This is a genomic window from Pseudocolwellia sp. AS88, from assembly GCF_030551755.1.
Lineage (GTDB): Bacteria > Pseudomonadota > Gammaproteobacteria > Enterobacterales > Alteromonadaceae > Pseudocolwellia.
In genome coordinates, this window is sequence record NZ_JAUPEC010000005.1 from 57,672 (window position 1) to 115,342 (window position 57,671).

A 57,671-nucleotide genomic window follows, 5' to 3' on the forward strand; every position below is an offset into this window, starting at 1 on the left:
GGCCCCATAGGACGACTATAATAAAGAGCGGAAATGCTGAACATCACCGTTCCTTCTATCGTTTTAAGCGCACCAACGGCGTTTCTAATTTGTTGCTCAGGATCTTCTAAATTACTGCCTAAGCCGATATATGCCGTGACCATTTATTCGCTTTCTGTTGTATTCGCTGGAGTTTTAGCTCTTGGCTTACGCTTTTTTCGAGGTGAACGTTTAGTTGTTGAGCGGCTATAAACAACGCTTTTGATCATCTGCTCTCTAGTTTCAGGAGGAGTAACTTGGAAGTCTGTCCACCATTTAGCAAGTTCAGCTAATTCTGGTGAGTTTACGCCTTCTATTTCAGAACGTAACAATAGGAAGTCGTAACCTGCTCTAAATTTAGGGTGTTCAAACGCTTTGTAAGCTCTTTTGCCTTCACGACGAGATAACTTGTCTTGTAGTATTAGAATATCTTTCATAACGCCTTGGAAGCGTTTAGGAATACCTATGCTACGTTGTTGTTCTGACATGATTTCACTCATTGCTGAGAAAAACGCATCTTGAGGCGTTAAGTGAGCTGATTCATTTAAAGCTTTTATTTGTTCTTGTAACGGATACCAAAGCATAGCTGCAAATAGAAATGCTGGTGTTACGCGTTGTTCGTTATTAATTCTTTCATCAGTATTTTGTAGCGCTTTCGTAATAAAAGGCAATAAATAAGCTTCAGATTCTCGGTTTAGTACTTGATCAACTAACGGGAAGAAATGTTTAAATAAACCGTATTCGCGCAGCATGTTGAAGTTAGCTTCCGCTTTACCAGACATGAATAATTTTAAAAATTCTTCAAACATTCTTGCTGGTGGAATATTTTCAAGCAACGAACCTAGCTCTTTAATAGGTGCTTTGGTTTCAGAGCTAATTTCCATATCAAGTTTTGTAGCAAAGCGTATAGCTCTTAACATACGCACTGGATCTTCTCGGTAACGAGTTTCAGGGTCACCAATTAGTCTTATTTGTTTCGCGTTTATATCAGCTATGCCATTTGCAAAATCATGAACGGTAAAGTCTTTCGCTGAATAGTACAGAGCGTTAATGGTAAAATCTCTGCGCTCTGCATCTTCATCTATCGAACCATAAATATTATCGCGCAGTAACATGCCTTCGTCACTTTGCTTTGATACTTTAGAGGCACTATCGTCTTTAGTGGAATCATGATGTCCTCTAAAAGTTGCGACTTCGATAATTTCACGACCAAATACAATATGAGCTAGTCTGAACCTACGGCCAATTAAACGACAGTTTCTGAATAAACCTTTAATTTCTTCAGGTGTAGCATTGGTTACAATATCGAAATCTTTAGGAATAACACCTAATAAAATGTCGCGTACACCACCACCAACAAGATATGCATCGTAACCACCGCTGTTCAATCGATATAAAACTTTTAAGGCACTGGTACTCATCAGCTTGCGTGATACCGGATGCTGATCTCTGGTTAGAACTATAGGTCCTGTTGATGCAGGAGCTTTAGATTTTCTAGAAGTACTTTTTTTAAGTACTCGTTTACATAAATTGATAACGCTTTTGATAGTGCGGACCTTAGAAAGTGGATAAAGGAAATAATTAAATTTGGATTCTTTGTTATAGAGCTAATGATATAACACAGTGATTAAAAATAGAATGAAAACAGTACATTTTCCAACAATCGATTCGTTATTATATAACTATTTCTTTCTTCTTTGTTATTTTACTTATCGACCAGTGTGCAATAGCCCATTTTAATATGTTTTCTACTGATTCAGCTAGTAGTTCTTCAGGCGGATTTTGACCTAAGTAATGTAAAGCAGCAATAAGTGCTGGTTGAGGGTTTTTATTATTAATTGCTGGAGCTTTATTTTGTTTACTTAGCTTGTAACCTTCATTCGTAATAGCAAGCGGTATATGGCTATAACTAGGCGGTTCTACATTTAATGTATTGAAAAAACTTAATTGTCGTAATGTTGGCTCTAATAAATCACAACCTCTTACAACATGGGTAATGTTTTGAAAGATATCGTCAACCACTACAGCTAGTTGATAGGCAAATAAACCATCTTTTCTGACTAATATAAAGTCTTCAGCGGCAGAAGCTTTATCACCAGTATATGACCCTTGAATGATGTCATTAAATTCGAATGTACCAACATTATTAATTAAACGAATGGCATTATTCTCTTTAGATAGAGTTAAAGTGCTGCAAGTGGAAGGATATATACCACCTAATTTTTTTATTTGCGCACGAGTGCATTGGCAATGATAGGTAAGCTGATTATTAGCTAGTTCTCGTAGAGTTTCTTCATATAATTGTGATTGTTGACTTTGGTATAAAACCGATTCATCCCAGTGCAATCCATAGGCTTCTAGTGTGTTTAATATTTCAGTACTGGCGCCTGCTAATTCTCGAGGTGGATCTATGTCTTCAACACGAACAAGCCAAGTGCCGTTATGATGTTTAGCGTCTAAATAGCTAGCAAGTGCTGTAACTAAAGAGCCAAAATGAAGTAAACCAGAAGGGGAAGGTGCAAAACGACCACGATATGAGAATGGTGGTCGTTTATTATCAAGATCTACCATAAGTAAACCAAACTACTATAGGAAACTAAAGTAATTAAACAGGAATTAACCTGCCATTTGGCGTTCTTTGATTTCTTGAAGGGTTTTACATTCAATACATAAATCTGCAGTTGGACGCGCTTCTAAACGGCGAATACCAATTTCAATACCACAAGATTTACAGAAGCCGAAATCATCTTCTTCAATTAATTGTAATGTTTTTTCAATTTTCTTAATAAGTTTACGTTCACGATCACGTGTACGTAGTTCTAAACTGAACTCTTCTTCTTGAGCTGCGCGATCTACAGGGTCAGGAAAATTTGCAGCTTCGTCTTGCATGTGAGTAACAGTACGATCAACTTCTTGACGAAGTTGTGAGCGCCAAGCATCTAATATTAATCTAAAATGCTTAAGTTGAGGCTCGCCCATATATTCTTCGTCAGGCTTTTCTTGGTATGGTTGTACGCCTGCTAATGCCAGAAGTCCTAATGCTTTATTTGCTGTGTTTGGCATGCCTTTATCTCCTAAATACGACTTAACTTTTATTGCGGTAAGTCGATAAATACACTTACTACAACTTAAATTATAGTTACGGCCTATGTTCTAGGCATTAAATATCACAACTATATGGTGTTTCACTTGTTGAAAAACAAGCTTTTTTATACAAAAAATAAATTTAACTAAATTAATCAATTGGTTACGATGTAAATTTATAAAAACACAGTTTGTAGCTAATTTTTAACATGACCTTTTAGCAGTCTTTCAACGCCCGAGTCAATCTTTTTCACGTTTTATAGCATAATAACAGGCTTAATATGAAAGCCTGTTATTCGCCGAGCTTATAAAAATCTAATAACGGCACATGATATTCAATAATCTTTACGCCACTATTTTTAGCTTGGTTGAATAATTGCGTATATTTATTGTCTATATGCTCTGCAGGTAATACAGATTTTATACCTGAGTGCATAATGGCAAAGATAAGAACTGCTCCATCTTTATTTGCCACTACATTCATTAATTCGGATAAATGCTTTTGTCCACGCACGGTTGTTGTGTCGGGAAAATAGCCTTGGCCGTTTTCTAGAAGCGTTGCGCTTTTTATTTCAACATAATGATCTGGTTTGTTAGCATAACTTAACAAGATATCAATTTTACTATTTTCTATTCCGTATTTAACTTCGCGTTTTAATTCAGTAAAGCCTGTTAGTGCTTCAATTTCGTCATTCTCTATCGCAGCTTGTATAAATATATTAGCTTGGTGAGTATTAACACAGATTAGATCGCCGTTGGCTTTCTCTGTTAACTCCCAGCTGAACGGATACTTTCTTTTTTTATTATCTGAGGTGCTATACCAAACTGTATCACCAGGGCTACCACAACCACTCATTGCTCCTGTATTGGCCACATGTATTGTAGTTTCTTCTCCATTTTCTAAAATCACATCAGCAAGAAAGCGTTTATAACGTTTAATAAGTGTGGCTTTACGTAATGATATTTTTTGCGTCATAGTTTCAATAGTATTTTAAAAATTGAGTGGAATACTACATTAAGTTCAAGCCAAATAGTTAAATACAACAAAAAAAACCTTACATGCGTGTAATTTTTAGTTAATGGTTTTAATCACTCGCTGCGAACTTTTGTTACTTGTGTTATAACGCCTGTAACTTTGTTTTCATTATATTTCTCATGACTCAACACTTTCCGATAGATGCAATTAAAGATGAATTTCTTTCTGCTTTAAAACAACATAATACGTTGATATTAATGGCTCCTCCTGGTGCAGGTAAATCAACACGCTTGCCTTTGTGGTTGTTGTCGTTAGCGCAGTACAAAGATAAAAAAATATATCTATTACAACCTCGCCGTGTCGCGGCTAAAAATATTGCTTGCTATTTAAGTGAGCAAATAGGTGAGCCTGTTGGCCAATCTATTGGTTACCGATTAAAAAATGATGCTAAGGTTTCAAGCAATACACGTTTAGAAGTGATCACTGAAGGTATTTTAACGCAAATCATTCAGAATGATCCTGAGCTTAGCGGTTGTGGATTAGTTATTTTAGATGAATTTCATGAACGTTCTTTGCATGGTGATTTAGCTTATGCGTTAGCAAGAGATGTTCAGCAAGCGCTAAGAGATGATTTACAACTTGTTATTATGTCGGCAACTTTGGCGGTAAAATCGTTAACTGAAAAGTTACCTGATGCGGTAACACTAGCAAGTGAAGGGCGCAGTTTTCCTGTTGATATCGAATACTCTCCTGTTTTAAATACTCAACGACTTCAACAAGGTTATTCATCGGCAAAGCAATGGCGAGAACATGCGTTAAAAGTTATTGCACAACAAGCTGTGGAACATGATGGATCTATTCTCGTATTTTTACCTGGTGTGGCTGACATTAAATACTTGTGTCAAAATTTAGCTGATAAATTAGTAAACGCTTCTATTCAACTGTGTCCTTTATATGGTGAACTTTCTATAGCTGAACAACAAAAAGCGATAGCACCTTTAACTAATGGTGAACGTAAACTTGTACTTGCCACTAATATTGCAGAAACCAGTTTAACGATTGAAGGCGTGACCTTAGTTATTGATTGTGGTTTTGAAAAAACCGCCATTTATGATCCCAAAAGCTTAACCAATAAATTACAACAGCATACCATTTCTAAAGCTTCGGCTATTCAAAGGGCAGGGCGTGCTGGTCGATTAAGCGCTGGTAAATGCTTACGTTTATATAGCCAAGAAGACTTTAGCCGACGTGACGAAAATAGTAAAAGTGAAATTCAACAAGCTGATTTACTACCTTTTGTGATTGAAGCTGCACGTTGGGGCGTTACTCAATTATCTGATTTACCTTTGATTGAGTTACCCTCACAAGTAAAAGAACAACAAGCTTGGCAGGAGTTGCAGTCACTCAATATTGTAACCCAGCAAAACCAATTAACATCACATGGTAAAGCGGTTTCTAAAGTATCTTGCCATCCTCGTTATGCCCATATGATTATTATGGCAAAGACTTTAGAAGATAAATATAAAGAGAAGGGCTTATTGTCTTTAGCGTGCTTAATCGCGGCAATGTTAGAAGAACGAGATGTTTTTTCTCGCGATCAAGGGCGTTTTAATTGTAATTTAGTGCATAGAGTTGATGCTTTACTGAATGGAGAAATTCGCGGACATCTTGCTCATCAAGTATTTAAACAAGCGGATCAATTAGCTAAAAAGTTCAATAGCAGTGTTAAACATCATAGCAAATTACCTGTGCATTATAGCGGTGTATTACTCGCTTTAGCTTACCCAGAGCGTATTGCTAAATATCGTTATGACTCTAACGTCCAATCAACAAGTAAAACCAGCCAACAAACGGGCGAATATGTAACAACCGCAGGCAAAGGCATCACGGTAAACCTGGAAGATGCTTTATTAGGTGAAACCTATATTGTTGCCGCACAAGTAAGCGAAGTGCAAATACCAACACCGCAAACTAGAGGCTTACCTAATATGATGGTACAGCTTGCTGCTCCTGTAGATATTGAACAGCTTATTGAGTGGGGGATTGTTCAATCCACTGACGAAATCATTACCACTTATAATGCCAAAGTTGATCGAATTACTGCGCAGAAGCTAACAAAAGTAAATGCCTTGGTGATTGATGAAAGAGCATCACCAGAACAACTGAGTAATGATTTGGTTGCACAGTTGTGGTCGAAAGAATTACTCAAACAAGGTTTAAGTCTTCTTACATTAAAAGATCAAGACAAAGCGTTATTATTAAGATGGCGCTGGTTAACTTTATACAACAAAAGCTTAGATTTACCGTGTGTAGACGAAGCCAGTTTATTGACAAGCAGTGATACTTGGTTTAAGCCTTTTGTAGGTGATATAAAAAGTAAAAAGCAGTTAAATAAGTGTGATTTCTCTGAGATGTTTTTATCACTGTTAAGTTATCAGCAACAACAAACCTTAGTAAAAGCAGCTCCTGAATACTTTATCGGTCCTACTAAAAGACGATGTGCTATTCGTTATACAGATGAACGTTTACCTATAGTGTCGCTGCCTATGCAAGAGCTTTATGGCTTAACAACCACACCGTGTGTAGGAACAGTTGGGCATAATGAAAACGGAAATAATGAGGCGAGTGATAAAGGCGCTATTCCTTTAGTACTTGAAATTTTATCTCCAGCCAAAAGACCTATTCAAGTGACGCAAGACTTAGCTGCATTCTGGCAGGGCAGTTATAAAGCGGTGCAAAAGGATATGAAATCTCAATACCCACGCCATTACTGGCCTGATGACCCAGTGAATGCTAAGGCAACGCGTCAAACTAAATGTCATTTGATGAAAGATTAATTTGAGCTAACATCAAGTTTGCTTGATGTTAGCTAAATCTATTTAACCTCAACTTGGGTTGAGATTACTTGTTATTAAGTCTTAATTAATACAATTAAGGCACTAATCTAGTGAATAGGTGAGCTTAGTTCTAAACCTTCACTCATATAAATGTCGTCGTATTTTACGCCGCCATTGCCATAAGGTTTGTTTTTAGGGCCCGTATTACAAATCGCCATAAAGTGCGTAAGTGCTTGTTCACGCTTCATTCTGAAGTTGGCATTAGTAAATACTTTTTGCTGTGTTTTGAATTCCCCACCTTTTACATATAAATCGTAACTTTGGCCGCCATCTTTAAGTGGTGAGTTGTTGATAACGTACCATATTTCATACCATTGCCCTTCCTGTAAAGGTGCCGCTTTATTACCTGTTTCAGGGTTTACTATCGACTTATATTTTTTATGTGCGCCACTTAATACCATTAATGAACCATCGTTTTTTGATCCGTCAGACTCTTTTTTATCTGTAATACGTATCATAGGTTCAAAGGCGTTATAGTTTTCTGTTTTGATTTTTTCAGGTGTTAAGTTACTTAAACCAAAAGAGTGATTATTAGGAAAGTATTCAACGTTAACGCGGGTATAAAAAGTATAGGTTTCGCCAACGTCAACTTCCTTAGGTAAAGGTAAAAAGCTAATAGCCTTACGGTTACCTACTACTCCCTCTGCTGCGGGTTTTCTTAGTAAGTATTTATTGTTTTTATCTAATTCGCTTTCAATAATCGTAACTTGTGGATTTTTGATAAAGGGTTTTGTTTCGTTTTGAACATCAGCATTTACCCAGTTATTGATCGATGTTGTCGATTCAAAATTATCTACTAATAACCAATGTTCACCTTGATGGGCAAATACATTAGAAGTAAAAAAAACTGCTAATAGTAAGCTAATCTTTGTTGTCGAATTTATACGTATTTTAGAGATCATAACTAGTTCCTAATGAGTTGATGCTATATGTTTCATCACTTGTTCTAAAGTTGGTTTAGTACCGTCTAACCAATGTATTTTGGTGCCGTTTTTTTCTAAACGTCTTAACCATGTGGCTTGTTTTTTAGAGAATAAATGAATTGCACTATTGAGCTTTTGGAACATATCGTTTTTTGTTAACTGACCTTGTAAATATTGCGCGACAAATCGATATTCTAAGCCATAGAAATTAAGGGTTTCCCACGATACTCCTTGCTGATGTAGTTGTTCTACTTCTTCAATTAAACCTTGCTCTAAACGTTCTTTTAAACGTGCGGTAATTCTTTGTTTAACTATTTCTCTTTGCCAATTAATCGCGGTAATAAAAGGTGTTAGTTTAGGGAAGTAAGCGATATTTTCTGGTGTGTTTTTTTCACCTTCAGCAATTTCTATTGCTCGAATTAAACGTTGTGTATCAATAAGATCAGTAGTGTTATGTAAATTAGGCTTTAGTTGTTTTAATCGTTCAACAAGCATTTCATGATTTTGCTCTGCTAATTCGGCTCGTAGTTCAGGGTTCTCAGGAACTTCAACTAAGCGATAACCTTTAATAATTGAATCAACATACAAAGCTGAGCCACCCGCTAATATGGGTAACTTATTGCGAGAGGTAATATCTTCGAAAGCTGCAATAAAATCACGCTGAAAATCAAAGATATTATATTCATAACCCGGTTCAACAATATCGATTAAATGATAAGGGATTTCTTGATATTCATCGAGATCTTTACCGCTGCCAATATCTAAGCCTTTGTACACTTGTCTGGAGTCGGCTGACAGCACTTCGCCATTTAGAGAGCGTGCTAGATCGACAGCAAGTTTTGTTTTACCTGAAGCTGTAGAGCCAAGAATAACGAGTAAGTTAAATGCTGACATGGTTTTTCCTAATACCAAACGTATTTGATTGGTATGAACATAATAAGTATCGCTATTATACCGATTGGCTTGATGAATTCATCTGTTGAAAAGTGTTTAAAGTTGCAAATCTGCACATTCATATGGTTTGGGTATATAATGCTGGGATAATCACCCTTCAAAATATTCATCTAATTCAAGTTATTTATGCCGACAAAAAAAGATAAAAAAGAAACTACTAAAAAAACTTCAGCACCTGAAGTAAAAAACTCTCCTTCAAAATCTAAACGTATTTTTATTTGGTGTGCAAAAACTGCAGCTAAGCTTTTCTTTATTCTCGTATTAGTTTTATTTCTTTACAGTATTTATTTAGATGGAAAGGTAAGGAATAAATTTGAAGGCCAACGTTGGGAAGTGCCAATTCAAGTTTTCTCAAAAGCTGAAGCTTTTAAACTCGAAGATCCTATTAATCTTAAAGTTTTAGCGGCTTCATTAAAGTTTGCAGGCTATTCGCGAGTAAGCAATGTAAGACAACCTGGTGAATATGCGATGTCAGCATCGCGAATTGTGGTTTATCGTCGAGCTTTTAGTTTTTCTAATGAAATGCAAGTGGCTAATAAAATTCAAATTGATGTTGTTAATGGCAATATTAGTAAATTATTTGTCGATAACCACGGCGTTAATTTAGTGCGTTTAGAGCCTATCTTGATGGACCGTATTTTACCTGCAAGTAAAGAAGATCGGGTATTAACGCCGATAGGTAATGTACCTGTATTATTGTTAGATACTCTGTTGGTGGTGGAAGATCGTAACTTTTACTTTCATAAAGGTGTATCTCCATTAGGCATTGCAAGAGCGCTTTACAGTAATATTTTAGCAGGCAGAACGGTACAAGGTGGCAGTACGCTAACACAGCAATTAGTTAAAAATATGTTTTTAACGCGAGATAAAACCTTATGGCGTAAGGCTAACGAAGCCATAATGTCGTTGATACTGGAATACCGTTACAGTAAAGACCAATTACTTGAAGCTTATATTAATGAAGTTTATTTAGGGCAAAATTATGCCAACGCTATTCATGGTTTTGGTTTAGCTGCTGAATTCTATTTTAATCAAAACATTGACCAATTAACGGTTGAACAAACAGCAATGCTTGTCGGTATTGTAAAAGGCCCAAGTTATTACGATCCTTGGTTAAAACCTGAGAATGCCAAATCTAGACGTGATTTGGTATTAAAGTTGATGTTTGAAAAAGAATTAGTAAGCAAAGTTGATTTTGTTAAAGCTATCGAATCGCCCCTTACAGTAAGAGAAGAGCGCCGACTTTCTCGTCAAAAATTCCCAAGTTATATGCAATTAGTTAAACAAGAACTTGCTGAGTTAATGAGTAAATATGATCAGCAATCAGGCATTTCTGTATTTACTGGTTTTTCTCATTACAGCCAAGAACTTTTAGAAGATACTGTTGAAGAACGTTTACCCAAACTTGATGCAAAAAATGAATTGCAGGCTGCTATGGTGGTGAGTGATATTCAGTCGGGTGAGATCAAAGCAATTGTGGGGGGCAAAAAAAGTGGTTACGCCGGTTTTAACCGGGCAATAAATGCTAACAGACCTATAGGATCCTTAGTTAAGCCAGCCATATATTTGGCTGCTTTGGAACGTTATGAAAATTATTCTTTAGCAACGGTTTTAGAAGATAAGTCGATAACACTAACTTCAGATAACGGTAGTAAATGGAGCCCTAAAAATTATGATGGTGAGTATCGCGGACAAGTTAACTTAATTGATGCTTTAGTACAGTCGTTAAATATTCCTACTGTTAATTTAGGCATGAAAATAGGTTTAACAAACGTTGCGGATATTTTTCATGTATTAGGATTTGATAAAGATATTACGGTTCGCCCTTCGATTCTCTTAGGGTCTATTAATATGTCGCCAGTAGAAGTTAACCAGTTTTATTTAGCCATAGCATCCGGTGGTTATCGTAAAGAAGGTCATGCTATTACTCGTGTTATTTCTTCTCAGGGAGAGACACTTTGGCAGTTTAAAAGGGTAGATACGCAGCTATTTTCTTCTCAAGCATCTTACTTGTTAGATTATGCTTTATCAAAAGTTTCTAAAGAAGGTACGGCAAGATCATTAACGTGGCGATTGCCTAATAAAGAAATATTAGGGAAAACAGGTACAACGAACGACCAAAGAGATAGTTGGTTTGTTGGTTTCGATAATAAGCACTTAGTTACATCTTGGGTTGGGCGAGATGACAATAAACCTACTACACTTACGGGTAGTAGTGGGGCTTTGGTACTTTTTGCTGATTACATGAATAAACAAGGTGTAACGAATAAGCAATTAAATCCTCCAGAAAACATTGATTTTGTTACTTTTGAGAAAAGTACAGGTAATGCAGTTTCTGATAATTGCAATGAAACTATCACTTTGCCGGTCAATAATAATTACCTACAAACATTAGAGGCTTGTTCTTATGGTACATCTAAACCTGATTCGTGGTTTGATAAGCTTTTTGGGAACTAGTTTTTGATAGGTATAACGTTATAAGGTTATGTGTTTATATAATATTATGTTTTAAGTTATATATCTGGTGTCTATTTGTGCCTTAGTTTAACTTTTTGTATTTAAATGTTTTTATTTTTTATTTTGATTTTTTGTTTATTTTTTATAGTAGCCTTTGATTGTCAAGTTTTATAAATTGCACTTTACAAGTTGTGAAATAAAATGGTATTCCTTGTTAATGTGATGTAAAGGTTTAGCAGTATTTTACATATAAAAATGTAATCAATCTGATATAAATTCAGGTCAAAAATTTAAAATACTTAAACCTTTCTCGTTACATTCTAGATGTTCTCAATCTTAGTTTGATGTTTGTTGAAAAATCACAACAGAGGTATGTATGAAATATCGTTTAGATTTTGTTACCTTCAATATTCTGCCTAATAATATTATTGAAACGATTATTGATGAAGGTGTGACGCTGACTTTAGAAATGAGTGAAGAGGTTCGAAAAACATTAGCTCCAGTAAAGGCTAATGGTTTCGCTTGCTTATTTAATAATATTAATAATTACACATTATCGTTTGAAACTAAGTTTAATATGATTTCAGAAGATAATCTTATTGCATTAGCCTTTGTTTATTATACGGAAGAATCAAGGTTAGAAGCTGAGAAGTTGGTGGAATTACGTAAAGTTGATAATTGGAATGTAAAAATGTTTTCGGGGTTAGAAATGGGTTGGCAAGAAGCTCATGACTGGTTAAATAGTGAAGTAAACCGTTATCAAAATAATGAAGTTATGACTCCCAGGCAACCTCAAACAATAACTTCGTAATTTAAAAGAATAGAATATCTTCTCTCCCTTCTATTTTGAGTTTTTCCTTTTTAATTTCTAACCCTTTTCTCAATGAAAGCCCTTACATCTTCTTGTATAAAAAAGGTAGATACATTTTATATATCTACCCTTACGTTTATTTAAGCGAATCTGTTCATAGCTACTTTGTTAAATATTGAGTTTAACAAATTTCAGATTGCTTAAAGTTGAGCAAAACATTTGTCAGCAGCAACCAACGTTTTATCAATAATCTCATCTGTATGAGCTGTTGATAAAAAGCCTGTTTCGAAGGCTGAAGGCGCTAAATACACTCCTTCTTCTAACATTAAATGAAAGAATTTCTGGAATTTCTCACCGTCACAGGCTGTTGCTTGTGCAAAGGTTGTAATGGTTTCTTTTGAATCAGTGAAGAAAAAACCAAACATACCACCTACGTAATTAATGCTTAATGCTATGCCATGTTTTTCTGCAGCAGCTTTTAAGCCTAAAGATAACTTTTCAGTTCCTTTAGCGAGCTGTTGATGTTTGTCACCTTTTGATAACTCATTTAATGACGCTAAACCTGCAGCCATTGCTATCGGATTACCAGATAAAGTACCGGCTTGATAAACAGGACCAACAGGTGCGATATAATCCATGATTTCAGCTTTACCACCAAAAGCTCCAACAGGCATACCACCGCCAATAACTTTACCTAATGTGGTTAAGTCAGGAACTATGTTGTAATGAGCTTGAGCGCCGCCAAGAGCTACGCGGAAGCCTGTCATTACTTCATCAAAAATTAAGACACTTTTGTTTTGATCACAAACTTCTCTTAAGCCTTCAAGGAATCCCGCTACAGGAGGAATACAGTTCATGTTACCTGCAACAGGCTCCACAATAATACAGGCTATTTCGTCTTTATATTCTTCGAAAATAGCTTTTACTTCTTCAATATTATTAAAGCTTACTGTTAATGTATGTTTAGCAAAATCAGCAGGTATACCAGGAGAGTTTGGAACTCCCATCGTTAATGCACCTGAACCGGCTTTAACAAGTAATGAGTCAGCATGACCATGATAACAACCTTCAAATTTTAAGATTTTATCTCGACCGGTATAACCTCTAGCTAGGCGAATAGCACTCATGGTGGCTTCTGTACCTGAACTTACCATACGTAGCTTTTCCATAGATGGAACAAGCTCTTTAACTTTTTCAGCCATGGTGATTTCAATTTCGGTAGGTGCGCCAAAACTTAAACCATTTTTCGCTGTAGTAATCACCGCATCTAAGATAGCAGGGTGGTTATGACCTAAAATCATAGGCCCCCATGAGCCAACGTAATCTATGTAAGCTTTATCATCAGCATCATAAATATAAGCACCTTCAGCACGTTTTATAAAACGAGGAGTTCCGCCTACGCCATTAAAAGCACGTACAGGAGAGTTAACGCCGCCAGGGATGGTGTTTTGCGCATTTTCAAATAGTTGTTCAGATTTATTCATGTTGTCGTTCCAGTATTTAGTCGTGCTAATTATTTGTTTGTATGCCAAGTTACCGGCTGTTCATATTGGGTAAGCTTACTTTCAACATTTAAGGTAAGAGCAAATAAGGCCATACGCACAAGTACGCCATTTTGTGCTTGTCTAAAAATAGCTAAGTTATCTAGTTCATTTAAATCATCATCTAATTCATTCGCATCAGGGCGAGAATCTCTAGGTAACGGATGCATAATTACGGTGTTCTCTTTGCAGTATTGGCGGTAAACATCTTTATTTAAACTAAAGTGACCACGATACAAATCCGCTTCATCTTTACTAGCAAAGCGCTCTTGTTGAATACGTGTTTGATAAATCACATCACAAGCAAGATTACCTTCAATTTTATCTGTTTGTATAATTTCATGGCCCGCATTGGTTAATGTAGATATAACACTGTCAGGCATTTTCAACGCATCTGGCGAAATCATAGTAACTTTTACATTTTTGTATAAGCTTAATAACTTAGATAATGAGTGCACTGTTCTACCGTGTTTTAAATCACCCATTAGCGTAATGTTTAAATTATCTAAACCTTTATTAAAAGGCGTCATTTCAGACTTTATTGTAAACAAATCAAGTAATGCTTGAGTAGGGTGTTCGTTTGCACCATCACCACCATTTATTACAGGTACGCTACTGCCTTTAGCAAACTCTTCTACCGAATGCATTTGCGGATGACGCATAGCAATAACATCTGAGTAGCCACTAATCACTCTAGCGGTGTCAAATAATGACTCACCTTTACTTAATGATGAGTTTTCTTGGCCTACTGTTTCTCTAACAAAACCACCAAGTAGATTGAATGCAGCCCCAAAGCTAACACGAGTACGTGTGCTAGGCTCAAAAAATAAATTATTTAAAATTGCACCATCGAGCACGGTACAACGTTTTTGTCTCATCGCATAAGGTGCCATAAGAGAAGATACTTCTAAAATACGAGAAATGGAATCGCGGTCAAATTGCGATACAGAAAGTATATGACTTCCTTCAAATTTCATCATGTTTATATACCTAAATGTGGATGGTTTTGTAATGATAGTAGAAGGTTGATAATCCCACTACCATGCAGTTTTTTGTTTCATTAATAGCGGGCAGAAATATAGCATAAATAGCGATTTAATATCATTAATAATGGTGTAAGTCTGCACTGTTTATTGTCGGTTGGCAGCTAAAATGGCTTCACATAAACAAGAATAATAATGGCAAATAAGGCTAATACAGGTAATTCATTAAATAAACGGTAGAAGCGTCCTGATCTAGTATTGGCATCATTTTGAAATGTTTTCACTATTTTAGAACAGTACAAATGGTAAATAACCACTAAAACAACTAAAGATAGTTTTGCATGTAACCAACCTGATGAAGCAAACCAATCTAAACCATATTGAGAAATTATGGCAATACCAAAACCGATAGTTAACAAGGCAAATGGGGTTATAAATCGAATTAATCTTTTCTCCATACCTTTTAAATGTTCACTGACTTCTTTAGATTGTGTTTCAGCGTGATTAACAAATAGTCGAGGTAAATAAAATATACCTGCAAACCATGCCACCATAAAACCAACGTGAAAGGCTTTTAACCATAAAATTGTTGTCATTAATTTATATTTCCTTCAAGTAAAAAACGTCTAACCTGCGCAAAAGTTATGATGCCAAGCACATCATCCATATTGTCACCATAAATATAAACCGCGCCTTTACGTTTTTTCTCTAATAGCGAATAAACTTCCATTAAGGTTGCTTGTGCGTGCAGCGGCAGTAGTAATTGATGATAGAGTTCAGCGTTATCATTAGTTTCATTTTCAGTGTTTTCGTGAATTTGATATTGCACAGAATAATAAACACTGCTTTTTGATTCTTCGTTATCGACTTTATCGATGAGAAAGTAGTTATCTTTACATTGGCTTAAAAACTCTTGTTTTTCTTGCTCTGATAATTGAGTTGTTACCTCAAAGTTTTCATTCATCACACCCAGTACGCCGACACGTTGTAATGATTTTTCTAAAGGTGGTTTGCGGTAAATTAAGTTCTGTATTTCAAGTTGCATCACAAAAAGTGACCTATTACCAAAGAACTGACCAGAAACAATGCACGATGTACCTATAATAATCATTGCTGGAACAATAACTTCCAACTGATTCGATAATTCTACAACGGTAATTAATGCTGCTAATGGCGCATTCAAAGTTGCCGCCATCATGCCGGCCATTCCCATGAGCGCAAAATCACTAGTTAGAGATGTTTCTGGATAGTAAGACTGAATGAATACTGCAGCGCAACTACCTGCAATTGCGCCTATACCCAACACAGGGCCAATTGCTCCACCTGGAATACCAAGGCCTAAAGCACTGATCGTCATAATGAGTTTTGCAATTAATAGACCCATTAAAAAGAAAAGAGAAGGGTTGTCACTAATGGAAAAGTCAATCGCCCCAAAATTAGTCCCTAAAGCTTGTGGTACTACAAAACTGAGTGAAGAAGTGATTAAAGCTGCCAACATCAATCGACTAACAATATGATATTTTTCTGAGCTTTTAATCGTTGCCACTAAGTATTTGTTAAAACCAAAAGAAAGTATTCCAATGCCAATAGCAAATAATATAAGTACAGGATAATGCTCAAGTTCTAAAACGATCGTCTTAAAATATTCAAACTCATGGGCTGGACCTAAAGCACTTGTTGTGATCATTGAACCTACAAGTGAAGCCATCATAATAGGAATAAAAATATGCACTTTATATTCGCGTAAGATTACCTCCATTACAAAGATAACTGCAGCAACAGGAGTATTAAAGCTCGCTGAAATAGCAGCAGCAACACCACAGGCTGATAAGGTGCGAATACTATTATGGGGTAGCTTTAACAAACTTCCTAAGTAGCCACTAAAAGCGGCGCCGAGATGAATCGCGGGACCTTCTCGTCCTACAGAAAAACCAGAAGCTAATGCTATGGCACTACCAATAAATTGATGGATGGTATTACGCAAAGGAATAACACCATGAGCAACTTTTAAACGGTGTAAAACAAAAGGAATACCTGTTCTTAAATATTTGTATCCTGTTATCCAAGATACCAATAAAATAACTATTGCGCCGAATATAGGAAGAAGAAAACGACTTAGCTCATTTATACTGTTATAGTTGTCTTTCTCGCTTAAATATAATTCTTGTAGAGCGGTTGTTGCCATTGTAAAACCTACAATAAGCATAGCCGACAAAGCGCCACCTATACTTGCCAACAAACACAATTGCCAAGAAGTAATAGGAAGCGATAAGCGTTTTTTTAATGAAAATAAAATCATTATAAATAGACCATAAAACGATCGTTGTTATTCATATAATTATGATGATTAAACCTTATGTAAAATATAGGTTTTAATAACGTATAATGTGAAGAATAGTTTTTTAAAATATACAATATATTAATACTTTTTATATGAATTGGTTAGCGAAAATAAATCTCAATGCTGTGGTAAATAAAATAGGTGTTTTTCGTTCATCTATCTTATTGGTTATGCTTATTATTACGTGTATCTTCGTTGGTTATAGAATGGGTAACTATTTTCATGCCCACCAAGAACAGGCTTTATCTTATCATAAAAAAAGATTAGAGCTTTTGTATAAGCAAGAAGCCGATCAAATAAAAAGAATTAATACCTTAGAAGTTGAACTAGAACTTGAAAAAATGGCTAATCAAAAGTCATTAACTTTATTAAAAGAAGTTGAGAACGAACATTACCAACTAAAAAAAGAACTCGCCTTTTATGAAAAAATTATGGCGCCTGAAAAAGAAGCTGATGGCGTAGTACTTGATAACTTTATTGTTTCTAAAACAGAAACAAAAAATAGATATATATTCAGAACTTTTTTAGTACATCAACTTATCCAAAAACGTTACGCTAAAGGTTATATCGATATAAAAGTATCAGGTAGTTTGAATGGCAAAACTACCGTTTTAGGGCTCGCTGATGTATCTGAACTTACTAAAAAAGAGCTTTCATTTAGCTTTAAGTTTTTTCAAGTAGTTGAAGGCGCTTTTGTTTTACCTGAAGGTTTTTCACCTGAAAAAATTAACGTTATTGTAACTTTGCCTAAAGGGCGATGGCAAAAATACCATCGTTTAGAAGAAAGCTTTAAATGGAATATTAAATCAGGCCGTTTAACAAAATCGATTCCTGTAATACTTGACTAAAACAGTCAAGTTTACGATAATCCCACCCAGTTTCAATGTAACAAGTAGAGAGTTATGTCTAACCCAGAATTACCTATCAAATTTTCAGACGCTGCAGCAACTAAAGTACTTTCTTTAATTTCTGAAGAAGAAAATCCAGAACTTAAATTACGTGTTTATGTAACAGGTGGTGGATGCTCAGGTTTTCAATACGGATTTACCTTTGATGAAAAGGTAAATGAAGGGGATATGACTATAGAGAAAAAAGGTGTAACTATGGTAGTTGACCCTATGAGTATTCAATATTTAGTTGACGGAGAAGTTGATTATGTTGAAGGCTTAGAAGGAAGTCGCTTTTTAGTTAACAACCCTAATGCAACGACAACATGTGGTTGTGGCTCTTCTTTTTCTATCTAAGTTTCTCACTGTTCCAATATCATTTTCAGTTTAGTTATACTTCTAGATTTAACGAACTATGTAACTAAGCTGAAAATAAATTCTTCCTTTCCATTTTGTTATATTCCTCTATTATATAATCATTACCAATCAAGGTATCTACTGCAGAGCTCTTTAGTTCTTGCGTAGAAAGGATTTTTATTCCGATGAGTTTAATGTCCCACATCTTGAATGGAAACCAATATAAATGTAGCTGTTACGCTCAACTTTCTGTTGATTAGTTGATTAAAACTATACGCATGTCACATTAATTTTATGAATTTAATATCCACAACACACTTATAGGATCTTCAATGTTTAATAACTTGTTTAAAATAGGGATGTTTTCACTTGCTTTAGTGAGTGGTATGTCGAATGCCGACGTACTTAGCACAATAGAAGAAAAGCAATTGATGGCTTTAAAAGAAACGGCACTATCGTCTAACTTATCTTACGACTTGATTGAATCGTTAACTACTGAAGTTGGCCATCGTTTAGTTGGTTCAGAAGGCGACAAGAAATCAATCGCTTGGGCTGTAGACAAAATGAAAGCCCTTGGATTTGATAAAGTATGGACTGAAGACTTAACTGCAACCTACTGGCATCGTGGTGAGGTTGAAGCGAAAGTTATAGCTCCTTACCCACATGAGGTTGTTGCTATTGCTTTAGGTGGTAGTGTTGGTACCGGTAAAGAGGGAGTTAAAGCAAACCTTGCTCATTTCAAAACATTTCAAGATCTAGAAGCGGTTGAAGATAACAGTTTAAACGGAAAAATAGTTTTCATATCTAACCGTATGGAGCGCCATATTGATGGTAAAGGTTATGGTCCTGCTGTTGCAGCCAGAGTTCATGGAGCGGCTGTTGCAGGTAAAAAAGGTGCCTCAGCAATTATCATTCGTTCAATAGGTACAGACGACAATCGTTTAGCTCATACAGGGTCAGTTCGTTATCCTGAAGGTAGCGTAAAAGTTGCTGCTGCAAGTATTTCAAACCCTGATGCTGATATGTTATTAAATCAGTTAAAGCGTTCTGAAGAAGTGGAATTCTTTTTAAAGTTAACTTCTCATAGTGATCCTAAAGTTGTGGCAAATACAGCTAACGTTATTGGTGAATTAACGGGTAGTGAATTTCCAAACGAATACGTAACACTTGGAGCTCACCTTGACAGTTGGGATGTAGGAACAGGCGCTGTTGATGATGGTATTGGTGTAGGAATGATGATGGCAACAGTTCATCATATTGCTCAATTACCCGTAAAACCTAAACGTACAATTCGTGTTATTTTATTTGCAGCTGAAGAAATTGGTTTAGTTGGCGCAAAAGCATATGTTGAAAAACGTAAAGGCGATATGAAAGGTCATGTTATTGGTGCTGAATGGGACTTTGGTGTAGGCCCAATTTACGAAATGAAAACAGGTGTAGGTAAAAAATCATTGCCAGCGTTACGTGAGCTTGGTGAATATTTAGAGCCTTTAGGTGTAACAGTAAGTAAAACTAATACAGCTCAAGCGCAATCTGATATGAGCTTAATGAGTAAAGCGGGTATGCCTAGCGTAAACTTTGCACCTGATGGTAGTTTGTACTTTGATTATCATCACACCCAAAATGATACATTAGATAAGGTAGATGCTAAGGCGTTAAAACATAATACTGCGGTATATACTATGTTTGCTTATTTTGCTGCTCAGTCTGGTGTTGATTTTAGTAAATAACCAGTATTTAGATTACACAATCTGAATTAGAGTTCGACATCACGATAACTTTATAATTAGCCTAGTAGTAATGCTGATGTAAAGTTATCGTTTATTCTTTCAACCCCATCAATAACGGTTCTGCTTAAAAATTCAATTTTAGTTTTTTTAAGATGTTTGATCTTCAAACTCGGTCATTTTTTTACTTAGATATAATTGCTGATCTGCCTTTTTTAATAACTCTTGCATAGTTAACGTGCCATCACTTACCGCCGATCCACAACTAATGGTTATTGGTAGGCTTTTGTCTTCGTATTGCATTGGATTATCGATAAAATATTTACACAACCTTTTTGCTGCAACTAATGATTCATCATAAGTTTGACTTGCTAATGTAACGACAAACTCATCTCCAGCATAACGGAAGCAGCGATCATTTTCTCTGATCAGCTTTTTAAGTGTTTGTGCTACGTATACTAAGACTTGGTCCCCACAATCATGTCCGTAAGTATCATTTATCTTTTTAAAACGATTACAATCAATAAAAAGCACAGCAAATAAAACGCCGTATCTTTTTTGGCGAATAAGCTCTTCACTAATCGAAGCTTCCATTAATCTACGGTTTGCGACACCTGTTAATCTATCGTAATTTGCTATGTATTCTAGCTGTTCACGTGCTAGCACGTTTGATAAACATAAACTCACTTTTACAGCGAGCTGCTCTAAATGGAAGGTACCCAAATTAGGTGTGAAACGTGTTTTATCGGCATCGGTAAATAATAAACTTCCAAATAGTTTATTTTCTAGAATGAGTGGGGTTAAAGCAAAAGACTGTCCACCTTCTAATAATTTAGCAGGTATACTTTTTAATAGCGTATCAACATTGTCGGTTAGAAAAGGGCTGTTGTTGAGGTGAAATTCTTTAAGTTTTTGATAACTAATCGCTGTTGTATTTTGTTGATACCAGTAAGATTGAATGCTTTCATTTATTAAAAACGAAATAGGAGTAGGGTCAACTAACAATAAACGGATATTGGTTAAGTTAAATTTATCTTTAATAGAGTTTAATAAGCGTTGGAGTAATTCGTCACTGGAATTAGACGTTAATACTTCGGTTTCAATCTCAAATAACTTTTTTGATATGACTTCATTTGCTTTAGCTTTTTCAATTAATTGCTCTAATTCAGACATCACAACTCTTTTTCTTATTATTCTTTTAAGTATTGTTATATGAAGCTTGTTATTGTGCAAGTACCTAGCTGCAATTATATGGTACTAAAATTGCTGTGTTTTATGAGTGTTTAATTGTCAAAAATCAGACACAGTGGTTAATGTTTTTAATTTATGGCCGATAAATAGTTACTGATGTGATTATTTGATTGTTTTAGTTGATAGCAAATACATCACATTTTTTAGTTTTATACTTTTTATTCAATAGGTTTTATATGAAGCTTTCTTACTTTTCCATTTTCTTAAGTTTATTTATTTCATTTCAATCGTCTGCTGAAGCATTAACGGTTGTACAAATTTATACTGACAATGAGTTGCTTGATCTAATTAAAGAAAATAAACATTTAGGCCAAGTTGTGCTTGATGAGTGTCAATTAGTACAAGATATTGAAGCACGTGCCACTAAGTCTCAAATGCCGTCTTATCAATTTTTATGGGGTGATATGTTGGCTTATGGTGTTTGTGTAAAAAAAGACGTTGAATTAGGGCTTTACTATATGAAGGAAGCTGCTGATCAAGGTTTAGCGGAAGGGCTTGAGCAATTAGGACGTTATTATCATGTAGGTAAGTTTGTTCAGGTTGATATGGATAAAGCTATTCGTTATTTAAAAGAAGCAGCAACATTAAAAAACTTAAAGGCACAAATTAGATTGGCTGAAATATACGACAAAGGTTTTGGCAGCCCACTTGACTATCCCGCATTGTATTCTCAATTACATCGTGCTGTAACAGAAGACAAAAAAGTACATAAGCAAATTTCTACTCTACTACTTAAGCTTGCCGACAAAATGCCTGAGCGCGTTGTTAATGCGGCAAAAGTTACCGAATATTAGTATTTAGAATATTGTTTGAAAAAAAAACCGTGATTAGCTCACGGTTTTTTATTCTGAGGTATTATTACGCTTTATTGCTTTCTATATAACTATCAACAAGTTCAGATAGAACATTCAAAGGTACAGGGCCATTTTTCAATACGATATCGTGAAACTCTTTAATATCGAACTTATCCCCAAGTAACTTTCTAGACTTTTCTCGTAACTCAATTATTTTCATCATACCAATTTTATAAGCTGTTGCTTGTGATGGCATTACAATATGTCGTTCTACCATTTTAACTGCATCAGACTTAGCATTAGGTGTATTGGTTACATAGTATTCAATACCTTGTTCACGAGTCCATTTTTTAGTGTGAATACCTGTATCTACAACTAATCTACAAGCTCGCCATAACTCCATAGCTAAACGTCCAAAGTCTGAATAAGGGTCTTGATATAAGCCTATTTCTTTTGGGAGCATTTCAGAATAAAGTCCCCAACCTTCAGTGTATGCAGTATAACCACCAAACTTCCTAAATTTAGGTAAGTCTGTCAATTCTTGCTTTATGGCTATTTGCATATGATGACCAGGTATACCTTCATGATAAGCTAATGCCGCCATTTGATAGCTTGGCATTGCTGCCATATCGTATAGGTTTGCATAGTAAATACCAGGGCGTGAGCCATCAGGAGCTGGTTGTTGATAAAATGCTTTACCTGCTGACTTTTCACGGAAGCTTTCAACCGCTTTAACTTTCAATTTAGCTTTAGGTTTTGTTAAAAATAAACTATCTAATCGACCTTCCATATCATCAATAAGCGCAACTGCTTCGTTCAAATATTGTGTTCTTCCTGCTTCACTCTGCGCATAGTAGAATTGTTTGTCATTTCGCATAAAGTCAAAAAATTGATTCAAGTCGTCTTTAAAATCAACTTTTTTCATAATCAGACGCATCTCATTATGAATACGTTCAACTTCACTTAATCCTATATTATGAATCTCATTAGACGTTAACTCTGTTGTGGTTGTGCGTTGTAAAGCATTATTGAAATAAGCATCACCATCAGGGAATTTCCAAACACCATCTCGGGTATCCGCTTTCTTTTGTAGCTCAGCAACATATGAAATAAGTTTTTCATACGCTGGCTTTAAATCAGTAATTAATGCTGTGTTAAGCTCAGAAATTAAAGTAGACTTTTCAGCATCTGATAAATCTAATTTTTCTATTTTTCCAGTAAAGTCTTCTAATAAAGTACTATTTTTCCCATGACTCTCTGTAAAAGGCGCGCCAACTAATATGTTGTTTGAATCACGAATTACATGATTAAAAACAAATTTTGGTGCAATAATACCTTTGGCTTCTCTCGTTTTTAATTGCTCAACTACTTGTGCCATGAGTTTTTTCGTTCGATGAACACGACTGATATAATCTTTAGCTTCTTTTACATTGCTGATCGTGTGCTGATTAATTAAAAAAGAAGGCACCTGCGCATGTAAACCTCGCATTTGGTTTACAGGATAAGAATGAAATCGCCATTTATTATCATCAATTGTATTTTCTAATTTTTGAACAAGTAAACGGTGACTAAGTTTCGTTTGAGTATCTAATAAACTCGTGTCTATTGCTTTTACTTTTAATAAATCAGCTTTTGAAAATGCGAGTTCTTTTAATGTGTTTTCTTCAGAAATATCATTCCACTTATCATAATCTGTTTTAATGCCAAGATAGGTTTGCATCATTGGACTACGATTAACACCTTCTGTAAAAATAGTATCAAATAACTCATTGGCTTTTTTAGAAGCTAAGGCTATTTGTTCGCTATTCTTTTTAGATTCACTATTGATTTCTTTTGAATCAATGTTTTGATGTGTAGCAGTATTTTCTGCACAAGCAGAAAGTAAAGCGGTAGATATTGCGATAACGAGTAGAGATCGTTTAAGTTTCATATTCTTCCTTGGATGTAGGCTATATTTGCGTTATATAGCCAATATGCATTAATAAGAACTAAACATTATAGTGGTGATTTAATTGAAGGCAAAACTTAATTAAGTTCATTAATTCGCATAATGAAAGCAATAGCGTATAATAAAGAAAAATATTATTGAAACTACGCTGTGACCATAAAAGACCCTTTTTCAAAACGAGAAGCCGAAAAATACGAGCAACCTGTTGCTAGCCGAGAGCTAATTCTGTCTGTTATTCAAGATGCTCCAATTCCCCCTACCTTTAACGCACTACTCAAAACTTTTAAATACACCGAAGAAAATAATAAAGTAGGCTTAAAGCGTCGTTTACGAGCGATGGAAACTAGCGGGCAAATAATATTTAACAAATTTAAACAATACGCAATAGCACCTAAAAATAGTGTGTTAACGGGTAGAGTGACAGGCCATCGAGATGGATTTGGTTTCTTTATTCCTGATGTAGCACCAGGAGAGAAACCAGGTAAAGATTTATACATCTCAGCTCATGAAATGAAGCGTGTTATTCATGGTGATATTGTAGAAGCTATTTTAGTTGATAGAACAGATCGTAAGGGCAGAAAAGAGGTTCGCATTTTAGATGTGATCCAACCTAGAAAGAGCGGTGTTGTTGGTCGAATTTTCGTAGAGAAGCACATTGTTTACATGAAACCAGACGATGCACGAATTAAAATCGATATTTTAATTCAGCCTGATGATCGTATGGGGGCAAGACACGGACAAGTGGTTGTTGTGGAAGTAACACAGCGCCCATCTAAAAGAGCGAATGCTGTAGGTAAAGTTGTTGAAGTGCTAGGCGAGCATATGGCTCCCGGTATGGAAATTGAAATAGCTTTAAGAGAGCATGATTTACCTCATGAGTTTTCTACAGAAGTTATGGAAGAAGTTAGTGTACTTTCAGACGAAGTAGAAGAAGCGCCTAAAGCCTGTAGAAAAGACTTAAGAGATTTACCACTAGTTACTATAGACGGTGAAGATGCTCGAGATTTCGATGATGCGGTTTATTGTAAACCTAACGAAAATGGTGGCTGGACATTATGGGTTGCTATTGCTGATGTTAGTTATTATGTTCGTGATAAAACAGCGTTAGATGAAGAAGCAATATCAAGAGGAAACTCTGTTTACTTTCCAAGCCAAGTTATTCCAATGCTGCCTGAGAAGCTTTCTAATGGTTTATGTTCATTAAACCCAAATGTAGATCGTTTGTGTATGGTATGTGAAATGTCGATTGATGCTCAAGGTGAGCTAGTTGATTCTACATTTTACTCAGCTGTAATGCGTTCTCATGCTCGTTTTACTTATACAAAAGTGGCAGCCATTCTTGAAGGCGATGAAGCACTTAAAGCTGAATATGCTGCATTAGTACCTGATTTAGAAAACCTAAACAGTATGTATCAAGCATTAAATGATTCACGCTTAAAACGTGGTGCTATTGCGTTTGAAACAGAAGAATCTAAGTTCATTTTTAATGACGATAAGAAAATTGCTTCTATCGAATCGCTTGTACGTAACGATGCACATAAAATCATTGAAGAATGTATGATTTTAGCGAACGTTTCTACCGCTAAATTTATTGAAAAACACAAGGCTCATGGTTTATTCAGAGTACATGAAAAACCAAGTGGCGATAAATATAATAATTTCGTTACCTATATTCGAGAATTAGGTATTGAAACTCCAGCAAAAGAAGAACCTACACCTGCTGATTACGGACAAATATTAAAACGTATTGCTGACCGACCTGATCAAGAGCTGATTCAAACCATGTTGCTAAGATCGATGAAGCAAGCGGTTTATCAAAGTGATAATTTAGGTCATTTTGGTTTAGCTCTTGAATCATATAGTCACTTTACTTCACCAATTCGTCGTTATCCTGATCTTGTTGTACATCGTGTTATTAAAGCTATTTTAGAGAAGCAGGCAGATAAGAAATTAACTGGCGCAAATGACGGTGAATATACTTATACCTCGGAGCAAGTGATTGAACTTGGCGAACATTGCTCTATGACAGAGCGCAGAGCAGATGATGCGACAAGGGATGTATCTGATTGGCTTAAATGTGAGTTTATGCAAGACCACATTGGCGACAGTTTTAATGGTGTTATTTCAACCGTTACTAACTTTGGTTTATTTGTTAGGCTTGCGAACTTAGGCATTGAAGGTTTAATTCATATTAACTCATTAGGCCGTGATTATTATCGATTTGATGAAGTCAGGTTGTGCCTAACAGGTGAAAATACTGGAACAAAATATAAAGTTGGCGATGCTATCGAAGTTAAGGTTGCAGCGGTTAACTTAGACGAGAAAAAAATAGACCTAATGATTGATGGCGTAGTGGTTGATGAAAAAGATCAACGACGTTCACGCTCTCCACGTAAAGGTATGAAGAAAAATAGTGCGAGTGATAAAGGTGTAAAAAAAGGAGCTAAAAAATCTAAAGGAACTCCGGCTACAGTATCAAGCGATACAAAAAAAACGAAAGCTAAAAAGAAAAGAGTTAAGAAGCCACGCCCAGGTAAAAACGCACGTTCAAAAGCTAAATAATTAATACTGTTAATTAAATAGCCAATACAAATTTGAAATATAAATTAGATAAGTAATAAACATGGCAAAGCAAGACGAAGTAGTATTTGGTATTCACGCAATTAATTCAATGCTTAAAAGAGCTCCTGAGTTATTCGTAGAGTTATGGTTTTTAAAAGGTCGTGAAGACGAACGTTTAAAACCTATTATTAATTTAGCAAGAAAATACGGTATTCCAACGCAATTAGTTAACCGTAAAGTACTTGATGAGAAAAGTGAAGGCGAGCAACACCAAGGTGTATTAGCCCGAGTAAAAGCAGGTAAGATATACACAGAATCTGATTTAGACGACATAGTTGCAGCGGCCAATAAAAAAGAAGAATTACCTTTTTTCTTAATACTTGACGGCGTAACAGATCCTCATAATCTAGGTGCTTGTTTACGTAATGCTGACGCTGCTGGTGTACACGCTATTATTGTACCTAAAGATAATGCCGCACGTATTACTGCCACAGTGAGAAAGGTTGCTGTTGGCGCTGCTGACACTGTTCCTTTGGTGCAAGTAACTAATTTATCTAGAACCATGAAACAGCTACAAGATTTAGGTGTTTGGATAGTTGGAACTGCGGGTGAAACTGATATCAACTTATACGATGTTAAGTTTGAAGGTGCTATGGCTCTTGTTATGGGAGCTGAAGGTAAAGGAATGCGTCGCTTAACTCGTGAAAATTGTGATCAAATAGTTAAATTACCAATGGCAGGAAGTGTTTCAAGCTTAAATGTTTCAGTTGCGACGGGTATATGTTTATTTGAAATTGTTAGACAAAGACTAGGTTAACGTTGATGATTAACTCAGACAAGAGTTAACAAGTTTTTGTCTTTTATGGTTATTGAATTTAATAACATAATAATAAGCGCTTTATAGCGCTTTTTTATTTTTATAATATGACCCTCCTAAATAAAATATCATTACTTAAACCCTCTAGAGTTTTGGTTTTTAGTTGTTGATTTTACTTGTAAAAATTAATGTTTATTATAGCCGCTGACACAAATAGATGTTGTGTTTGAAGCACCTTTTCCCCACTCATTTTATATAACACGTTATCTTGATAACAATTACTTGCCTTTATTGCTTAAATTCCCTACACTACGCGTCCTTAAATCAGCCGTAAATTTTTGTTCCTTGTCTCAATACTGGTGTTGGCTGATCCAGGTAAGAGGCTACAACCGTAGGGAGCTCGTAATGCGTCATTACGAAATCGTATTTATGGTTCACCCTGATCAGAGTGAACAAGTACCTGGAATGATCCAGCGTTATACTGACTTGATCAATGCTGCTGAAGGCAAAATCCACCGTCTAGAAGACTGGGGTCGTCGTCAATTAGCATACCCAATCAATAAATTGCATAAAGCACACTATGTTTTAATTAACATTGAAGCGCCTCAATCAGTTATTGATGAATTAGAAACTTCTTTCCGTTATAACGATGTTGTTATTCGTAACATGATCATGCGTACTAAAGGTGCAGTAACTGAAGCATCAGCTATGGCTGTAGCTAAAGAAGATCGCCGTGAAGTTAAGAAAGATGTTGCTGAAGAAGCGCCTGCTCAAGCAGAAACTGCTGAGAAAGCTACTACTGAAGAAGCTGCTGGCGAAGAATAAGTAACAGTGACAGTCTCTTTATCAGAGAATTGCCTTGTGTTGGTGGGTACAGTTGTTAAACGACCTAAAACATCAACAAGCCCCGCAGGTATTCAACATTGTCAGTTTTCAATGGATCATCATTCTATTCAAAACGAAGCAGGTATGAACAGACAAGCGTTTGTTCGAATACAAGTAGTCGCAACAGGTGATATGTCGCAACACTTAACTCGTGATTTAACTGAGGGCAGTAATATTAAAGTGACCGGTTTTATAAATCGCCACGAATCAAGAAATGGTAATCCACTTCTTGTATTACATGCTCAACAGATTGAAATGATTAATTAGGAGAAATCCATGTCTCGTTTTTTTAGACGTCGTAAGTTCTGCCGTTTTACTGCAGAAGGTGCTGTTTCTATCGATTATAAAGATATTGCAACACTAAAAAACTATATCACTGAAAGTGGTAAAATCGTTCCTAGCCGTATTACTGGTACAGCTGCTAAATATCAACGTCAACTTGGTCGTGCGATCAAGCGTGCTCGTTATTTAGCATTATTACCATATACAGATTTACATAAGTAACCTAATAAGGGGTTTTGAAAATGGAAGTAATCCTTCTTGATAAAATCGCCAAATTAGGCGGCCTTGGTGACAAGGTAACAGTTAAGTCTGGCTACGCACGTAACTACTTATTACCAAAAGGTAAGGCAGTATTTGCATCTTCAGCTAACGTTGAGCACTTTGAAGCTCGTCGCGCTGAATTAGAAGCTAAATTAGCTGAAACTTTAGCTTCTGCTGAAGCTCGCGCTGCTAAGTTAACTGAACTTGCTGAAGTTACTATTGCATCGAAAGCTGGTGAAGAAGGTAAATTATTCGGTTCTATAGGTACTCGTGACATCGCTGATGCAATTACAGAAGCTGGTGTTGAAGTAGTTAAAGCTGAAGTTCGTTTACCATTAGGCTCTATCCGCGAAACTGGTGAATTCGATATCGTAATTCACTTACATAATGATGTTGATACAAGTATCAAGATTGTTGTTATCGCTGAAGCATAATTTAAAAACTATTTAGTTAGTTCTTAAATTAAAAACCGTATTGTGAATAACAATACGGTTTTTTTATGTCCAAAATTTCAAATAAATTCGTTTTTATTAGAAAAACTCTGCGTATTTAATAAATTTGCGTTACAGTTAACAGTAGGTTTTTGAAATATACGTATATTATTAATTTAATTACTTTCTATTTAGTTAATTTAACTTTTATTAAAGTTGTGTAATAAGTTTATTAAAAACTTGCGTCAATTAACGAATAGAGGATAATGGAAATTAGTTAATTCGTTATAAATAAACAATAAAAAATACATAAATGTCATTTATACATAAAATTAATAAGCTATTTTCTAAAAATAAATCTAACGACATTATAGGTGTGAGTTTACAGCCTGACTCGTTATCTTATTGCTATCGTCCGTTAAACGCCTCTCCAGTTTGTCAAAATATTACCAAGCCAAGGATGTCTGCTTCGTTTTCAGCTTTAGCCGATGAAGTTGGAGGTAATGGGCTTTGCCATATTGTTTTGTCTGCAGGGCAATATCAGATAGTACAAGTCGACAAACCTAATGTTCCTGATACTGAAATTAATTCAGCATTGAAATGGCAAGTGAAAGACTTAGTTCCGTTCAAACCTGATAATATGGTTGTTGACTATTTTGATGGTCCTCAGTTATCTAATAATGTAGAAAAAATTAATGTGGTATGTGCAGATCTTAAAGAGCTAACTGCTATTGTTGAGCATGTCACTCAACATCAGTTAGATATTGCTTTAATTACAACCGTTGAGTTTGCTTTTGCTCAATTAATTCCTCAAAGTGATGTTGCCACTTTACTTGTTTGCCAGCACGCAAATGAAGACCTGTTAATCTTGATTGTTAAACAAGGTAAGATTTTCTTTCAACGTCGCATACGTGGTTTAGCACAAATTTCTCATAAAACTGAAGAAGAACTTCTTATGGGATCTGTTGATATGCTGAGCTTAGAAATACAACGTTCTACCGATTATTTTGAAAGACAATTAAAACAAGCGCCTATCAAAGAAATTCAAGTTATTTTACCTATGGATAACGAAGCCTTTTTAGTTCGTAAAGTATCAGAAAACACCAATGTTCCTGTAAATCTTTTGTCTATGCCTGAAGGCTTTGAAGAATATCGTAAATTTCCATGCGCTGTTGGTGCTTCTATGTTGTCCAGCATGGAGGTAGATGTATGACAAACGTTAATACAGCGAAGCACAGTATAAATTTACTACAGCCAGAGTTGATTCCAGTAAAACCATTATGGTCATTGAAGCGAGTTTGTATTGTTTGGGCTGTTGTAACTGTTGCGATGATTGGCTGGATTTTATTTAGTCAAAATCAGCTACAAAAAGCTGATGAGCGCTATGCTCAACTAAAAAGCGAAAAAACAATCTTAAATGAACAAATGTCACGCTTACAAAATGAATTGGAAGCTCACAAACCAAGTAATAAATTAAAAGATAAAATTGACTTACTTACACTTATTTTAAATAACAAAACTCGATTACATGAAGAGTTAACAGACACAACAAAAACTCAAGTTGCTGGTTTTGCGCAGTCGATGACAGAGCTTTCTCAAAACCATCACAAAGGCATTAGTTTATCGGCAGTAGGTATCAATAATAATGCTATGGTTTTCTCTGGTTTAACTAAAAACCCACAATCTGTCCCTGCTTGGTTGGCAGGGTTTGAAAACTCAACTTTCTTGTCTGGCAAAAGATTTATTAATTTTGTGATGCAAGAAAATGAAGATCAAATTATCGAATTCACAGTAAGTTCTAAAGGTGATTTGAGGACTTTAAGAAATGAGTAAATGGCAAGAGTATTCAGATAAATTCGAAAGTGTTTCCTCAAGAGAACAATATTTGATTTTAGCTACTGGCTTAGTGGCTATAATTTTTATTTCTTTTAGTTTATTTATTGATACCTCTTTAACTAAAGTTGAAGACATTAATGAGAAGTCAGGACGTTTAGTTACAGAAAATCAATCGATTAAGTCATCAATTTCTATTTTTGAAGAAGCATTAACTGAAGATCCTAACAAAGCTTTAAATAAGCAAATTTCGGTCTATGAAGCAAAAGTAAAAGAAGTTGATGATAAGTTATTATTACTGACATCTGAGTTGATTGATCCTATTCAAATGCGATTTGCACTGCTTGATATGCTTAAAGTACAAAAAGGTGTATCACTTATTTCCTTTGAATTATTAGGTGCTAACCCCTTAATGGATAAAGACGGTGATTTAGCTGATAAAAATAATAAAGAAGAACAAGTTACCGCCGATAACCTAGAAGATAACGCAGAGCTAGAGTCTACGATAAACTTATATCAGCATGGTATTCGTCTGAAATTAACCGGTAAATATTTCCAACTACGCGATTATTTAACACAATTAGAAGCCATGCCATGGAAGTTTTTTTGGAAAGACTTTCGCTACACAATTAAAGAATATCCATTAGGTGAGCTAGAAATTGAATTGTATAGCTTAAGTACAAATAAGGAGTTCATAGGTGTATAAACTTATATTAATGACTCTGTTAGCAACTTTCTCATTACACAATCAAGCACAAAACATTGATCCTACCAAGCCTTTGACCGGTTCTACTCATGTAGGTAAAGAAGAATATAAAAAAGGATTGAACTTAGAAACTATTATTTATAGTACTAAAAATAAGTCTGCAATTATAAGTGGAAAGTTAATGAAGGTGGGTGATTATATTGGTGATCATGAGTTAATCACTGTTAATGCTTCACATGTGATATTACGTTCAGATGAAGAGCGTATCAAACTATCAATGTTTTCTAATGTTGTAACTAAATAACCATGAAAAGAAACAATCATATGAAATTGTCAAAATTGAGTTTAAATAAGTGTTTAATTTCCCTTTTATCTTTAACGGCATTTGGCTGTCAAACCGTTCCTGATGCACCAACAGAGATCAATAATGAATTAGATAAAGCAATTCAAGAGTCGACTCAGCGTAAAGCACCTAAACCATTAACTCAGTTACCTAGTTCAGTTCAACAAGAATTGATGCAACAAAGTATGCAAACGGCAAAAAATGGTTTACTGGCTGAAAAGCGTTTAGAAATTGCTGCAAGCGAAGTGCAAGCAAGAGATTTTTTTGCTGCTTTAGTTGATGATTCGTCATATAGCATAGCTGTACATCCTGATGTAGAAGGTACTATCACCTTAAATTTAAAAGAAGTTACCGTTCAAGAAGCACTTGATGTTATAGAAGAACTTTATGGGTTTGATATTCGTCGCCAAGGCAATATTATTCAAGTATATGCTGCTGGTATGCGCACAGAGACAATGCCATTAGATTACTTATTTGTTTCTCGTAGTGGTACTTCAAGTACTAATGTAAATTCAGGTGGTGTTTCAGAAAACGATCCTAACTCTAGCGGCTCCTCTAACAACAGTAATTCAAGTAACAGTAGTAATAGTTCTAATAATCAAAATAATAATGGTCAAAACGGACAAAGTAGTAATGGTGGTAGTGGCACCAATATTTATACAAGTAATGAATCTAATTATTGGGAAGAATTAAAAGAGAATTTGGCTTCTTTAATTGGTGTTACAAGTGAGAACTCATCTGATAGTCAAGGACGTTCAGTCATTGTTTCTCCGCAAGCAGGTTTAGTTACTGTGCGAGCCTTGCCTAGCGAGTTGGCTGCGGTGAAGAAGTTTTTAAGTGATTCGCAAGAGCACTTACGCAGACAAGTTATTATTGAAGCAAAAATCATGGAAGTAACCCTTAACGATGATTATCAACAAGGGGTTAAATGGGATCAAGTATTAGGCCATGCAGGTTCTACCGATCTTACCTTTCAAACCACAGGAAATGTTGTTGGCAACGCGATATCTGCAACCTTAGGTGGTATAAGCGGATTAAGTTTTACTAATGCAGACTTTTCTGGCGTTATAGAGCTATTGTCTACTCAAGGTAATGTGCAAGTTTTATCAAGTCCTCGCATTACAGCAACGAACAATCAAAAAGCGGTTATTAAAGTAGGTGAAGATGAGTATTTTGTTACTGAAATATCATCAACTACAACAACAGGTACTGCGACTACCACAACTCCTGAAATTCAATTAACACCATTCTTTTCAGGTATAGCATTAGATGTTACTCCTCAAATCGACAAAAATGGTGAAGTTATTTTACATGTTCACCCGTCAGTAACACTTACGGATGAACAAACTAAAACTATTCGTATTGGTGATGATGAATACTCATTACCTTTAGCACAAAGTAGTGTGCGCGAATCTGACACAATTATTCGTGCTAAGTCAGGTGAAATTGTTGTTATTGGTGGTTTAATTGAAACCCGCAAAGAAGATTTAGAATCTAAAACTCCATTATTAGGCGATATTCCATTTTTAGGCGAGTTATTTAAAAGTAAGAGTGAAACAACCCAAAAGAAAGAGCTAATTATTATGCTTAAACCGATAGTGGTTGATCAAGATACATGGAAAACACAATTACAGGACGCTAGAGCATTGTTAAAACAATGGTTCCCTGAAGAAGTTGAAAACACAAATAGCGAACAGTAAAACCTATGTATTTGTACCACTTTGGTTTACGCGAGTTACCTTTCACGCTGACACCAAATACTAACTTTTTTTTAGGCTTAGAGCCTCATAATGAGGCCTTAGCTGTACTACTTACCGCACTAAAAACAGGCGAAGGTTTCATTAAAGTGATTGGCGAAGTAGGGACAGGGAAAACCTTATTATGCCGGAAACTACTTAACGAAATTCCAGATCACTTTGTTACGGCTTATATTCCTGATCCTTATTTGAAGCCGGACGAACTAAGGCGAGCTGTTGCCCTTGAATTAGGTGTAAAACAAGCACAACGTATGTCAGTTCAACTGCTTACGCAGCGTATCCAACAGAAAGTTATTGAACTACATAAAGAAGGGCGATCAGTTGTTCTTATATTGGATGAAGCTCAAGCTTTACCAGAGGAAAGTTTAGAAGCATTAAGACTTTTTACTAATTTAGAAACGGAAACAAGAAAGCTTTTACAAGTGGTTTTATTTGCGCAGCCCGAATTAGATGAACGTTTGAGTCAGACAAACTTTAGGCAACTCCGTCAAAGAATTACTTTTGCTTATAAGCTTAGAGCTATGACAAGTATTGAAGTTCAGCGTTATATTGAGCATCGTTTGAAAATCGCTGGGTACAAAGGTGCAACATTATTTAATACAAACCTTTGTAAAAAAATAGCCAAGGCAACACAAGGCATTCCTCGGTTAGTGAATATTTTATGCCATAAAATGTTAATGCTAACTTATGGGCAAGGACATTATCAAATTAATACAAAACATTTAAAAGCAGCCATTGATGATACAGAAGATACCGCTTTACCAAGCATTAATCTAAGATGGATTTCCACTAGTTTATTACTGATGGTTGGTGTTGTTAGCGCTTATATATTTTGGAGATATCAAGCGTGAGTGTTATTAACCAAATGCTAAAAGAGCTAGAGGAACGTAACGATCCTCAAGGCAATAATCCAAATGTTGCTGCATCGCAAAAACAACCTGTTGGTTTGTCTAAAGTTCAGATTGCGCTAATTATATTGTTAATCGTTTTGATAAATATAGGTGGGATTTATGCTTGGAGTTTGTATTCTGAAAACCAGGATTTAAAACAATCCGTTTATAACAGTTCACAAATAATTGCTGATCATGAGAAGCTTTCCAGTCAAGAAAAACAAAACACTATAATTGAAAGTGTAAAAACAGAATCACCATTAATTCAAGAACAAGAAAAAAGATCTGTAATAACGCATACTGACAATAAAACTGTTGATCATGTTGTTGAAAATCAGCCTCTTAATAAAGTTAAATCAATAACTACACAACAAGGTGAAAATGCTCACCAAGTTCACGCTGTGGGAAATCAAACACAACAGGTTAAAGCCGTAGTAAAACAAGAAAAGATTGTTATTACACCGTTAAACGATAATATTAATGCTCAAGAAGATCAAAAAACGTTACTCAACGAAATGTCTGTGCCAAAAGAGAAACAAGCTTCTTTAAGTATTTCTCGTAGTCATTTATCTGCAGAGCGTGTTGTGCAAAACAAGTTACAAAAAGCTGAGCGAGCAATTACAGATAACGAAGTGACTAAGGCTGAAAAACTGTTTGAAGAGGTCTTACTCATTCAGCCTGAGCATAAAGATGCACGAAAACAACTGTCTGCTTTATGGTTTGGTCGTAAACTTTATCGCCCAGCTTTAAATTTACTATCACAAGGGATGGATATATACCCTGATGATATTGATTTTAGGTTAATGAAAGCTCGTATTTTATTAAATCAAAACAATAATAAAGAAGCGCTTTATGTACTTAATGGTTTTGCAACTGCTCAACATGTCGAGTATCAAGTACTATTAGCCAATACAGCACAATTGGTTGGCAACTCAGACAGCAGCATCTTAGCTTATCGTCAGCTTGTAAACTTAGAGCCTCATCAAGGTAAATGGTGGATGGGGTTAGCTGTTGCACTTGATCGCGATAGTCAATTTGAAAAAGCAAAAACAGCATATAAAATGGCTTTGTCTACCCAGAATTTATCTAGTAATTCTGCGCAATTTATTAGACAAAGAATGTCAGAGTTAGGAGAATAATAATGGCGGCACCTAAATTAAAAATGCGCTTGGGTGATTTATTAGTACATGAACATATCGTGACTAATGAACAGTTAATGCAAGCACTAAATAGTCAAAAATCTACAGGTAGAAAACTAGGTGATACGCTGATTGAGTTAGGTTATATCGGCGAAAAACAATTACTAGAATTTTTGGCTCAGCAACTTGGGGTTCCATTCCTTGATATTAGCCAAAGACGTATTCCTTCAGAGGTTGCATCATTATTACCAGAAGTACACGCTAGACGTTTACGTGCATTAATTATCGAAGATTTAGGCGACTCTGTACTCATAGGTATGAGTGATCCTGCTGACTTAGGTGGTTTAGACCAACTTGAGCAGATGCTTGCGCCAAAACGTTTAGAGTTAGCGGTTGTAATGGAATCACAGCTTTTTGAAGCTTTTGATGGTTTATACCGAAAAACTGCAGATATAGAATCCTTCGCAAGTCAGTTAGAAGAAGAGTACGATCAAACAGCAGATTTTAATCTAACCACATCTTTTGGTGATGAAGGTGGCGATGCTACGGTAGGCAAGTTGTTACAATCGGTATTTGAAGATGCGATCCAAATGCGTGCTTCAGATATTCATATTGAGCCTGATGAAAATCAATTACGTATTCGCCAACGTATCGATGGTGTTCTCCAAGAAAATATTTTAAAAGAAAATAAAATAGCATCAGCCATGGTGTTACGTTTGAAATTAATGGCTGGCTTAGATATCTCAGAAAAACGTTTACCGCAAGATGGTCGTTTTAACTTACAAATAAGTGGTCATAATGTTGATGTTCGTATGTCAACAATGCCAGTTCAGCATGGCGAATCAGTTGTAATGCGTTTGCTTGATCAAACGGCAGGACTGCTGACTTTTGATGAAACGGGTATGCCTGCAGATTTAATTGCACGTATACGTCATCAAATTAGCCGACCGCATGGCATGGTGTTAGTTACTGGGCCAACAGGTAGTGGTAAAACAACCACTCTTTATGCAGCCTTGAGTGAATTAAATCAATCAAGTAAAAAAATTATTACCGTTGAAGATCCCGTTGAGTATCGACTACCTCGTGTTAACCAAGTTCAAATTAACAGTAAAATAGACTTAACGTTCTCCGCTGTATTAAGAACCGCATTACGACAAGATCCCGACATTATTATGATTGGTGAGATGCGAGACAAAGAAACTGTTGAGATAGGCTTAAGAGGAGCATTAACGGGGCATTTAGTTTTATCTACACTTCATACTAACGACGCTATAACCAGTGCCTTAAGATTAATTGATATGGGGGCTGCTGGATTCTTAGTTGGTAGTTCATTAAGAGCGGTTATTGCTCAACGACTTGTACGAAAAGTATGTGATAGCTGTGCAATCGATTATGAGCCTAACAGTCAGGAAAAACTCTGGTTAACTAATTTAGTGGGCGAGAATGCGACATCCCATCAGTTTAAACATGGTAAAGGTTGTCAGAGTTGCCAGTACACAGGCTACAGAGGTCGAATTGGTGTGTTTGAGCTACTTGAAATGAATGAACCTATGATGACGGCACTTAAAAAAGATGACTCTGAAGGTTTCGCAAAGCTAGCTAAAGCTAATCCAACCTTTACGCCATTGGCTATCGCCGCCTTTGATTATGCAACTCAAGGGATCACAAGTGTAGAAGAAGTTCTGCGTTTAGTTGAAACCGTAGATGTGACAGGATAAGAAATAATATGGCAGCGTATAGTTATATTGGCCGAGATACTAAAGGTTCTCAAATTAAAGGAAAGTTAGAAGCTAAAAGCTCAGCTGCGGCAGCAGAACAACTTTCTCGCCAACAAATTATACCTATTTCTATTGAAGAATCTAAAGATGGAGGGAAACAAACTAGTTTAGGTCAAATAGATATTAATGAACTGCTTGGGTTTGACTTGGTTTCCCTCGATGATCTGATAATATTTTGTCGTCAAATGTACGCCTTAATGCGATCGGGTGTTCCTATATTACGTGCTATTAATGGTATGGCTGATTCAACTACCTCTGAAAAACTTAAAGCTGCGCTGATTACTGTTTCAGATCAGCTTGAAGGTGGTTACACACTTTCTACAGCAATGAATCAACATCCTAAAATTTTCCCTCCGTTATTTATTTCTCTTGTACATGTAGGTGAAAATACAGGTAAGTTAGACGATGCTTTTGCGAAATTAGCCAGCTATTTTGATCGTGAGCAAGAAACCCGTAAAAGAATTAAAAGTGCCTTACGTTATCCATCATTTGTACTTATAGCAATTGTTATGGCTATGGTCATTCTGAATATTTTTGTGGTACCCACATTCGCGAACATGTTTACCAAATTAGGCGCAGACTTACCTGTGGCGACTAAGATATTGATCGCCAGTTCAGACTTCTTTCTCAATTATTGGCCTCACTTATTAATTGGCTGTGTATTTGCTTTTTTTGGGGTTCGTCATTACGTGAAAACAGATAAAGGTAGATATTGGTGGGATAAACGAAAAGTTAATTTACCTATAGTCGGTAGTATTATAGAACGTTCAATTTTATCAAGGTTTTCTCATAGTTTTGCTATTGTATTACGTGCGGGTGTGCCCATGACATCAGGGCTGAATTTAGTATCAGATGCTGTTGATAACAGTTATATGAAAGAAAAAATATTAACCATGCGTAAGTCAATTGAAAGTGGTGAAAGCCTTTTGAGATCTGCAGTCTCAAGTAGTTTGTTTACGTCACTTGTATTACAAATGATAGCAGTTGGTGAAGAAACAGGGCGCGTAGATGAACTACTTGAAGAAGTAGGTGAATACTACGAACGTGAAGTAGATTACGAACTAGGTAATTTAACTGCGAAGATTGAGCCTATTATGATAATGATTGTTGCAGGAATGGTACTTATACTCGCTTTAGGTATATTTACACCAATGTGGGATATGATGTCAGCATTCCAAGGTAAATAATGATGAATACAGCTTTTATAATTAAAGAGTAGCTATGTATAAACATAAAGCTTCCAATAAAAAACAAAGAACATTAGCCGAAATCGTGATAATTGTTGTTTTGTTAGCTATATTAATGATGAGCTTTATTCATTATTTCTTTAAACAAGAAGATCAACTAAAACAAGTAGGGTTTAATAAAGTAACTCAAAGCTTTGCAGGTAAAGTAACAGCAGTTCACGCGCAATGGTTTATGGATAAGCAACCTAATATTGTTAAAGCGGTTTTTGATAATAAAGTTCAGCCTATAAAAGTAAATAGTAAAGGCTGGATAGATACAACGGATGATGCTCTTGCTTGCGCAAAAATCTGGGACATAGTGATCATGGAGCCTATGGTACTCATGAAAATGCCCATAGCCGCTGTAGAAGTTAAAAAGCATAATATGGATACAGGTAGAATTTGCCAATTTGAATTACCCTTGGGTGAATATTTTCAATATAACTCACAAAATGGCAAAGTTAGCGGTACATTATCTCGAAATTATGAGCCGTGAAAATTATATATTGAAACAAATATACTTACCCTATAGGGTAACGTAGTATTGTAAGTAAATCGTTGTTACAATTAATTTAATGATAAAAGTTATGGTGTTATGATGAAAAAACAATCTGGTTTTACACTAATAGAATTAGTGATTGTGGTTGCTATTTTAGGTTTCTTAGCGGCAACTGCTATCCCTAGGTTTCTTGATTTAACAGATCAAGCTAAACAAGCTAATATCGAGGGTATGGCTGGTGGTTTTGCTACCGCAGTTTCTCTTGCAAGAGCGCAATGGGAAGCTGAAGCTCGACCGACAGATACATCAGATCGAAATGTTGTTGATTATGATGGTACCTTTGTTCTTTTAACTACTCAAAATACAACTTCTGGTATTCGAGCTGGTTACATTGTAAGTTCAGTATCTGGAATTAATAGTGGTGAAACATTAGTGACGGGTTTCAGTGATGCCAATTGCTTAGATATAATCAATAGCATATTGCAACAACCACCAAGAGCTACATCATCTATTACAACGTTAAATGATGTCAACTCAACTGACTATTATGTAACAAATTCAGGGAGTGGTGCTGATGCTTTATGCCATTACTTCCTAAAAGAGACATTAAATAAAAATGCTTCAGGAGAATTTGTTGAACCATCAGGAACAATAACTGAAGTAGGTAATAGCTTTACGTATAAACCAGCAACAAGTGAAGTTGTTGTTTATATAAATATTTAATCGTAATAAAAAACATAATAATCACTTTTTAACTGTAGGTACTTTTATGAAAATAATAAATCAATCTCCTCTAAAAACTCAGCAAGGTTTTACACTCATTGAGTTAGTTGTTGTCATCGTTATTTTAGGTATTTTAGCTGCAACAGCAGCACCTAAATTTATCGATTTAACGGGTGATGCTCAAGCTTCAACTATTAAAGCGGTTAGAGGTTCTGTAGAAAGTGCAACAACTATGGTGCATGCTAAAGTTTTAGTGAAAGGAGCTACAGCAGAAGCAACAGTCGCTATTGATGATTCAACAACAATAGCTATAGTTAATGGTTGGCCAGCAAGCACAGTGGCTGCTTGGGGTGATATCTTAGATATTAGTGCTAATGACTTTTTATCTGCGGTTGATGGCACGACAGGCACTGATGGACGTATTGTTTTTTACCCAGGTCCTACAGCAGTTGCTGATGCTGCAGCTGCAGTAACGGCAGGATGTTATGTTTCTTATACAGAAAGTGCAAGTTCAAATACACGACCTGCTATTTTGGCCGTAACTGATGGTTGTTAATAGTTTATAAGTTTTATATAAAAAGAGAGCATAGGCTCTCTTTTTTTTTATTCATTTTTTTAGATTGATATGGCGTTTCATAAATTACTAGCTGATATTTCTTGGATTCAAGATACTAATTTATGTACTATTCTTATATTAATTATTTAAGACAATTATTTATGTGCAGTATTCATGAGTAAACCAAATAACATTTCTCTACATTCTCAATTAAATTGTAAAACTTTTGTAGGTCTCAAGAAACAGACCACTAAAGGTTTTACCATTATAGAGTTGGTACTTGTTATTGTACTTATGGGAATTCTTGCCGTTTCAGTTGCGCCTAAAATGTTTAACTCTGGTGGATTTGAAGAGTACGCTTATCAAGCTGAGCTTGTTGCAACACTGAGAAATATTCAGCTACGTGCTATGCAGCAAACAGAAAACTATGTTAATAATTATGGTGATGGTTGCCATACTGTTGTTGTTACTTCAAATAAAGTAACGGTCAGTTCTAGTTGTAATATTAATACTGGTAACTTAGATGTTCCAACTGTTGAAATAGATAATGCTCACAGCCTTTCATTTTCTCCTGCAATGTCATTTACTTTTGACTCTATGGGGAAGCCAAGTTCCTGTAATAACCCTTGTCAGATTCAACTTGTCGCTAACGACAACTTAAGTGTGGTAATAGAGTCGGAAGGTTTTATTCATGCGCAATAAAAAAGCATCAGGTTTCACCCTTATTGAACTGGTTATTGGCATTGTGGTGTTATCACTTTCTTTCACTGTGCTTTTCCAAATGATATTGCCTACAGCGACACAAGGTGCTACCCAAATACATCAAATCAGAGCGGCTGAATTAGGTCAATCCATAATGAGTGAAATCATGGGTAAAGCGTTTGATGATAATTCAGATATGATGGGTGGAATGCTTCGTTGTGGAGAGGATGCAGATAAAGATGGAAATATTGATCAAGCATGTACGATCATATCTGGCGATGAAACTGATAGCGAAGAAGGTAGTAACAGAAGTTTATTTGATGATGTAGATGATTATAATTATTATCGTAATAACTCTCTTGTTGAAGATTCTTTGAGCAGTAACTCTGATAACGATCTCGCTGATCTTTACAAAGGCTTCACAGTAAATATAAATGTCATCAATGATGGTGATTATGATGGCGTTACAGATAATGTTTATAGCATTGCCAAATTAATCACACTCACTGTAAAAACAGCTGAAGGTGTTGAAATTACCTTTTCAAGTTATAAGGCTAATTTTTAATGAATCACTTATCAAAAAGTACTGGCTTCACATTAATTGAGCTAGTTACTGTTATTGTTTTGTTAGGCATATTATCCGTAGGTATCAGCGGCTTTTTAAAAATAGGCTCTGAGATGTTTGTCGATGTAAAAAACCGCTCTGAAATTGTTGCCACTGCAAGGTTTGCAATGGAAAGGTTAAACCGAGAATTACGTTCTGCTTTACCTAACAGCGTTGTGAGTAATCCAACTACAGGCTTTGATTCTTCAGAAATTCAATGTATTCAATACACTCCAATTTTAAGTGCTGCTCACTATTTAGATATTCCAACGGTAGACGCCAATGAATTAGAAAATAACACGCTGTCTGTTATCGAATTTAATTTAAATGGATTGGTGTTAGTCGGCACTAGTGATGTAAGAGTTGTAGTCTACCCAATTAAAAGTGCTGATATCTATGATACAAGTAGCAATAAAACTTGGTTATTAGAAAATGCCACTTTAGATGAATCTCAAGCTGTAGGTAATAGTAAACAATGGGATATCAACTTTAGTAATAATGTTTTATTTGAAGCTGACTCTCCTACAAGGCGTTTGTATTTTATTGATAATAAAGTGAGTTATTGTGTGAGAAGGACAGAGCTGAAACGCTTTGTAGGTAACAATCCTTTAGATGAAGCGAATCCTGCCACTTTCTTTAATAATAACGGTGTATTAATGGCGACTGACTTACTGTTTGATACAGCTTCAGGCGAATATCCATTCAGAATATCTGAGGCAACTCAATCTAGAAACTCAATGGCATTAATTAAATTGATTTTCAGCAGAAATGGTGAATCTGTTGTTTTCAATAATGAGGTACATATTCCTAATGCGCCTTAACTCAAAAAGCAAACTTAGCTTGTTATCGTTTCAGCAAAAGATGATAAAGGTCCAAACCGGAAGTTCCTTAGTTCTTGGTATTTTTATTTTAGTGGTTATGTCTTTATTAGGGGCTGCATTGATTGAAATAATGGAAAGCAATGAAGACGCTTATACTTATGAGGTGTTGGGAACACGTGCCTATAATGCTGCTCAATCAGGCATTCAGATTGAAATGCAGCGTGTTTTTCCATTAATTGATGCATCAAATACTAACTCTAGTGTGTGTGACAGTAGTTCGAGGAATGTATCATTTACAAGTATTGATGGGCTGAATGGCTGTTCAGCTATTTTGCAATGCACCTCAATAAGTCATGAAGTAACGACTTCTTATTACACTATTACAAGTGTTGGACAGTGCGATATAAATGGTGAAGTTACATCTAGAACCATAGAAGTTCAGGCTAAAACAATCAATTAATATTAATCGACATCGCTCCTGTTGCCTTACTACAAATTATGTAACAAATTTTAGGTTTTACACTTCTATTTAAATTCATTTCTGAATTTTAATCCTCCGGTTATTGCTTATTCAGCCTATGGAGAATGTAAAATTACAGTCCAACATGTGTCGATGTCTTTAAAATATTATAAAAAATGAAATATTTCTGTCTTTTTGAAAAAAGGTAGCACACATCCGATTGATACTGGGTTATGATTAGCAACTTAAATTTAAATTCTATTTATTTGCGTTTTTTAATATTTCAAACGTGGATAACAGCATGAGTATTTTCTTATGCAACTTGTAAAGGACATTTTCACCGTATGTTTAAAAAATTACGCGGCATGTTTTCTAATGACTTATCAATCGATTTGGGAACAGCTAACACGCTGATATATGTTAAGGATCAAGGTATCGTATTAAACGAACCTTCGGTTGTAGCAATTAGACAAGACAAATCAGGCGGATCAAAGAGTGTTGCAGCTGTAGGTTCGGCTGCTAAGCAAATGCTAGGAAGAACACCTGGCAACATTGAAGCTATACGTCCAATGAAAGATGGCGTTATTGCTAACTTTTTTGTTACTGAAAAAATGCTTCAGTACTTTATAAAGCAAATTCACAGCAATAACTTCTTACGCCCAAGCCCAAGAGTTTTAGTATGTGTTCCTTGTGGTTCTACACAGGTAGAGCGAAGAGCAATTAAAGAGTCAGCAGAAGGCGCAGGCGCACGTGAAGTTTACCTTATAGATGAACCAATGGCAGCGGCAATTGGCGCAGGTATGCCTGTTTCAGAAGCTACAGGCTCTATGGTTGTTGATATAGGTGGTGGTACAACAGAAGTTGGTATTATTTCACTTAATGGTGTTGTGTATTCATCATCAGTACGCATTGGCGGCGATAAGTTTGATGAAGCTATTATCAACTATGTACGTCGTAACTTTGGTAGCCTAATTGGTGAAGCCACAGCTGAGCGTATTAAGCATGAAATTGGTTCAGCTTATCCTGGCGAAGAGTTAGTAGAAATTGAAGTAAGAGGACGTAACCTTGCTGAAGGTGTTCCACGTAGTTTTACGTTAAACAGCAATGAAATTCTAGAAGCACTTCAAGAACCACTAACGGGTATTGTTAGTGCTATTATGGTTGCTTTAGAACAATCACCTCCAGAATTAGCATCAGACATCTCAGAAAGAGGTATGGTATTAACAGGTGGCGGTGCTTTATTAAAAGATTTAGACCGTTTATTAATGGAAGAAACCGGTATTCCTGTTGTAGTTGCTGATGATCCATTAACGTGTGTTGCACGTGGCGGCGGAAAAGCCTTAGAAATGGTTGATATGCATGGCGGCGATTTATTCTCTTACGAATAACATGATCTTAGCCTCAAGTATTCAGCAATGATAAAGCTATATTTATGAGCCCAATATTTAAACATGGCCCTTCTGCTCGGCACCGACTTTTGTTGGTGCTGATCCTTTCTATATTCCTGATATTTTTTGATCACTACATTAGTAGTTTTGAAACCACACGGGGCTATTTACAGTCACTTGTTAGTCCTCTTCAATACTTAGCCACAGCTCCTAAGCGTATGATGACTTGGACTGCTGAGAACCTGACTTCTCGTCAAGATCTGATAGAACAAAACCAACGTTATAAAGTAGATGAATTACTTCTCCGTGAACAGTTAATGCAACTGTCAATGCTTGAGAAAGAGAATACCCGATTGCGTTCTTTACTTGCTTCACCTGTTCGAAAAGAAACAAGAAAAATGGTTGCAGAAGTTATCGCGGTAGATAGTGATCCTTATACTCATCAAGTTGTTATAAACCGTGGCGCCAACGATGGCGTTTACGAAGGGCAACCTGTTGTGGATGAAAAAGGTATCGTTGGGCAAATTCAAAATGTAGGTACCATAAGTAGCCGAGTTATTTTAATTACCGATGTAACTCACGCTGTGCCAGTAAGAGTTAGTCGCAACGGAATACGAATGATCGCTAATGGCACCGGACATATAGATACTTTAATACATAACTTTGTGCCTCATAGTACTGATGTAAGAACAGGAGATGTATTAGTAACTTCAGGTTTAGGCGGGAAATATCCTGAAGGCTATCCAGTTTCAACGATTATAAAGATTAATCAAGATGAAACACGCGCCTTTGCTCAGCTATATAGCAAACCTGTTGCGGAAATAGATCGTTTGCGTTACTTACTATTACTTTGGACTGATGAAGATAATGTATCAGCAAAACAAAGTAATGTAGCTGAAGTAGAGCTCAAAGATAAAGACGCTGAAGCGCTTGAACAACAAAGTACAGATACAAAAAAGGCGAACCAATAATGCTAGCTCATAACGGTATTATTATTTTACTGACACTATTATTGGCATTAATTGCTAGTATTATTCCTATGCCATTGAGTGTGGATGCTTTTAGACCTGATTGGGTGTTGGTGGTGTTAATATATTGGTGTTTAGCTCTGCCTTCACGTGTTAACGTTATTACTGCTTGGGTGTTAGGTTTTATTTTAGATGTTCTTTTAGGTTCGATATTGGGCGTACATGCAGCTGCACTCGCTATTAGTGTATTTATTATTGCTGAGAATTTTCAGAAAATTAGAAACTTTTCTATCTGGCAACAGTCTATAATTGTAGGTGTAGTTGCCGCTTTATATCATTTATTGGTATTTTGGATACAACGATTTCTAACAGATGTTGTTTTTCTACCAAGTTATTTATATCCCGTAATTACAACCATTATTTTATGGCCATGGGCACTGTTTTTATTAAGAAAAATACGTCGCCATTTTCAGATAAAATAGCACCTCATAGCTACTCCTAACCAGATATTAAAAAGACAATTTTATGACATTATCTTTAGTTTTAGCTTCACAATCTCCTCGCCGACAAGAATTGCTTACACAAATTGGTTATACGTTTACCTGTAAACCTGCCAATATCAATGAAGATATTAAAGGGAACGAATTACCTTTTAATTACGTTAATAGATTAGCGATTGAAAAAGCTCAGGCCAGTTTTCAAAATATAGATGCCTTACAACAAGGTTCTACAATTGTTCTAGGATCTGATACCAGTGTCGTTTACAACGATTGTATTTTAGGCAAGCCAGCTGATATTGACGAGTGTATAGCACAACTTCAGATGCTATCAGGAAATACTCATCAAGTATTAACTTCTATCGCAGTAATAAGTAAAGACAAAGTGCTCTCAGACGTAGTAACAACAAATGTTACTTTTAAAGTTTTGAGTTTAGATGAAATTACTCGTTATTGGAATACGGGCGAACCCCAAGATAAGGCTGGTTCGTATGGTATTCAGGGTATAGCCGCGCAATTTGTGACTAATATTTCAGGTAGTTATTCTGCCGTAGTTGGTTTACCTTTGTATGAAACGACTCAATTATTGTCTAAATTTGGTGTAAATACGCCAATACAATGTAGAGCAGAGGAAAAGATATGAGTGGAGAGTTACTGGTAAATGTAACACCTAGTGAAACTCGCGTTGCACTAATTGAAAATGGCACATTGCAAGAAGTTCATGTTGAGCGTGAAGCTAACCGAGGCATTGTAGGTAATATATACTTAGGAAAAATCATTAGAGTATTACCTGGAATGCAAGCTGCCTTTGTTGATATTAGTTTAGACAAAGCCGCTTTTTTGCATGCTTCAGATATTAATTCAAAACTTATTCTTAATAAAGATGACTCAGACAATGATGCATCAAGCGACCAAGTTCCTGATATTCGTACCTTAGTAAGAGAAGGGCAGTATCTTATGGTGCAAGTTGTTAAAGATCCTCTAGGAACCAAAGGTGCACGTTTAACAACTGATATAACGATAGCTGCTCGATATTTAGTATTGATGCCAGAAACAGGTAGAGCTGGTATTTCACAACGTATTGAAGGTGAAAAAGAACGTAATCGTCTGAAAAAAATTATCACTCCATTTTGTGATGATGTGCATGGATTTATCGTTCGAACAGCCGCTGAAGGTGCAGCAGAACAAGAATTAAAACAAGATGCCGAGTTTTTACGGAGAGTTTGGGCAAAAGTCATTGAAAGAAAGAAGCGTAAAGTAACCAAAACAGCAATCTATCAAGATTTATCTCTGATTTTCCGTGTTCTAAGGGACTTTGTTGGAACCGAACTTGAACGTATTCGTATTGATTCAAAACTCACTTATGATCAAGTTATCGAGTTCACGGCTGAGTTTGCACCTAATTTAAGTAATGGTCTTGAGTATTATCCAGGTGAACGTCCGATATTTGATTTGTTTGATGTTGAAAATGAAATTCAGCGAGCGCTACATCGAAGAATTGACTTAAAGTCAGGCGGTTATTTAATTATTGACCAAACAGAAGCCATGACCACGATTGACATTAATACTGGCGCTTTTGTTGGGCATCGTAATTTAGAAGAAACCATTTTTAATACAAATATTGAAGCAACGCAAGCAATAGCAAGACAACTACGTTTAAGAAACTTAGGTGGTATTATCATTGTCGACTTTATCGATATGAATGAGAAAGATCACCAGCGTCGTGTTTTAAGTAGCTTAGATAATGCGATGGCTAAAGATAATGTTAAATTTAGCATCAGTGGATTTTCAGCGTTAGGGCTTGTTGAAATGACACGAAAACGAACACGAGAAAGCCTTGAACATATTTTATGTGGTGAATGTTCAGTTTGTGCCGGTCGTGGCCATCTAAAAACATGTGAAAGTGTTTGTTATGAAATACTAAGAGAAATTGTAAGAGTTAATCGAGCACACGATGCAGACAAATTTATTGTTTATGCGTCTAAAGCGGTAAGCGAAGCTTTGATTAATGACGAATATCATAATCTAGCCGAGCTTGAAGTGTTTATTGGTAAGGATATTAAAATACAAACGGAACTTATGTATAATCAAGAACAATTTGATGTTGTTATGATCTAGCTATAACTCAGCTATAATAGAGTTATAGCTAAATATTTTGTTCATCACTGAGTTATTAAATCAGTGATCTTTTGAGGATGTAATCTTCAATGTAAAATTTTTCCTAATGTAATTAATAAGTGATGCCGTAAATTAATGAGCACTTCTCGCGTAATTAACCGTTGGTTAAACAGAGTCTACAAAACCATTGCCATTTTATTGGTGATTTTTGCTGTATTAATTAGTTCGCTCCGCTTATTCCTGCCTTATGTACAAAACTATAAAGATGGTCTAGAAGACTTTATTAACAATGCTAATGGCAGTCACATCAGTATTGGTGCGCTTAGTATGGATTGGGAAAAGTTAGGTCCATCCATTGTACTCAATCAAGTCAGTTTATTAGAAACTCAATCTACTGACATCTTCATCGATAAAATACATGTTCATTTAGATTTTTGGCAAAGTCTTATTAAAGGCCGTCTTATTACACAGGACGTAACCCTTGATGGTGCGCAAGTGTTTATAAAAAGCTTGAACAAATCTTCAAAAGAAATCGATAAAGACAAACCTCTAGTCACTAGAATCACTGAAATGTTTTTAGATCAAATTAGTCGATTCTCTTTACACAATAGCCAAATTGTTTTTCAAACCAACCAAACTGAAAAAGTGCTCGTTATTAACCAACTCGATTGGATCAACGAAGGCGACAGACATAGAGGTAAAGGCTACGTAATTTTAGATGGCTTAACATCCAATAATATTAAAGTATTGTTAGATCTACATGGTGATGATATTGATGATCTTGATGGTCAAGCCTATTTACAAGCTAATCAATTAAATATAACACCTTGGCTCGATACTATCTTTGCCATAGACAACAGAGATACCCATTCAGCTATTAACTTTGATGGTTGGTTATCTATCAAAAAAGGTATGCCATCGTCGTTACTTATTGCTTTAGGTAATAATGAGATTAGCTGGACACATAACAATATTGATCAGTTTTTTAGTATCAATCAAGGACATTTATTAGCAAACTTTGGTGATGGCATAAACCAAGAAAATGAGTTTAAAACTTTTAGCATAGCTTCAAGTCCGTTAACCATCATTACACCTAAAAACACTTGGGAACCAACAAGCATTCAGTTTGCTAAAAAAGCTGGAGTTTATAATGGCTATATTAGTCATTTGAACGTGCAAGGACTTACTGAGATATCACCTTTATTTTCTAATAATGAAAAATTAACTGAATTGCTTACCCATATTAATCCTAATGGTGCAGTTGAAAACTTGTTTTTACAACTTGATGAGAACAAACAATCAGTTATTGCAGGGCTGAAACAAGTTAATACTTATCCTTATGAAAAAATCCCAGGTATATCAAATTTGGGCGGTGAAGTTTCCTTTCAAGATAAAACACTACGCTTTAAATTAAACGCTCAACAAGGGCTATTAGATTATGGCGATCATTTTGTAAAACCTATTCCATATAATCAATTTTACTCTGATTCAAGATTCACATTTGGTGAAGACTCTTGGACTTTTAGTAGTAATGATATTGAATTTACTTCTGATGAAATATCATTGTCGGCTGATGTTGTTGTTGAAAAGCCACAAAATGAAGATGCCAAAATGTCTCTCCTTACTGTAATTAACAGAGGTGATGCTGGTTTAGCTAATCATTATTACCCTCAAAAAATTATGGGTGATGTGCTTGTTAATTACTTAAATGGTGCCCTTGTCAAAGGAAATATAGATCAAGGTCAAGTTCTCTTTAATGGCCCCTTAAATAAATTTCCTTTTGAAAATAATGAAGGCATATTCACAGTTGACTTGGAAATTAGTGATGCTGAATTTAAATTCCAACCAAAGTGGCCTGCAATTAACAACTTTAATGCTAACTTAAACTTCACCAATAATAGCATGTTAATTAGTGGCCGCAGTGGTGATTTAGAAAACATCGACGTGAGTGGTGTTCGTGTTGAAATTGAAGACTTAAAGCATGCGACTATTTTAGAAGTTGATGCAACCTTTGATAAATTAAAACCTGAATACGTAAGTAACTTGATGGAGAAAAGTCCGCTTCAAAAAACAGTGGGCGCAGCATTGAAGAGCTTAGTTATTACAGGGCCTATTTCAGGCGATTTTGGAATTGTACTTCCTTTACGAGCGCCTAAAACAGGTATTGTTAAAGGTACTGTGAATTTTTCTGATAATAACATTAACTTGCAAGCACCTAATATGCTGTTTACCAAAGTTAATGGTCAACTTACCTTTAATAACGATAAAATATTAACAAATGATATCAGTTTGTTGTGGCGTGATATGCCTTTGACGTTGTCGGTTAATGCTCAAGATAAAGGTATTCTTTATAATACCAATATCGCAATAGATGCCGATTGGAATACTAAGCAATGGCAAAACCAGTTACCTGAACAACTACAAAGTTATGGCTCGGGAAATTTAGCTTGGAATGGCATATTATCCTTGAATATGTTTAATCAAGGCGGTTATACCTACGATTTTGATATTAATTCTTCATTAGACAAATTGGTACTTGAATTACCTGAGCCTTATTCCAAAACCGCTGATCAAGTAGTTAAAGCTAATATTCAAGTAACAGGGCAAAACAAAAATACAACGATTAATGCTGCAATTGGCGAACAGTTAACATTTTATGGTGTACTTGATCATGAAAAGGTCAGCTTTACTAAAGCCCATTTAGCTTTAGGCAGTGAAGACATGTTGTTACCCACACAAGGCTTTCATATTAGCTCTCAATTAGATCAAGCGGACGTTGCACAATGGCAACCTTTTATAACTGATGTTATTGATTGTATAAGTGGTTTTAACAACACAGATGAACCACAACAAAACGTTATACTTGAAAGCCCTGAACGTATAACAGCCAAAATAGGCACCTTGTTATATGGTGATTACAGTTTATCTGATGCGCTTTTGAGTTTAAGTAAAAACGACCAATCTTGGTTAATAGATATCAATTCAAAAGAAGTTCGTAGCCAAGTTGTTCTAAATCAAGACCTGTATGAGAAAGGCATAGAAATTAATGCCGACTTTATTCACTTGGCAAAATTAATTCCTGAGACGTCTTTAGGTGAAACTGATGTCGCACAAAGCAATAACGAAGAAAAGGTTATTACTTCTGAAGCTGATCAAGAGGCAATAAATCAGCTTAATAAAAAACTCTATAAACAGCTCCCTCCGCTACTAGTGAATTGTGAGAGTTGCAAGCTGGATAAACTTGATCTGGGTAAGGTAAGTTTTAAAGTTAAAAGAGACGAACAAAACCATATTTTGTTAGAAGAGTTTAAAGCGACGAGAGATAAATTAACTCTCAACTTAGAAGGCTATTGGAGCCAATTGGAAAACGATAACCTAACGAATCTTAAAGGTACTCTTGATATTAAAGATCTTGAACAAGAAACCGAAAGATTAGGTTACACACCAACAATTAAAGACAGTGGCTTACAAAGTCAGTTTGCTTTTGATTGGCAATCGAGCCCTTATGATTTTGCAATCGCCAAATTAAATGGTCAGTTTAATGCATCACTTGACGATGGCTATTTAGCTGAAGTACCGGATCAAGCTCGCGTATTTTCAGTACTTAGTTTGCAATCACTAGTACGTAAATTAAGTTTTGATTTTAGAGACATCTTTGCTGATGGTATGTTTTATCGCAGCATTAAAGGTGACTTCCAAATGAAAGATGGCATTATGTATACCGATAATATGTTTATGAAAGGCGCCGCAGGAGACTTGGAAGTAAAAGGTAATACAGACTTAGGTAAACAAGTATTAGATATTAGAATGTCTTATAAACCTAATGTTACTTCAAGTTTGCCAGCTTTAGCTTGGATAGCAACCTTGAACCCTGTTACCTTTCTAGCCGGACTTGCTCTTGAAGAAGTTATTACCTCTCAAGTGTATTACGAGATGAATTTCGAGCTCACAGGCAGCATAGAACAACCAATATTTAAAGATGTAAACCGTAAAACACGTAACATCAGTGTAGGTAAAACAACACCACCTCAAATTGTTGACGAATTAAGTCCTCCAAATGTTACTCTTCCAAGCAATGAGCAAGACTCGAATAGTCAACCTGAAACAATTGAATTACCGAAAAAGAGTGAAATAGATGGTTAGTTTGTCCGCAATTCAGTTATGTTCTAAACCCAATGTTGAACATAATTTAGCTACAATAGAAGCTTTTTTAAAAGAATTAACACCATCAGATGAGAATATTGTAGTGTTGCCAGAATGTTGTTTATTTTTTGGTGGTACAGAAACAGACCAATTAAATTTAGCTAAACAAAATAGCGTTAATAATTTTACAGCTGACGCATTAGCAGCTTTAGCAAAAAAATATCAGCTATACCTTGTCGCTGGTAGCATTCCAATTCTCCTACCGGATGAAGAACAAGAAACTAATAATGAAAGATTTACCAATTCAAGCTTAGTGTTTTCACCTAGTGGTGAACTTATTCAACGTTATGACAAAATTCATCTTTTTGATGCAAAAGTTAAAGACGGTCAGAAGCAATATTTAGAATCTACCCATACTCAAGCAGGTAAAAAACTGAGTGTTGCTAAAACTAAAAGCACACATATTGGTTTAAGTATTTGCTATGATTTGCGTTTTCCTGAATTATATCGCCAGTTAAGAACATTAGGTGCTGATATTATTACCGTACCTAGCGCTTTTACCGCGACCACAGGTAAAGCCCATTGGCAGGCATTATTACAAGCTAGAGCAATTGAAAACCAGGTATATGTTATTGCCGCTGGGCAACAAGGTATACATGAAAACGGAAGAGAAACATGGGGGCACAGTATGATTATCTCACCTTGGGGTGAAATAAAAGCCTGTGCGCCTGACGGTGAAGGCATTATAACAGTCACCTATTCACCAGAAGAGTTGGCAAAAGTGCGAGAAGCAATGCCAGTAATGAACCATAATAAATTTACATCTAAGTTGACCCCATATGAATAATATTGAGCGCGAGCTCTTGGCTGATAGCCAGATAGATACCGATTTTTTAAATCAAACATTACATAGCATGGTTCAACGTAATGTTGATTTTGCTGATTTATACTTTCAATCGAGTCGACATGAGTCATGGATGTTAGAAGATGGTATTGTTAAAGAAGGATCTTACAATATTGAACGTGGTGTTGGTGTTAGAGCGATTTCAGGTGAAAAAACAGGTTTTGCTTATTCAGACGACATATCGCCAGAAGCACTAACTAAAGCTGCTGATGCTGCTAAAGGTATAACTAAAGCGGAGCAAAGTGGCTCGGTTAAGGCTTTTAGTCGTCAAACTCAACCTCAAATCTATTTAGGTGTAGATCCTTTAGATAGCTTAGGGCAAGAGCAAAAGATCAATTTACTACATGAAGTAGAAGCTCATGCACGTTCAATTGATCAACGTGTTAAACAAGTTATCGTTAGCTTATCTGGCGTGTTTGAAAAAATTCTTGTAGCAGCAACAGATGGTACTTATGCAACAGATATTCGTCCGTTAATACGTTTAAATTGTTCAGTATTAGTTGAAGAAAATGGTAAGCGCGAACGTGCAAGTTCAGGTGGCGGTGCTCGAACTGATTATAGTTATTTCTTTGAAGTTGAAGGAAAGCAAGCGAGATACTTAAATTATGCTGAAGAAGCTGTGCGTCAAGCCTTAGTTAACTTAGTGGCAATTGAAGCGCCTGCTGGAAACTTTCCTGTAGTATTAGGAGCTGGTTGGCCGGGTGTATTACTTCATGAAGCTGTAGGGCATGGCTTAGAAGGTGACTTTAACCGTAAAGGTTCTTCTGCATTTTCTGGCAAGGTAGGTCAACAAGTGACTTCAGAGCTTTGTACGATTGTTGATGATGGTACGATGGCGAATCGCCGTGGTTCTATTAATATTGATGATGAAGGTACACCAGGACAATACAATGTACTTATCGAAAAAGGTATCTTAAAAGGTTACATGCAAGATAAGCATAATGCCTCATTAATGGGCGTTAAACCTACTGGTAATGGCCGTAGAGAGTCTTACGCTCATCTTCCTATGCCTAGAATGACAAATACCTATATGTTAGCAGGGGAGAGTGATCCACAAGATATTATAAAGTCAGTTAAGCGAGGTATTTACGCACCTCAGTTTGCTGGCGGGCAAGTGGATATTACATCGGGTAAATTTGTATTTACTAGTTCAGAAGCTTATTTAATTGAAGATGGTGTTATTACTTCTCCAGTTAAAGGTGCAACCTTAATAGGTAGTGGTCCTGAAGCGATGAAAAATGTAAGCATGGTAGGTAATGATTTAGCTATTGATGCTGGCGTTGGTGTATGTGGAAAAGATGGTCAAAGTCTTCCTGTTGGTGTTGGACAGCCAACATTGAAAGTTGATGAAATGACAATTGGCGGCACTCAGTAATTCGAGTTATGAATCGGTATTAAAAAAATACTGGAGACAAAAAAAAGGCGCTTAAGCGCCTTTTTTAATGGAAAGTATTAAGAGACAACTTCCTAAGCTTTCGTTTCTGGCTGAATCATATGAACATCACGTTGTGGGAACGGTATTTGAATATTTGCTTCATCAAGAGCTAAATATATGGCTTTATAAGCGGTAAACTTAGCGGTGTATAAATTTACGGTTGGTGTCCATAAACGAATAGAAATATTAATCGCACTATCAGCAAACTCATCAATACCTATTTGTGGCTCACGGGTTTTACTTACAACGCCTGTTGTTGCAATTACCTTATCTAAAAGGGCAATAACTTCGATAGGATCTTCACTGTAGGCAATTCCAACATTTAACTCTAATAACGAATCATGCAGTGAGTTTTGTAATATTTCACCAACAATGTGTTTATTAGGGATAGTTATTCTAACGTTATCTTCATCGTAAATGATGGTGTGAGCGAGTAAAACTTCTTTTACAACACCTGTAACATTCTTTACTACAATTGTGTCGCCAACAACAAAAGGGCGGGTAATAATAATATTAAAACCGGCAGCATAATTTGATAACAAACCTTGTAAGGCTAGGCCTGCACCTAAAGAAACGGCACCAATTGCTGCAATAAATGGTGTAACACTTATACCTAATTTTCCTAAGGCAATAATAGCAATCATCAGTACGAGGATCATACGGCTACTATTAGCAATAAAACGGCTTAACGTTACATCAAGATTGTGGCGCTCACAAACACGTAAAAGCATAGCGGCTACTTTACCTGCTAAAATGTAGCCGATAATGAAGATGATGATTGCGCCAACTATTTGGAAACTATAATTCGTGAAAAAGTCGATGACGATTTGATAAATATGCGCCATTTGATCTATTTCATTTTTTAATAAGTTAGCTGGGTTAATAACCTCTACCACTTTTTGTGTTGTGGTTGCTGTTTCTTCTGCTATTTGATCTGTCATCGCTAATTTCTATCTTATTCGTTAAAAGTTTTACCTAGTTAAGTAAAAGCCTTAAATAAGGGTAATACCTTCAGGAGTTATTTTGACTTTACCTTTTTTAAGTAAATTACCTACGGTAGCCTTAAAGGTTTTTTTACTTACACCTAAAGCTTTTTGAATATCGTCAGGTGAGCTTTTATCATGTAATGGACTTACACCATTATGCTCAGCAATATAATCTAAAAGTTTTTGACTAAAATCATTAACTTTACCTTCACCAGGACGAGATAAACTTAGATCTATTCGTTCATCTTCACGTACTTGTTTGATATAACCTGTGATCTTTTTACCAATGCGTAACGGCTGGAAGATCTCGTTGTCATATAATAAACCCCAATGTAGGTTATTGATAATGGCCTTAAAACCTAAATCTGTTTTACCACCAATAATAAGATCAACCTTGTCCCATTTTTGATAGTCAGCAGGCCAAACATCAATAAATTTATCGAGTTTACTTGAAGCAACAATACGTTCAGTACGAAGATCTAAATATATTCGAACAAGGTAGTATTTACCTACTTCCATTTCGGTATGTTGTTCGTTGTAAGGTACCAATAATTCCTTTGGTAATCCCCAATCTAAAAAAGCGCCCATTTTATTTATGGCTGATACTTTTAAAGAAACAAACTGATCCACTTCACCTAATGGTTGTTGAGTTGTTGCAGCGACTCTATCGGCTGAGTCTTTATATAAAAAAACACTCACTTGTGAACCTGCAGTACAGTTTTCTGGGATCAAACGATTAGGTAAAAGTACTTCGCCTAAATCATCTGCATTCAAATATGCACCCGTGTCATTTACTGTAATTACAGAAAGTGTATTAAATTTACCTAAGTCAGCCATTTATGTTCGCCGTTTTCTAGAAATAATAAAAAGGATCGCTTAATTACTGAATAATTAAGTCGTGTATTCGCTATAATACATCATCAGCTTAAGATGAGGGAGTATTTGCTAACTTTGTTTGAATATATTCGCTGTGCCTTAAATGTAGTAAGTCAGAAATCTTGCGAATAATATGCTCTTCGAGAGTTGCGAGCTCGCCATCAACATAAGCGAGTTGCCATAAATAACCTATTATTTCCATGCGTTGTTCTATGCTATAGTGCTGGTTTATTTTATTCGTGAATTGATAAAAGTCTGTAGCGTCTTCGCTAACGTTTAAAGCGAGCTTAATTATTTCGTCAATTTCGCTTTCTTCAAGGTTAAATTGTTTAGCAATAAATGCTTTTAGAGAAGCCTTCTCAGCTTCTTGCAAAACACCATCAGCTTTCATTACTTCACATAAAAGTACTGTGCATGCTACTTCTAAAGAAAGCTCGTTATTGTCACTTTCTTGGTCGGTTAATTGTAGTTTTTTGAAAAAAGCACTGATTTTATCAATCATTATAGATCCCTATAGTCAGCTATTTCGTATGTTTATTAATATGAAGCAAAGTTAGGTGGTTACAAACACTACTAATATTTGGCGGTGCCTAACTATTTATTTGTTGTCGTAAATGACATGTTTTCTAAAAACAACTGTACTTAAGTATATCGTTAATAATTAGTGTAAAAATCAAAATAATAGTTAAATTTACTAGTCTTTATTTTTAAATTGCCTAGTATTAAACATTACCTGTTTTTCTACGGGATATTAACTACTTGTTTAATAGGTGTTTTGTTTTAATTTTTGTTAAATTTTTTATCTTGTAACTTTTAGGCTCAAATATTGTAACAAGTATTTGCAACCTGATAATTTTATGGACAAAAGTGTGATGGTAACATTAACTTTTGTCTAAATTTATTCATAATAAAAATATTGTTATTCGCTTATAAATTCAGTTTTTGAAGTTTATAAGGTTACCCTGAAGGAGTGTTCTGTGACACGGAAAAAACAAATAATCTTACCTTTCGTTATTTTGCTTGTAGGTATTTTAATCGCTGTGCTTTTTATTAGTATGAAAAAGCCGCCAGAAGAAAAAGCTGAGGTAGACAATACTCCTATTGTATCAGTAGAGAAAATCCTAGTATCTCC

The 57,671-nt window shown here is 35.7% G+C and carries 54 protein-coding genes (2 of these 54 cut by a window edge); 38 read left to right on the plus strand and 16 right to left on the minus strand.

The window, feature by feature from the left end; genetic code table 11:
• The 5 genes from folK to sfsA all read right to left on the minus strand — a co-directional run.
• Positions 1–143, minus strand: the 5' portion of a protein-coding gene (folK, locus tag Q5N69_RS05225) for a 2-amino-4-hydroxy-6-hydroxymethyldihydropteridine diphosphokinase (protein WP_304367806.1). The gene continues 349 nt to the left of window position 1, outside the view; only the first 143 of its 492 coding nucleotides appear in the window; its start codon is at positions 141–143; its stop codon lies beyond the left edge, outside the window.
• A complete protein-coding gene (pcnB, locus tag Q5N69_RS05230) occupies positions 144–1,565 on the minus strand; it encodes a polynucleotide adenylyltransferase PcnB (protein WP_304367930.1) in 1,422 nt (473 codons plus the stop codon). It lies immediately after the preceding gene.
• Between the two features lie 127 nt (positions 1,566–1,692).
• On the minus strand, positions 1,693–2,589 hold the full coding sequence (gene gluQRS, locus Q5N69_RS05235) for a tRNA glutamyl-Q(34) synthetase GluQRS (RefSeq protein WP_304367807.1): 897 nt from the start codon (positions 2,587–2,589) through the stop codon (positions 1,693–1,695).
• A 45-nt stretch (positions 2,590–2,634) separates the two neighbouring features.
• Positions 2,635–3,081 (minus strand): RNA polymerase-binding protein DksA, encoded by a 447-nt coding sequence (dksA, locus tag Q5N69_RS05240; RefSeq protein WP_304367808.1) that lies wholly within the window; start codon positions 3,079–3,081, stop codon positions 2,635–2,637.
• Positions 3,082–3,394: 313 nt separating this feature from the next.
• The gene (gene sfsA / locus Q5N69_RS05245; protein WP_304367809.1) at positions 3,395–4,078 is read right to left on the minus strand and encodes a DNA/RNA nuclease SfsA; all 684 of its coding nucleotides are present in this window, start codon (positions 4,076–4,078) and stop codon (positions 3,395–3,397) included.
• 179 nt (positions 4,079–4,257) lie between these two features.
• On the opposite strand from sfsA, the gene hrpB reads away from it, so the two are divergent.
• Positions 4,258–6,915: an ATP-dependent helicase HrpB gene (hrpB, locus tag Q5N69_RS05250; protein WP_304367810.1), complete on the plus strand. Its 2,658-nt coding sequence runs from the start codon at positions 4,258–4,260 to the stop codon at positions 6,913–6,915.
• A 107-nt stretch (positions 6,916–7,022) separates the two neighbouring features.
• On the opposite strand, the gene Q5N69_RS05255 is transcribed toward hrpB, so the two are convergent.
• Together Q5N69_RS05255 and miaA are read right to left on the minus strand one after the other, a co-directional pair.
• Positions 7,023–7,877: a hypothetical protein gene (locus Q5N69_RS05255; protein ID WP_304367811.1), complete on the minus strand. Its 855-nt coding sequence runs from the start codon at positions 7,875–7,877 to the stop codon at positions 7,023–7,025.
• Between the two features lie 9 nt (positions 7,878–7,886).
• Positions 7,887–8,792, minus strand: a complete 906-nt coding sequence (gene miaA / locus Q5N69_RS05260; RefSeq protein ID WP_304367812.1) for a tRNA (adenosine(37)-N6)-dimethylallyltransferase MiaA — start codon at positions 8,790–8,792, stop codon at positions 7,887–7,889.
• 186 nt (positions 8,793–8,978) lie between these two features.
• On the opposite strand from miaA, the gene mrcB reads away from it, so the two are divergent.
• Both mrcB and Q5N69_RS05270 read left to right on the plus strand, forming a co-directional pair.
• A complete protein-coding gene (gene mrcB / locus Q5N69_RS05265) occupies positions 8,979–11,309 on the plus strand; it encodes a penicillin-binding protein 1B (RefSeq protein ID WP_304367813.1) in 2,331 nt (776 codons plus the stop codon).
• A 376-nt stretch (positions 11,310–11,685) separates the two neighbouring features.
• Positions 11,686–12,120 (plus strand): hypothetical protein, encoded by a 435-nt coding sequence (locus tag Q5N69_RS05270; RefSeq protein WP_304367814.1) that lies wholly within the window; start codon positions 11,686–11,688, stop codon positions 12,118–12,120.
• Positions 12,121–12,320: 200 nt separating this feature from the next.
• On the opposite strand, the gene hemL is transcribed toward Q5N69_RS05270, so the two are convergent.
• The 4 genes from hemL to Q5N69_RS05290 form a co-directional block, all read right to left on the minus strand.
• The gene (gene hemL / locus Q5N69_RS05275) at positions 12,321–13,604 is read right to left on the minus strand and encodes a glutamate-1-semialdehyde 2,1-aminomutase (RefSeq protein ID WP_304367815.1); all 1,284 of its coding nucleotides are present in this window, start codon (positions 13,602–13,604) and stop codon (positions 12,321–12,323) included.
• Positions 13,605–13,633: 29 nt separating this feature from the next.
• Positions 13,634–14,641, minus strand: a complete 1,008-nt coding sequence (locus Q5N69_RS05280) for an aspartate carbamoyltransferase (RefSeq protein ID WP_304367816.1) — start codon at positions 14,639–14,641, stop codon at positions 13,634–13,636.
• 167 nt (positions 14,642–14,808) lie between these two features.
• Positions 14,809–15,240, minus strand: coding sequence for a protoporphyrinogen oxidase HemJ (gene hemJ / locus Q5N69_RS05285; protein WP_304367817.1), 432 nt, complete (start codon positions 15,238–15,240; stop codon positions 14,809–14,811).
• Entirely contained in the window at positions 15,240–16,943 is a 1,704-nt protein-coding gene (locus tag Q5N69_RS05290; RefSeq protein ID WP_304367818.1) for a chloride channel protein, read from the minus strand. Before Q5N69_RS05290 ends, hemJ begins: the two co-directional genes overlap by 1 nt.
• A gap of 248 nt (positions 16,944–17,191) precedes the next feature.
• On the opposite strand from Q5N69_RS05290, the gene Q5N69_RS05295 reads away from it, so the two are divergent.
• The 3 genes from Q5N69_RS05295 to Q5N69_RS05305 all read left to right on the plus strand — a co-directional run bounded on the left by Q5N69_RS05295 (position 17,192) and on the right by Q5N69_RS05305 (position 19,959).
• On the plus strand, positions 17,192–17,833 hold the full coding sequence (locus Q5N69_RS05295) for a DUF6776 family protein (RefSeq protein ID WP_304367819.1): 642 nt from the start codon (positions 17,192–17,194) through the stop codon (positions 17,831–17,833).
• A 54-nt stretch (positions 17,834–17,887) separates the two neighbouring features.
• On the plus strand, positions 17,888–18,229 hold the full coding sequence (erpA, locus tag Q5N69_RS05300) for an iron-sulfur cluster insertion protein ErpA (protein ID WP_304367820.1): 342 nt from the start codon (positions 17,888–17,890) through the stop codon (positions 18,227–18,229).
• 332 nt (positions 18,230–18,561) lie between these two features.
• A complete protein-coding gene (locus Q5N69_RS05305) occupies positions 18,562–19,959 on the plus strand; it encodes a M20/M25/M40 family metallo-hydrolase (protein ID WP_304367821.1) in 1,398 nt (465 codons plus the stop codon).
• 147 nt (positions 19,960–20,106) lie between these two features.
• Here Q5N69_RS05305 and Q5N69_RS05310 read toward each other — a convergent pair whose 3' ends face one another.
• The gene (locus Q5N69_RS05310) at positions 20,107–21,132 is read right to left on the minus strand and encodes a DUF484 family protein (protein ID WP_304367822.1); all 1,026 of its coding nucleotides are present in this window, start codon (positions 21,130–21,132) and stop codon (positions 20,107–20,109) included.
• A 251-nt stretch (positions 21,133–21,383) separates the two neighbouring features.
• On the opposite strand from Q5N69_RS05310, the gene Q5N69_RS05315 reads away from it, so the two are divergent.
• On the plus strand, positions 21,384–22,001 hold the full coding sequence (locus Q5N69_RS05315; RefSeq protein WP_304367823.1) for a tetratricopeptide repeat protein: 618 nt from the start codon (positions 21,384–21,386) through the stop codon (positions 21,999–22,001).
• A 64-nt stretch (positions 22,002–22,065) separates the two neighbouring features.
• Here the strand turns inward: Q5N69_RS05315 and Q5N69_RS05320 are convergent, their stop codons facing one another.
• Positions 22,066–23,931 carry a DUF885 family protein gene (locus Q5N69_RS05320; protein WP_304367824.1) on the minus strand — a complete coding sequence of 622 codons (1,866 nt, stop codon included), beginning with the start codon at positions 23,929–23,931 and terminating at the stop codon, positions 22,066–22,068.
• Between the two features lie 168 nt (positions 23,932–24,099).
• Between Q5N69_RS05320 and rnr the strand changes: the two genes are divergently transcribed.
• The 30 genes from rnr (at position 24,100) to tldD (ending at position 54,617) form a co-directional block, all read left to right on the plus strand.
• Entirely contained in the window at positions 24,100–26,511 is a 2,412-nt protein-coding gene (rnr, locus tag Q5N69_RS05325; RefSeq protein WP_304367825.1) for a ribonuclease R, read from the plus strand.
• A gap of 61 nt (positions 26,512–26,572) precedes the next feature.
• Positions 26,573–27,328 carry a 23S rRNA (guanosine(2251)-2'-O)-methyltransferase RlmB gene (rlmB, locus tag Q5N69_RS05330; RefSeq protein ID WP_304367826.1) on the plus strand — a complete coding sequence of 252 codons (756 nt, stop codon included), beginning with the start codon at positions 26,573–26,575 and terminating at the stop codon, positions 27,326–27,328.
• Positions 27,329–27,733: 405 nt separating this feature from the next.
• Positions 27,734–28,153 carry a 30S ribosomal protein S6 gene (rpsF, locus tag Q5N69_RS05335; protein ID WP_304367827.1) on the plus strand — a complete coding sequence of 140 codons (420 nt, stop codon included), beginning with the start codon at positions 27,734–27,736 and terminating at the stop codon, positions 28,151–28,153.
• A 6-nt stretch (positions 28,154–28,159) separates the two neighbouring features.
• Positions 28,160–28,480: a primosomal replication protein N gene (gene priB, locus Q5N69_RS05340; protein WP_304367828.1), complete on the plus strand. Its 321-nt coding sequence runs from the start codon at positions 28,160–28,162 to the stop codon at positions 28,478–28,480.
• Positions 28,481–28,489: 9 nt separating this feature from the next.
• Complete coding sequence (gene rpsR, locus Q5N69_RS05345; RefSeq protein ID WP_076417170.1) at positions 28,490–28,717, plus strand: 30S ribosomal protein S18; 228 nt, start codon at positions 28,490–28,492, stop codon at positions 28,715–28,717.
• Positions 28,718–28,737: 20 nt separating this feature from the next.
• Positions 28,738–29,190: a 50S ribosomal protein L9 gene (gene rplI / locus Q5N69_RS05350; RefSeq protein ID WP_304367829.1), complete on the plus strand. Its 453-nt coding sequence runs from the start codon at positions 28,738–28,740 to the stop codon at positions 29,188–29,190.
• A gap of 310 nt (positions 29,191–29,500) precedes the next feature.
• On the plus strand, positions 29,501–30,400 hold the full coding sequence (locus Q5N69_RS05355; RefSeq protein ID WP_304367830.1) for a hypothetical protein: 900 nt from the start codon (positions 29,501–29,503) through the stop codon (positions 30,398–30,400).
• Positions 30,397–31,020, plus strand: coding sequence for a PilN domain-containing protein (locus tag Q5N69_RS05360; protein WP_304367831.1), 624 nt, complete (start codon positions 30,397–30,399; stop codon positions 31,018–31,020). Before Q5N69_RS05355 ends, Q5N69_RS05360 begins: the two co-directional genes overlap by 4 nt.
• Positions 31,013–31,726, plus strand: coding sequence for a hypothetical protein (locus Q5N69_RS05365; RefSeq protein ID WP_304367832.1), 714 nt, complete (start codon positions 31,013–31,015; stop codon positions 31,724–31,726). Before Q5N69_RS05360 ends, Q5N69_RS05365 begins: the two co-directional genes overlap by 8 nt.
• Positions 31,719–32,030: a hypothetical protein gene (locus Q5N69_RS05370; protein WP_304367833.1), complete on the plus strand. Its 312-nt coding sequence runs from the start codon at positions 31,719–31,721 to the stop codon at positions 32,028–32,030. Before Q5N69_RS05365 ends, Q5N69_RS05370 begins: the two co-directional genes overlap by 8 nt.
• Positions 32,031–32,050: 20 nt before the next feature.
• The gene (mshL, locus tag Q5N69_RS05375; protein ID WP_304367834.1) at positions 32,051–33,769 is read left to right on the plus strand and encodes a pilus (MSHA type) biogenesis protein MshL; all 1,719 of its coding nucleotides are present in this window, start codon (positions 32,051–32,053) and stop codon (positions 33,767–33,769) included.
• A gap of 5 nt (positions 33,770–33,774) precedes the next feature.
• A complete protein-coding gene (locus Q5N69_RS05380; protein WP_304367835.1) occupies positions 33,775–34,677 on the plus strand; it encodes an ExeA family protein in 903 nt (300 codons plus the stop codon).
• On the plus strand, positions 34,674–35,855 hold the full coding sequence (locus Q5N69_RS05385) for a lipopolysaccharide assembly protein LapB (protein WP_304367836.1): 1,182 nt from the start codon (positions 34,674–34,676) through the stop codon (positions 35,853–35,855). The genes Q5N69_RS05380 and Q5N69_RS05385 overlap by 4 nt, the downstream gene beginning before the upstream one ends.
• A 2-nt stretch (positions 35,856–35,857) precedes the next feature.
• Positions 35,858–37,573 carry a GspE/PulE family protein gene (locus Q5N69_RS05390; RefSeq protein WP_304367837.1) on the plus strand — a complete coding sequence of 572 codons (1,716 nt, stop codon included), beginning with the start codon at positions 35,858–35,860 and terminating at the stop codon, positions 37,571–37,573.
• 8 nt (positions 37,574–37,581) lie between these two features.
• The gene (locus tag Q5N69_RS05395; protein WP_304367838.1) at positions 37,582–38,820 is read left to right on the plus strand and encodes a type II secretion system F family protein; all 1,239 of its coding nucleotides are present in this window, start codon (positions 37,582–37,584) and stop codon (positions 38,818–38,820) included.
• A 34-nt stretch (positions 38,821–38,854) separates the two neighbouring features.
• The gene (locus Q5N69_RS05400) at positions 38,855–39,355 is read left to right on the plus strand and encodes a hypothetical protein (protein ID WP_304367839.1); all 501 of its coding nucleotides are present in this window, start codon (positions 38,855–38,857) and stop codon (positions 39,353–39,355) included.
• Positions 39,356–39,457: 102 nt separating this feature from the next.
• Positions 39,458–40,081: a type II secretion system protein gene (locus tag Q5N69_RS05405; protein WP_304367840.1), complete on the plus strand. Its 624-nt coding sequence runs from the start codon at positions 39,458–39,460 to the stop codon at positions 40,079–40,081.
• Positions 40,082–40,127: 46 nt separating this feature from the next.
• The gene (locus Q5N69_RS05410; RefSeq protein ID WP_304367841.1) at positions 40,128–40,637 is read left to right on the plus strand and encodes a type II secretion system protein; all 510 of its coding nucleotides are present in this window, start codon (positions 40,128–40,130) and stop codon (positions 40,635–40,637) included.
• Between the two features lie 174 nt (positions 40,638–40,811).
• Positions 40,812–41,339 (plus strand): type II secretion system protein, encoded by a 528-nt coding sequence (locus Q5N69_RS05415; protein WP_304367842.1) that lies wholly within the window; start codon positions 40,812–40,814, stop codon positions 41,337–41,339.
• A complete protein-coding gene (locus Q5N69_RS05420; protein WP_304367843.1) occupies positions 41,329–41,904 on the plus strand; it encodes a prepilin-type N-terminal cleavage/methylation domain-containing protein in 576 nt (191 codons plus the stop codon). The genes Q5N69_RS05415 and Q5N69_RS05420 overlap by 11 nt, the downstream gene beginning before the upstream one ends.
• Positions 41,904–42,764: a PilW family protein gene (locus Q5N69_RS05425; protein WP_304367844.1), complete on the plus strand. Its 861-nt coding sequence runs from the start codon at positions 41,904–41,906 to the stop codon at positions 42,762–42,764. The genes Q5N69_RS05420 and Q5N69_RS05425 overlap by 1 nt, the downstream gene beginning before the upstream one ends.
• Positions 42,754–43,224, plus strand: a complete 471-nt coding sequence (locus Q5N69_RS05430) for a hypothetical protein (RefSeq protein WP_304367845.1) — start codon at positions 42,754–42,756, stop codon at positions 43,222–43,224. Before Q5N69_RS05425 ends, Q5N69_RS05430 begins: the two co-directional genes overlap by 11 nt.
• A gap of 344 nt (positions 43,225–43,568) precedes the next feature.
• A complete protein-coding gene (locus Q5N69_RS05435; protein WP_304367846.1) occupies positions 43,569–44,612 on the plus strand; it encodes a rod shape-determining protein in 1,044 nt (347 codons plus the stop codon).
• A gap of 44 nt (positions 44,613–44,656) precedes the next feature.
• Complete coding sequence (gene mreC, locus Q5N69_RS05440) at positions 44,657–45,583, plus strand: rod shape-determining protein MreC (protein ID WP_304367847.1); 927 nt, start codon at positions 44,657–44,659, stop codon at positions 45,581–45,583.
• Positions 45,583–46,062, plus strand: coding sequence for a rod shape-determining protein MreD (gene mreD, locus Q5N69_RS05445; RefSeq protein ID WP_304367848.1), 480 nt, complete (start codon positions 45,583–45,585; stop codon positions 46,060–46,062). Before mreC ends, mreD begins: the two co-directional genes overlap by 1 nt.
• Positions 46,063–46,105: 43 nt before the next feature.
• Positions 46,106–46,720 (plus strand): nucleoside triphosphate pyrophosphatase, encoded by a 615-nt coding sequence (locus Q5N69_RS05450; RefSeq protein ID WP_304367849.1) that lies wholly within the window; start codon positions 46,106–46,108, stop codon positions 46,718–46,720.
• Positions 46,717–48,195, plus strand: coding sequence for a ribonuclease G (gene rng, locus Q5N69_RS05455; protein ID WP_304367850.1), 1,479 nt, complete (start codon positions 46,717–46,719; stop codon positions 48,193–48,195). The genes Q5N69_RS05450 and rng overlap by 4 nt, the downstream gene beginning before the upstream one ends.
• A 135-nt stretch (positions 48,196–48,330) precedes the next feature.
• Positions 48,331–52,338, plus strand: a complete 4,008-nt coding sequence (locus tag Q5N69_RS05460; protein ID WP_304367851.1) for a YhdP family protein — start codon at positions 48,331–48,333, stop codon at positions 52,336–52,338.
• The gene (locus Q5N69_RS05465) at positions 52,331–53,185 is read left to right on the plus strand and encodes a carbon-nitrogen hydrolase family protein (protein ID WP_304367852.1); all 855 of its coding nucleotides are present in this window, start codon (positions 52,331–52,333) and stop codon (positions 53,183–53,185) included. Before Q5N69_RS05460 ends, Q5N69_RS05465 begins: the two co-directional genes overlap by 8 nt.
• Entirely contained in the window at positions 53,178–54,617 is a 1,440-nt protein-coding gene (gene tldD / locus Q5N69_RS05470; protein WP_304367853.1) for a metalloprotease TldD, read from the plus strand. The genes Q5N69_RS05465 and tldD overlap by 8 nt, the downstream gene beginning before the upstream one ends.
• 92 nt (positions 54,618–54,709) lie before the next feature.
• Here tldD and Q5N69_RS05475 read toward each other — a convergent pair whose 3' ends face one another.
• From Q5N69_RS05475 to Q5N69_RS05485, 3 genes are all read right to left on the minus strand, one after another.
• Positions 54,710–55,618: a mechanosensitive ion channel family protein gene (locus Q5N69_RS05475; RefSeq protein ID WP_304367854.1), complete on the minus strand. Its 909-nt coding sequence runs from the start codon at positions 55,616–55,618 to the stop codon at positions 54,710–54,712.
• 51 nt (positions 55,619–55,669) lie between these two features.
• Positions 55,670–56,500, minus strand: coding sequence for a S1 RNA-binding domain-containing protein (locus Q5N69_RS05480; RefSeq protein ID WP_304367855.1), 831 nt, complete (start codon positions 56,498–56,500; stop codon positions 55,670–55,672).
• An 88-nt stretch (positions 56,501–56,588) separates the two neighbouring features.
• Positions 56,589–57,041 (minus strand): TerB family tellurite resistance protein, encoded by a 453-nt coding sequence (locus Q5N69_RS05485; protein WP_304367856.1) that lies wholly within the window; start codon positions 57,039–57,041, stop codon positions 56,589–56,591.
• Positions 57,042–57,516: 475 nt separating this feature from the next.
• On the opposite strand from Q5N69_RS05485, the gene Q5N69_RS05490 reads away from it, so the two are divergent.
• Positions 57,517–57,671, plus strand: partial view of an efflux RND transporter periplasmic adaptor subunit gene (locus Q5N69_RS05490; RefSeq protein WP_304367857.1) — the 5' portion only. It continues 1,054 nt past the right edge of the window; 155 of the gene's 1,209 nt are visible here — the first part of the coding sequence; it begins with the start codon at positions 57,517–57,519; the stop codon falls past the right edge of the window.

Coding starts and splice junctions, on each gene's coding strand:
- gluQRS (WP_304367807.1), bottom strand. CDS start 2,589: ATGGTAGATCTTGATAATAAACGACCACCATTCTCATATCGTGGTCGT.
- dksA (WP_304367808.1), bottom strand. CDS start 3,081: ATGCCAAACACAGCAAATAAAGCATTAGGACTTCTGGCATTAGCAGGC.
- sfsA (WP_304367809.1), bottom strand. CDS start 4,078: ATGACGCAAAAAATATCATTACGTAAAGCCACACTTATTAAACGTTAT.
- hrpB (WP_304367810.1), top strand. CDS start 4,258: ATGACTCAACACTTTCCGATAGATGCAATTAAAGATGAATTTCTTTCT.
- Q5N69_RS05255 (WP_304367811.1), bottom strand. CDS start 7,877: ATGATCTCTAAAATACGTATAAATTCGACAACAAAGATTAGCTTACTA.
- miaA (WP_304367812.1), bottom strand. CDS start 8,792: ATGTCAGCATTTAACTTACTCGTTATTCTTGGCTCTACAGCTTCAGGT.
- mrcB (WP_304367813.1), top strand. CDS start 8,979: ATGCCGACAAAAAAAGATAAAAAAGAAACTACTAAAAAAACTTCAGCA.
- Q5N69_RS05270 (WP_304367814.1), top strand. CDS start 11,686: ATGAAATATCGTTTAGATTTTGTTACCTTCAATATTCTGCCTAATAAT.
- hemL (WP_304367815.1), bottom strand. CDS start 13,604: ATGAATAAATCTGAACAACTATTTGAAAATGCGCAAAACACCATCCCT.
- Q5N69_RS05280 (WP_304367816.1), bottom strand. CDS start 14,641: ATGATGAAATTTGAAGGAAGTCATATACTTTCTGTATCGCAATTTGAC.
- hemJ (WP_304367817.1), bottom strand. CDS start 15,240: ATGACAACAATTTTATGGTTAAAAGCCTTTCACGTTGGTTTTATGGTG.
- Q5N69_RS05290 (WP_304367818.1), bottom strand. CDS start 16,943: ATGATTTTATTTTCATTAAAAAAACGCTTATCGCTTCCTATTACTTCT.
- Q5N69_RS05295 (WP_304367819.1), top strand. CDS start 17,192: ATGGGTAACTATTTTCATGCCCACCAAGAACAGGCTTTATCTTATCAT.
- erpA (WP_304367820.1), top strand. CDS start 17,888: ATGTCTAACCCAGAATTACCTATCAAATTTTCAGACGCTGCAGCAACT.
- Q5N69_RS05305 (WP_304367821.1), top strand. CDS start 18,562: ATGTTTAATAACTTGTTTAAAATAGGGATGTTTTCACTTGCTTTAGTG.
- Q5N69_RS05315 (WP_304367823.1), top strand. CDS start 21,384: ATGAAGCTTTCTTACTTTTCCATTTTCTTAAGTTTATTTATTTCATTT.
- Q5N69_RS05320 (WP_304367824.1), bottom strand. CDS start 23,931: ATGAAACTTAAACGATCTCTACTCGTTATCGCAATATCTACCGCTTTA.
- rlmB (WP_304367826.1), top strand. CDS start 26,573: ATGGCAAAGCAAGACGAAGTAGTATTTGGTATTCACGCAATTAATTCA.
- rpsF (WP_304367827.1), top strand. CDS start 27,734: ATGCGTCATTACGAAATCGTATTTATGGTTCACCCTGATCAGAGTGAA.
- rpsR (WP_076417170.1), top strand. CDS start 28,490: ATGTCTCGTTTTTTTAGACGTCGTAAGTTCTGCCGTTTTACTGCAGAA.
- rplI (WP_304367829.1), top strand. CDS start 28,738: ATGGAAGTAATCCTTCTTGATAAAATCGCCAAATTAGGCGGCCTTGGT.
- Q5N69_RS05355 (WP_304367830.1), top strand. CDS start 29,501: ATGTCATTTATACATAAAATTAATAAGCTATTTTCTAAAAATAAATCT.
- Q5N69_RS05360 (WP_304367831.1), top strand. CDS start 30,397: ATGACAAACGTTAATACAGCGAAGCACAGTATAAATTTACTACAGCCA.
- Q5N69_RS05365 (WP_304367832.1), top strand. CDS start 31,013: ATGAGTAAATGGCAAGAGTATTCAGATAAATTCGAAAGTGTTTCCTCA.
- mshL (WP_304367834.1), top strand. CDS start 32,051: ATGAAATTGTCAAAATTGAGTTTAAATAAGTGTTTAATTTCCCTTTTA.
- Q5N69_RS05380 (WP_304367835.1), top strand. CDS start 33,775: ATGTATTTGTACCACTTTGGTTTACGCGAGTTACCTTTCACGCTGACA.
- Q5N69_RS05390 (WP_304367837.1), top strand. CDS start 35,858: ATGGCGGCACCTAAATTAAAAATGCGCTTGGGTGATTTATTAGTACAT.
- Q5N69_RS05395 (WP_304367838.1), top strand. CDS start 37,582: ATGGCAGCGTATAGTTATATTGGCCGAGATACTAAAGGTTCTCAAATT.
- Q5N69_RS05400 (WP_304367839.1), top strand. CDS start 38,855: ATGTATAAACATAAAGCTTCCAATAAAAAACAAAGAACATTAGCCGAA.
- Q5N69_RS05405 (WP_304367840.1), top strand. CDS start 39,458: ATGAAAAAACAATCTGGTTTTACACTAATAGAATTAGTGATTGTGGTT.
- Q5N69_RS05410 (WP_304367841.1), top strand. CDS start 40,128: ATGAAAATAATAAATCAATCTCCTCTAAAAACTCAGCAAGGTTTTACA.
- Q5N69_RS05415 (WP_304367842.1), top strand. CDS start 40,812: ATGAGTAAACCAAATAACATTTCTCTACATTCTCAATTAAATTGTAAA.
- Q5N69_RS05420 (WP_304367843.1), top strand. CDS start 41,329: ATGCGCAATAAAAAAGCATCAGGTTTCACCCTTATTGAACTGGTTATT.
- Q5N69_RS05425 (WP_304367844.1), top strand. CDS start 41,904: ATGAATCACTTATCAAAAAGTACTGGCTTCACATTAATTGAGCTAGTT.
- Q5N69_RS05430 (WP_304367845.1), top strand. CDS start 42,754: ATGCGCCTTAACTCAAAAAGCAAACTTAGCTTGTTATCGTTTCAGCAA.
- Q5N69_RS05435 (WP_304367846.1), top strand. CDS start 43,569: ATGTTTAAAAAATTACGCGGCATGTTTTCTAATGACTTATCAATCGAT.
- mreC (WP_304367847.1), top strand. CDS start 44,657: ATGAGCCCAATATTTAAACATGGCCCTTCTGCTCGGCACCGACTTTTG.
- mreD (WP_304367848.1), top strand. CDS start 45,583: ATGCTAGCTCATAACGGTATTATTATTTTACTGACACTATTATTGGCA.
- Q5N69_RS05450 (WP_304367849.1), top strand. CDS start 46,106: ATGACATTATCTTTAGTTTTAGCTTCACAATCTCCTCGCCGACAAGAA.
- rng (WP_304367850.1), top strand. CDS start 46,717: ATGAGTGGAGAGTTACTGGTAAATGTAACACCTAGTGAAACTCGCGTT.
- Q5N69_RS05460 (WP_304367851.1), top strand. CDS start 48,331: ATGAGCACTTCTCGCGTAATTAACCGTTGGTTAAACAGAGTCTACAAA.
- Q5N69_RS05465 (WP_304367852.1), top strand. CDS start 52,331: ATGGTTAGTTTGTCCGCAATTCAGTTATGTTCTAAACCCAATGTTGAA.
- tldD (WP_304367853.1), top strand. CDS start 53,178: ATGAATAATATTGAGCGCGAGCTCTTGGCTGATAGCCAGATAGATACC.
- Q5N69_RS05475 (WP_304367854.1), bottom strand. CDS start 55,618: ATGACAGATCAAATAGCAGAAGAAACAGCAACCACAACACAAAAAGTG.
- Q5N69_RS05480 (WP_304367855.1), bottom strand. CDS start 56,500: ATGGCTGACTTAGGTAAATTTAATACACTTTCTGTAATTACAGTAAAT.
- Q5N69_RS05485 (WP_304367856.1), bottom strand. CDS start 57,041: ATGATTGATAAAATCAGTGCTTTTTTCAAAAAACTACAATTAACCGAC.